The organism is Brevundimonas sp. NPDC055812 (assembly GCF_053616535.1).
Genome location: NZ_JBSHDX010000010.1, coordinates 1 through 55508 on the forward strand (window position 1 = coordinate 1; position 55508 = coordinate 55508).

At 65.1% G+C, this 55508-nt stretch carries 54 protein-coding genes, 4 tRNA genes and 1 other RNA gene (1 of these 59 running past the window's edge); 31 read left to right on the plus strand and 28 right to left on the minus strand.

Going from position 1 to position 55508, the window contains the following annotated elements; translation table 11 throughout:
* Positions 1 to 273 precede the first annotated feature (273 nt).
* From ACWGL1_RS15240 to ACWGL1_RS15265, 6 genes are all read right to left on the minus strand, one after another.
* Positions 274 to 1290, minus strand: a complete 1017-nt coding sequence (locus ACWGL1_RS15240) for an SMP-30/gluconolactonase/LRE family protein (protein ID WP_452112459.1) — start codon at positions 1288 to 1290, stop codon at positions 274 to 276.
* A 16-nt stretch (positions 1291 to 1306) separates the two neighbouring features.
* Positions 1307 to 2524, minus strand: a complete 1218-nt coding sequence (locus ACWGL1_RS15245) for a PQQ-dependent sugar dehydrogenase (protein WP_452112460.1) — start codon at positions 2522 to 2524, stop codon at positions 1307 to 1309.
* Between the two features lie 44 nt (positions 2525 to 2568).
* On the minus strand, positions 2569 to 2943 hold the full coding sequence (locus ACWGL1_RS15250) for a c-type cytochrome (RefSeq protein ID WP_452112461.1): 375 nt from the start codon (positions 2941 to 2943) through the stop codon (positions 2569 to 2571).
* Between the two features lie 37 nt (positions 2944 to 2980).
* Complete coding sequence (locus ACWGL1_RS15255; protein WP_452112462.1) at positions 2981 to 3721, minus strand: SDR family oxidoreductase; 741 nt, start codon at positions 3719 to 3721, stop codon at positions 2981 to 2983.
* Positions 3722 to 3787: 66 nt separating this feature from the next.
* A complete protein-coding gene (locus ACWGL1_RS15260) occupies positions 3788 to 4636 on the minus strand; it encodes an SDR family NAD(P)-dependent oxidoreductase (protein WP_452112463.1) in 849 nt (282 codons plus the stop codon).
* Positions 4629 to 5411 carry a GntR family transcriptional regulator gene (locus ACWGL1_RS15265; RefSeq protein ID WP_312219113.1) on the minus strand — a complete coding sequence of 261 codons (783 nt, stop codon included), beginning with the start codon at positions 5409 to 5411 and terminating at the stop codon, positions 4629 to 4631. Before ACWGL1_RS15265 ends, ACWGL1_RS15260 begins: the two co-directional genes overlap by 8 nt.
* 277 nt (positions 5412 to 5688) lie before the next feature.
* Here ACWGL1_RS15265 and ACWGL1_RS15270 point away from each other — a divergent pair, with 277 nt between their 5' ends.
* The 6 genes from ACWGL1_RS15270 (at position 5689) to ACWGL1_RS15295 (ending at position 13606) form a co-directional block, all read left to right on the plus strand.
* Complete coding sequence (locus ACWGL1_RS15270; RefSeq protein ID WP_452112464.1) at positions 5689 to 6957, plus strand: MFS transporter; 1269 nt, start codon at positions 5689 to 5691, stop codon at positions 6955 to 6957.
* Between the two features lie 84 nt (positions 6958 to 7041).
* On the plus strand, positions 7042 to 7797 hold the full coding sequence (locus ACWGL1_RS15275) for an SDR family NAD(P)-dependent oxidoreductase (RefSeq protein WP_312219117.1): 756 nt from the start codon (positions 7042 to 7044) through the stop codon (positions 7795 to 7797).
* Positions 7798 to 7841: 44 nt separating this feature from the next.
* Positions 7842 to 8915, plus strand: a complete 1074-nt coding sequence (locus ACWGL1_RS15280; RefSeq protein WP_452112465.1) for a sugar phosphate isomerase/epimerase family protein — start codon at positions 7842 to 7844, stop codon at positions 8913 to 8915.
* Positions 8916 to 8940: 25 nt separating this feature from the next.
* Positions 8941 to 10716, plus strand: coding sequence for an IlvD/Edd family dehydratase (locus ACWGL1_RS15285; protein ID WP_452112466.1), 1776 nt, complete (start codon positions 8941 to 8943; stop codon positions 10714 to 10716).
* A gap of 26 nt (positions 10717 to 10742) precedes the next feature.
* Positions 10743 to 11594, plus strand: coding sequence for a fumarylacetoacetate hydrolase family protein (locus ACWGL1_RS15290; protein ID WP_452112467.1), 852 nt, complete (start codon positions 10743 to 10745; stop codon positions 11592 to 11594).
* Positions 11595 to 11740: 146 nt separating this feature from the next.
* Positions 11741 to 13606, plus strand: a complete 1866-nt coding sequence (locus ACWGL1_RS15295; protein ID WP_338575212.1) for a pyrroloquinoline quinone-dependent dehydrogenase — start codon at positions 11741 to 11743, stop codon at positions 13604 to 13606.
* Between the two features lie 152 nt (positions 13607 to 13758).
* Here ACWGL1_RS15295 and ACWGL1_RS15300 read toward each other — a convergent pair whose 3' ends face one another.
* Together ACWGL1_RS15300 and ACWGL1_RS15305 are read right to left on the minus strand one after the other, a co-directional pair.
* Positions 13759 to 14124: a hypothetical protein gene (locus tag ACWGL1_RS15300; RefSeq protein WP_338575214.1), complete on the minus strand. Its 366-nt coding sequence runs from the start codon at positions 14122 to 14124 to the stop codon at positions 13759 to 13761.
* A 79-nt stretch (positions 14125 to 14203) separates the two neighbouring features.
* On the minus strand, positions 14204 to 17131 hold the full coding sequence (locus ACWGL1_RS15305; protein ID WP_346487720.1) for a TonB-dependent receptor domain-containing protein: 2928 nt from the start codon (positions 17129 to 17131) through the stop codon (positions 14204 to 14206).
* 81 nt (positions 17132 to 17212) lie between these two features.
* On the opposite strand from ACWGL1_RS15305, the gene ACWGL1_RS15310 reads away from it, so the two are divergent.
* Positions 17213 to 17791: an NIPSNAP family protein gene (locus ACWGL1_RS15310; RefSeq protein WP_338575217.1), complete on the plus strand. Its 579-nt coding sequence runs from the start codon at positions 17213 to 17215 to the stop codon at positions 17789 to 17791.
* A gap of 16 nt (positions 17792 to 17807) precedes the next feature.
* Positions 17808 to 19523: a D-lactate dehydrogenase gene (gene dld / locus ACWGL1_RS15315; RefSeq protein WP_452112468.1), complete on the plus strand. Its 1716-nt coding sequence runs from the start codon at positions 17808 to 17810 to the stop codon at positions 19521 to 19523.
* 136 nt (positions 19524 to 19659) lie between these two features.
* Here dld and ACWGL1_RS15320 read toward each other — a convergent pair.
* A tRNA-Gln gene (locus ACWGL1_RS15320) sits at positions 19660 to 19733 on the minus strand.
* Between the two features lie 218 nt (positions 19734 to 19951).
* Here ACWGL1_RS15320 and ACWGL1_RS15325 point away from each other — a divergent pair.
* From ACWGL1_RS15325 to ACWGL1_RS15350, 6 genes are all read left to right on the plus strand, one after another.
* Positions 19952 to 20028: transfer RNA gene (locus ACWGL1_RS15325), tRNA-Pro, on the plus strand.
* 76 nt (positions 20029 to 20104) lie between these two features.
* Positions 20105 to 20653 (plus strand): DUF924 family protein, encoded by a 549-nt coding sequence (locus ACWGL1_RS15330; protein ID WP_452112469.1) that lies wholly within the window; start codon positions 20105 to 20107, stop codon positions 20651 to 20653.
* 76 nt (positions 20654 to 20729) lie between these two features.
* The gene (locus tag ACWGL1_RS15335; RefSeq protein ID WP_291775873.1) at positions 20730 to 21677 is read left to right on the plus strand and encodes a CsgG/HfaB family protein; all 948 of its coding nucleotides are present in this window, start codon (positions 20730 to 20732) and stop codon (positions 21675 to 21677) included.
* 171 nt (positions 21678 to 21848) lie between these two features.
* Complete coding sequence (locus tag ACWGL1_RS15340; protein ID WP_291775871.1) at positions 21849 to 22706, plus strand: thymidylate synthase; 858 nt, start codon at positions 21849 to 21851, stop codon at positions 22704 to 22706.
* A gap of 14 nt (positions 22707 to 22720) precedes the next feature.
* Positions 22721 to 23020, plus strand: coding sequence for a nucleoside triphosphate pyrophosphohydrolase family protein (locus ACWGL1_RS15345; RefSeq protein WP_291775869.1), 300 nt, complete (start codon positions 22721 to 22723; stop codon positions 23018 to 23020).
* 90 nt (positions 23021 to 23110) lie between these two features.
* Positions 23111 to 23782 (plus strand): aquaporin, encoded by a 672-nt coding sequence (locus ACWGL1_RS15350; RefSeq protein WP_291775867.1) that lies wholly within the window; start codon positions 23111 to 23113, stop codon positions 23780 to 23782.
* On the opposite strand, the gene ACWGL1_RS15355 is transcribed toward ACWGL1_RS15350, so the two are convergent.
* Positions 23783 to 24382 carry a hypothetical protein gene (locus ACWGL1_RS15355; RefSeq protein ID WP_452112470.1) on the minus strand — a complete coding sequence of 200 codons (600 nt, stop codon included), beginning with the start codon at positions 24380 to 24382 and terminating at the stop codon, positions 23783 to 23785. It abuts the gene before it with no gap.
* Positions 24383 to 24436: 54 nt separating this feature from the next.
* On the opposite strand from ACWGL1_RS15355, the gene ACWGL1_RS15360 reads away from it, so the two are divergent.
* The gene (locus ACWGL1_RS15360) at positions 24437 to 24964 is read left to right on the plus strand and encodes a dihydrofolate reductase (RefSeq protein ID WP_452112471.1); all 528 of its coding nucleotides are present in this window, start codon (positions 24437 to 24439) and stop codon (positions 24962 to 24964) included.
* 15 nt (positions 24965 to 24979) lie between these two features.
* Positions 24980 to 25300, plus strand: coding sequence for a YbjQ family protein (locus tag ACWGL1_RS15365; RefSeq protein ID WP_452112472.1), 321 nt, complete (start codon positions 24980 to 24982; stop codon positions 25298 to 25300).
* Here the strand turns inward: ACWGL1_RS15365 and ACWGL1_RS15370 are convergent.
* Together ACWGL1_RS15370 and ACWGL1_RS15375 are read right to left on the minus strand one after the other, a co-directional pair.
* A complete protein-coding gene (locus tag ACWGL1_RS15370) occupies positions 25297 to 25719 on the minus strand; it encodes a universal stress protein (RefSeq protein WP_452112473.1) in 423 nt (140 codons plus the stop codon). The two genes, ACWGL1_RS15365 and ACWGL1_RS15370, sit on opposite strands and share 4 nt — an antisense overlap.
* A gap of 11 nt (positions 25720 to 25730) precedes the next feature.
* Entirely contained in the window at positions 25731 to 26798 is a 1068-nt protein-coding gene (locus tag ACWGL1_RS15375) for an Mrp/NBP35 family ATP-binding protein (RefSeq protein WP_452112474.1), read from the minus strand.
* Between the two features lie 87 nt (positions 26799 to 26885).
* Here ACWGL1_RS15375 and miaA point away from each other — a divergent pair, with 87 nt between their 5' ends.
* A complete protein-coding gene (miaA, locus tag ACWGL1_RS15380; RefSeq protein WP_452112475.1) occupies positions 26886 to 27758 on the plus strand; it encodes a tRNA (adenosine(37)-N6)-dimethylallyltransferase MiaA in 873 nt (290 codons plus the stop codon).
* Here miaA and ACWGL1_RS15385 read toward each other — a convergent pair.
* Positions 27755 to 28870 carry a sialidase family protein gene (locus tag ACWGL1_RS15385; RefSeq protein WP_291775851.1) on the minus strand — a complete coding sequence of 372 codons (1116 nt, stop codon included), beginning with the start codon at positions 28868 to 28870 and terminating at the stop codon, positions 27755 to 27757. The genes miaA and ACWGL1_RS15385 overlap by 4 nt on opposite strands.
* A gap of 70 nt (positions 28871 to 28940) precedes the next feature.
* Between ACWGL1_RS15385 and ssrA the strand changes: the two genes are divergently transcribed.
* The 3 genes from ssrA (at position 28941) to ACWGL1_RS15400 (ending at position 30482) form a co-directional block, all read left to right on the plus strand.
* Positions 28941 to 29308, plus strand: a transfer-messenger RNA (tmRNA) gene (ssrA, locus tag ACWGL1_RS15390).
* 102 nt (positions 29309 to 29410) lie between these two features.
* Positions 29411 to 29908: an SspB family protein gene (locus ACWGL1_RS15395; RefSeq protein ID WP_046652932.1), complete on the plus strand. Its 498-nt coding sequence runs from the start codon at positions 29411 to 29413 to the stop codon at positions 29906 to 29908.
* An 82-nt stretch (positions 29909 to 29990) separates the two neighbouring features.
* The gene (locus ACWGL1_RS15400) at positions 29991 to 30482 is read left to right on the plus strand and encodes a hypothetical protein (protein ID WP_452112476.1); all 492 of its coding nucleotides are present in this window, start codon (positions 29991 to 29993) and stop codon (positions 30480 to 30482) included.
* 61 nt (positions 30483 to 30543) lie between these two features.
* Here ACWGL1_RS15400 and ACWGL1_RS15405 read toward each other — a convergent pair whose 3' ends face one another.
* Entirely contained in the window at positions 30544 to 30894 is a 351-nt protein-coding gene (locus ACWGL1_RS15405) for a RusA family crossover junction endodeoxyribonuclease (RefSeq protein ID WP_291775843.1), read from the minus strand.
* Positions 30895 to 30999: 105 nt separating this feature from the next.
* Here ACWGL1_RS15405 and fumC point away from each other — a divergent pair, with 105 nt between their 5' ends.
* Positions 31000 to 32391, plus strand: coding sequence for a class II fumarate hydratase (gene fumC, locus ACWGL1_RS15410; RefSeq protein WP_452112477.1), 1392 nt, complete (start codon positions 31000 to 31002; stop codon positions 32389 to 32391).
* 63 nt (positions 32392 to 32454) lie between these two features.
* Here fumC and ACWGL1_RS15415 read toward each other — a convergent pair whose 3' ends face one another.
* A complete protein-coding gene (locus tag ACWGL1_RS15415; protein ID WP_200167394.1) occupies positions 32455 to 32850 on the minus strand; it encodes a YccF domain-containing protein in 396 nt (131 codons plus the stop codon).
* A 93-nt stretch (positions 32851 to 32943) separates the two neighbouring features.
* A complete protein-coding gene (locus ACWGL1_RS15420) occupies positions 32944 to 33177 on the minus strand; it encodes a DUF2171 domain-containing protein (RefSeq protein ID WP_291776148.1) in 234 nt (77 codons plus the stop codon).
* Between the two features lie 84 nt (positions 33178 to 33261).
* Here ACWGL1_RS15420 and ACWGL1_RS15425 point away from each other — a divergent pair, with 84 nt between their 5' ends.
* Both ACWGL1_RS15425 and ACWGL1_RS15430 read left to right on the plus strand, forming a co-directional pair.
* Positions 33262 to 33855, plus strand: a complete 594-nt coding sequence (locus tag ACWGL1_RS15425; RefSeq protein WP_452112478.1) for a glutathione S-transferase family protein — start codon at positions 33262 to 33264, stop codon at positions 33853 to 33855.
* The gene (locus ACWGL1_RS15430; RefSeq protein ID WP_291775834.1) at positions 33855 to 34043 is read left to right on the plus strand and encodes a DUF4169 family protein; all 189 of its coding nucleotides are present in this window, start codon (positions 33855 to 33857) and stop codon (positions 34041 to 34043) included. Before ACWGL1_RS15425 ends, ACWGL1_RS15430 begins: the two co-directional genes overlap by 1 nt.
* Here ACWGL1_RS15430 and ACWGL1_RS15435 read toward each other — a convergent pair.
* Positions 34040 to 35344: a diguanylate cyclase domain-containing protein gene (locus ACWGL1_RS15435; RefSeq protein WP_452112479.1), complete on the minus strand. Its 1305-nt coding sequence runs from the start codon at positions 35342 to 35344 to the stop codon at positions 34040 to 34042. The two genes, ACWGL1_RS15430 and ACWGL1_RS15435, sit on opposite strands and share 4 nt — an antisense overlap.
* Positions 35345 to 35522: 178 nt before the next feature.
* Between ACWGL1_RS15435 and ACWGL1_RS15440 the strand changes: the two genes are divergently transcribed.
* Positions 35523 to 36452 carry a YihY/virulence factor BrkB family protein gene (locus ACWGL1_RS15440; protein ID WP_291775829.1) on the plus strand — a complete coding sequence of 310 codons (930 nt, stop codon included), beginning with the start codon at positions 35523 to 35525 and terminating at the stop codon, positions 36450 to 36452.
* Here the strand turns inward: ACWGL1_RS15440 and ACWGL1_RS15445 are convergent.
* Together ACWGL1_RS15445 and ACWGL1_RS15450 are read right to left on the minus strand one after the other, a co-directional pair.
* Complete coding sequence (locus tag ACWGL1_RS15445; protein WP_338575261.1) at positions 36418 to 36663, minus strand: sulfurtransferase TusA family protein; 246 nt, start codon at positions 36661 to 36663, stop codon at positions 36418 to 36420. The genes ACWGL1_RS15440 and ACWGL1_RS15445 overlap by 35 nt on opposite strands.
* The gene (locus ACWGL1_RS15450) at positions 36660 to 37154 is read right to left on the minus strand and encodes a CinA family protein (RefSeq protein ID WP_452112480.1); all 495 of its coding nucleotides are present in this window, start codon (positions 37152 to 37154) and stop codon (positions 36660 to 36662) included. Before ACWGL1_RS15450 ends, ACWGL1_RS15445 begins: the two co-directional genes overlap by 4 nt.
* Before the next feature lie 73 nt (positions 37155 to 37227).
* Between ACWGL1_RS15450 and ACWGL1_RS15455 the strand changes: the two genes are divergently transcribed.
* A complete protein-coding gene (locus tag ACWGL1_RS15455; protein WP_452112481.1) occupies positions 37228 to 39504 on the plus strand; it encodes a spermidine synthase in 2277 nt (758 codons plus the stop codon).
* On the opposite strand, the gene mfd is transcribed toward ACWGL1_RS15455, so the two are convergent.
* Complete coding sequence (gene mfd / locus ACWGL1_RS15460; protein WP_452112482.1) at positions 39501 to 42950, minus strand: transcription-repair coupling factor; 3450 nt, start codon at positions 42948 to 42950, stop codon at positions 39501 to 39503. The two genes, ACWGL1_RS15455 and mfd, sit on opposite strands and share 4 nt — an antisense overlap.
* Positions 42950 to 43279 (minus strand): FAD assembly factor SdhE, encoded by a 330-nt coding sequence (locus ACWGL1_RS15465; RefSeq protein ID WP_253107869.1) that lies wholly within the window; start codon positions 43277 to 43279, stop codon positions 42950 to 42952. Before ACWGL1_RS15465 ends, mfd begins: the two co-directional genes overlap by 1 nt.
* A gap of 87 nt (positions 43280 to 43366) precedes the next feature.
* Here ACWGL1_RS15465 and recG point away from each other — a divergent pair, with 87 nt between their 5' ends.
* Positions 43367 to 45457, plus strand: a complete 2091-nt coding sequence (gene recG / locus ACWGL1_RS15470) for an ATP-dependent DNA helicase RecG (RefSeq protein WP_452112483.1) — start codon at positions 43367 to 43369, stop codon at positions 45455 to 45457.
* A 35-nt stretch (positions 45458 to 45492) separates the two neighbouring features.
* Here the strand turns inward: recG and ACWGL1_RS15475 are convergent, their stop codons facing one another.
* The 3 genes from ACWGL1_RS15475 to ACWGL1_RS15485 form a co-directional block, all read right to left on the minus strand.
* On the minus strand, positions 45493 to 46065 hold the full coding sequence (locus ACWGL1_RS15475) for a DUF2497 domain-containing protein (protein ID WP_452112484.1): 573 nt from the start codon (positions 46063 to 46065) through the stop codon (positions 45493 to 45495).
* 162 nt (positions 46066 to 46227) lie between these two features.
* Positions 46228 to 47802 carry a TolC family outer membrane protein gene (locus tag ACWGL1_RS15480; RefSeq protein WP_452112485.1) on the minus strand — a complete coding sequence of 525 codons (1575 nt, stop codon included), beginning with the start codon at positions 47800 to 47802 and terminating at the stop codon, positions 46228 to 46230.
* Between the two features lie 160 nt (positions 47803 to 47962).
* A complete protein-coding gene (locus tag ACWGL1_RS15485) occupies positions 47963 to 48592 on the minus strand; it encodes a protein-L-isoaspartate O-methyltransferase family protein (RefSeq protein WP_291775808.1) in 630 nt (209 codons plus the stop codon).
* A 131-nt stretch (positions 48593 to 48723) separates the two neighbouring features.
* On the opposite strand from ACWGL1_RS15485, the gene ACWGL1_RS15490 reads away from it, so the two are divergent.
* Positions 48724 to 48797 (plus strand) — tRNA-Cys (locus ACWGL1_RS15490).
* A 54-nt stretch (positions 48798 to 48851) separates the two neighbouring features.
* Here the strand turns inward: ACWGL1_RS15490 and ACWGL1_RS15495 are convergent.
* Positions 48852 to 49661, minus strand: coding sequence for a TrmH family RNA methyltransferase (locus tag ACWGL1_RS15495; RefSeq protein WP_452112486.1), 810 nt, complete (start codon positions 49659 to 49661; stop codon positions 48852 to 48854).
* A gap of 111 nt (positions 49662 to 49772) precedes the next feature.
* On the opposite strand from ACWGL1_RS15495, the gene ACWGL1_RS15500 reads away from it, so the two are divergent.
* The 3 genes from ACWGL1_RS15500 (at position 49773) to ACWGL1_RS15510 (ending at position 51643) form a co-directional block, all read left to right on the plus strand.
* Positions 49773 to 49847 (plus strand) — tRNA-Asn (locus ACWGL1_RS15500).
* Between the two features lie 245 nt (positions 49848 to 50092).
* Positions 50093 to 50353 (plus strand): helix-turn-helix transcriptional regulator, encoded by a 261-nt coding sequence (locus ACWGL1_RS15505; RefSeq protein WP_207827037.1) that lies wholly within the window; start codon positions 50093 to 50095, stop codon positions 50351 to 50353.
* 93 nt (positions 50354 to 50446) lie between these two features.
* Positions 50447 to 51643: a DUF6880 family protein gene (locus ACWGL1_RS15510; protein WP_452112487.1), complete on the plus strand. Its 1197-nt coding sequence runs from the start codon at positions 50447 to 50449 to the stop codon at positions 51641 to 51643.
* 9 nt (positions 51644 to 51652) lie between these two features.
* Here the strand turns inward: ACWGL1_RS15510 and ACWGL1_RS15515 are convergent, their stop codons facing one another.
* The 3 genes from ACWGL1_RS15515 to ACWGL1_RS15525 form a co-directional block, all read right to left on the minus strand.
* Entirely contained in the window at positions 51653 to 52222 is a 570-nt protein-coding gene (locus ACWGL1_RS15515; protein WP_452112488.1) for an alpha-ketoglutarate-dependent dioxygenase AlkB, read from the minus strand.
* A gap of 5 nt (positions 52223 to 52227) precedes the next feature.
* On the minus strand, positions 52228 to 53304 hold the full coding sequence (gene dinB, locus ACWGL1_RS15520; protein WP_452112489.1) for a DNA polymerase IV: 1077 nt from the start codon (positions 53302 to 53304) through the stop codon (positions 52228 to 52230).
* A gap of 86 nt (positions 53305 to 53390) precedes the next feature.
* On the minus strand, positions 53391 to 55286 hold the full coding sequence (locus ACWGL1_RS15525; protein WP_452112490.1) for a hypothetical protein: 1896 nt from the start codon (positions 55284 to 55286) through the stop codon (positions 53391 to 53393).
* Between the two features lie 164 nt (positions 55287 to 55450).
* Here ACWGL1_RS15525 and ACWGL1_RS15530 point away from each other — a divergent pair, with 164 nt between their 5' ends.
* A protein-coding gene (locus ACWGL1_RS15530) for an ImuA family protein (RefSeq protein WP_452112491.1) crosses the window boundary here: on the plus strand, positions 55451 to 55508 show its 5' end (the start). Its footprint extends 731 nt past the window's final position; only the first 58 of its 789 coding nucleotides appear in the window; it begins with the start codon at positions 55451 to 55453; its stop codon lies beyond the right edge, outside the window.

Here is a 55508-nt window from a genome sequence, read left to right on the forward strand (position 1 = left end):
GCCGACCTCGCCAGCGCCGCCTCGTCCAGCCGGATGACCGAGAAGGCCGCCTCCCCCGCCGCCGCCGGCAGACGCGCCGCCGTCACCACAACCTCGTCAACGACAACCGGCTGAGACACAATCACCTGGAACCCCCCTCAAACTAAACACAAGACGACGGCGACGCGTGGGAAAGGCCATCAATCGCTGCCTCGATATCGGTGGCTCTGTGCAGAGTACGACCAAGGGCCGCTCGGCGCGTCATGCTCGCATCCCTGGTCGGGCCAAGCTCCCTCAACTCCGGCTTTGCGCCATGAGCTTGCGCGCTTTCGTCCGAACTCGAACCACAGCATGATTCGACGACATGTAGAGATGACCGTCTGCAGCCAGCTCACAGTTGGAAATGACCGCATCGGACGTGATCACGCCGAGGCGTTGATCGCCTTGAAATATGGACAGGCCGTCGCGGCTCGACGCCCATAGGAAGCCCTGATCATCGAATTTGAAGCCGTCTCCGCCTTGAACGCCGGAGACCTGCCGGTCGATGTGGGTCCGGCGCGGCCCGGGCCGCCCGGCTTCATCGAGATCCCAGGCCACCCATCCAACCCGATCCGTCGCGAAAAGCGTTCGACCGTCCGGCGACAGACCGATCCCATTCGGCATGACGCCGTCATCAATCAGCGTCACGCTGTTGTCCGGCGCCAAACGAAACACGCCTGTAAAGCTCATTTCACGACGCGGAGAGTCGTGCCCGCCTTCCAGGCCGTAAGGCGGATCCGTGAAATAGATCGACCCGTCAGCCGCCAGCACCAGATCGTTCGGACTATTGAAGCGGCGACCTTCATAGTGGGTGCACAGCGGAATTTTTTCACGGGTTCGAAGATCGATGCGAGCGACAGATCGATTGCCGCAGTCAGCGACCACCACGCCTCCGCGCGCCAGGATGAGCCCGTTGGTGCCCGGTTCTCGCAGACCCGGATCCTCGCCGCCTTCATAGCCTGAAGGGCTGCGCCAGATGGAGCCGCCCTCGGCGGACGACCAGCGGTGGATCGCATTACCGCGCACGTCTGACACCAGCAGATATCCGTCAGCCCCGCCGACCCAGCATGGCCCTTCGCTCCAGATCAGCCCGTCCAGCACCTTCTCCACTACAGCGTCCGGATCGATCAGGGCGTCCAGCGCAGGGGCCAGCCGCCGCACCCCGCCGACCACCGGAAAGCCGGCCTCTTCACGCCTAGAGGCCGCCGCTCCGAGACAACCCAAGGCCCCTGCGGCCGCCAGGAATACACGGCGATCCATGGAATCCATCATGTTGAAGCCTCCACTTTCAGGGGATTGGCGTCAGCTTGAGCAGGGAGGCGTCGCTGGCGCCTTCCGTCAGCACCCACAGAGCGCCGTCGGGACCGACCTCGACATCACGCAGGCGCTGCTTGCGCTCGGTCAGCAACCGCTCTTCACCTACGATCCGGTCCCCATCCAGCGTCAGCCGCGCAAGATGCCGACCGGCAAGACCGGCGATGAACAGACTGCCTTTCCAGGCAGGCGCCGCATCGGAGTCGTAAAAGGCCATCCCGGACGGGGCGATCACCGGATCCCAATAGTAGATGGGCTGGAGCATCCCCTCCGCCTGGGTGATCCCGGCGCCGATCGTTTCACCGGTATATTCGATGCCATATGTGACGATCGGCCAGCCGTAGTTGCCGCCGGATTCTGGAATGTTGAGCTCATCCCCTCCGCGCGGACCGTGTTCGTTGGTCCACAATCGCCCTGTAACTGGATGAATGGCTGCGCCCTGCACGTTGCGATGGCCGTAAGACCAGATTTCCGGCCGCGCGCCCGCCACGCCGACGAAAGGGTTGTCGGGCGGAACGCCGCCATCCCGATCGATCCGCACCACCTTGCCCAGCAGGCTGTCGAGTTGTTGCGCCTGCGGTCGTCCCTCCGGGACATACCGCTCGCCGGTCGTGACATACAGCCGGCCCTGGCGATCAAACGCCAGGCGCCCGCCATAGTGCTGGCGGGAATCCAGCTTCGGCTGTTGACTGAAGATGATCGTGAGGTCTTGCAGCGATGGAGCATCTCCGTCTTCGGACAGACGCGCGCGCGCTACGGCCGAACCCGTCAGCGGCGGCTCGCCCGGCTGCGAAAACGTAAAATAGATCAATCCATTGATGGCGTAATCTGGATCAAGAACCACATCATGCACCCCGCCCTGATCCCCGATGTCGACGGCGGGAACGCCTTGGACGGGTGCGGATACCTCGCCCTCCGACGTAATGATGCGCAAGGTGGTGCGCTCGGTGATCAGCAGGCGGCCGTCCGGAAGAAAGGTCATTCCCCACGGCTTGTTCAGACCTGTCGCCACCTGCTCGGTCTCGAATCTCACCCCCGCCCGCATCTCTGGCGCTCGAGTCTGCGCCTTAAAGGCGGGCTCCAGGGCGGCGGCGTTTCTCGGACGAGTCTCCAACGATGTCGAAGGCTCTCCAGCCGCCGGTTGGACCGCCCCGGACAGGATGCCGGCAAGGCCGATCAACAGAAAGCGCATGGCAAATTCCGGAATAGCGAGAATGAAAAAGGGCCTCTGGCGGCCTACCGCTGGGTCTGCAGATATCGGATGATCTCGGCGCGCTGCGCGGGCGACGGCGCGACGATGGACATCTTGGTGCCAGGCACGGCAGTACGCGGAGCGGCCAGGTAGAGCTCCAGATTAGCGACAGTCCAGGTCCGCCCCCACTCTCTCAGAGCCGGGCTGTAGTTGTACCCCGGCGCCGTGCCGGCCTTCCGGCCCACCACGCCCTGAAGCGCCGGCCCCATACGGTTCTGAGTTCCCTGAACCGTATGGCAAGAGCCGCACCGCTGGCGGAACAAGGTCTCGCCGGACGGAGATGTCTGAGCCGAGGCGGCGTTAGCCGAAACGGTCAGAGCGGCTACGACAAACCCGATCTTCAACACTGACGTCAGCATCACTAAAGCCTCACATTATCAAGGAGAAAACAAGGAATTACAGACTCATGCCGCCGTCTATGATCAGGGTGTGGCCCGTCATGAAATCGGCCTCGCCGCTGGCCAGCATGACCGCGATGCGGGCGATTTCCCGGGGGTTTCCGATCCGTCCCATGGGCTGGCGGGCGGTGAACGCGGCCAGAGCCGCAACCGGATCCGCCTGCGCCGCCATTCGCTGATGCAGCGACGGGCTTTCGACGGTTCCGGGACAGATGGCGTTGCAGCGGATTCCATCGGCGATGAAATCCATGGCGACGGACTTGGTCAGGCCGATTACGGCGGCCTTCGTCGTCGCATAGACGAAACGGTCCGGCGCCGCCTTGATCGATGACACGACCGAGGCGATGTTGATGATCGTCCCATCCTTCCGTTCGCGCATGCGCGGCAAGAAGGCCTTGATGGTGTTAGCCATGGAGCCGACGTTGATACGGAAACTTCGGTCCATCTCCGCAGGTTCGTGATCGAGCACCGTGCCTGCCGCGACCACGCCTACGCAATTCACCAGCACCGCAGTCTCTGGATAGCGGCCCGCCAGGTCGGCGACTGAGACCGGGTCGGTGACGTCCAGCAACGCGCTTGTCACGCCCGCCGCCGCCGTCCATGTCACTAACGGCTGCTCGGACAAGTCGACGGCGATCACCGTCGCACCCTCGGTCGCCAAAGCCTCGGCGATCGCGCGGCCAATGCCTTGCCCAGCGCCCGTCACCACGCACGTCTTATCCGTCAAACGCTTGGTCATCTTCGCTCGTTTCATGATGTGGCTTAGAGGAGCGAGGCGGTTCGTCGCTCTCGCCCGATCAGGGCGTCAGGCAGCGAACAGGTTCGCGCCGCCGTCGACCCTGAGCACTTGGCCGCTGACGAAACGGCTCTGTTCGGAGGCCAGAAAACCAACCACATCGGCGATCTCCTCCGCTACGGCATAGCGGTTCAGAGACGGCCCCTCCTCCATCATGATCGGATCGACCGTGCGCGTAGCCAAAAAACGCGCGGTCTTGGCCGGGCCAGGACTGACGGCGTTGACGCGCACCCCTGACGTCCTCAGCTCGGCGGCCAGGCACCGGGTGTAATGCACGACCGCGGCCTTGGCGCAGGCATAGGCCGTCTCATTGGCTGCTCCCATGTGGGCGGACACGGTCGAAATATTGATGATGGTCCCGGCCTGCCTCGCAGCCATGCCCGGTGCGACAGCGCGGCTCATCAGCATGGTGCCGATAAGGTTTCGATTGACGATCGCCTGAACGTCTTCGAGCAGAAAGTTGAGCGCCGTATTCGGATCCGGCTTTCCGCCCTGGGCGCCGATGTCGCCGCCGGCGCAGTTGACCAGAATAGTGATGGGGCCCAGAGCCGCCTCGGCCTTGGCGACCATGGCCCGCACCGCGTCTTCCTGAGAAATGTCGCCGGTGACGGCCACGGCTCGGGCGCTGGACGTCGTCATGGAGTCCGCAACCGCCGTCAGATTGGGGAACTCTCCATACTTGGCTGGCGCGTCCTCCGAAATGTCGTGGACGGCGAGATCGGCGCCCAGCGCCATTAGAGCCCGCCCTATGATGTGGCCCAACCCCCGCCCCGAGCCTGAAACAAAAGCGACCTGCCCCTCTAGCGGCCCCCGAGACAGCGAGGATTCGGCGGCCTCAGTCGCGAACGCGTCATTCATTCTTCTTCCCCTTGTCAGTTTTGATTTTTCCCAGCGCCTGGTGTGTGGGAGCGTCGGAGTTCGAAGGCGCGACGCCTCGTCCCTCCAGCGTATGGCTCGCGTAGCGATCCGGGTTCTCGTAGCCCGTCCGCAGGTGCGCGATCACAGCGTCCTCAGGCGACACTTCGGATCGCCCCAAGGCCACATCCAACAGTTCCCGATGGTGATGAAGCCGCCACTGCTTGGTCTCGACGCTGGCGTTCTCCAGCGCCTTGTGGGCGAACAGAACGGTAGCCAGCGCATCCAGCGCCTTGACCAGATAGGGATTGCCCGACGCGCGCCAGACTTCCCGGTGGAAGGCCAGATCCAACGCCGCCGCTTCCATCTCGGCGCCCTGCTCCCAGGCCTCCATCTCATTGACCAGAGCGGTTAGACGCGCGGCTTCCTCCGGCGTCATGTGGATTCGGCACAGCTTCAGCGCTTCAGCTTCCAGGACCACGCGAAGGCTGTTGATTCGCTGGACATCCTCTTCTTCCAGCATCGTCACGAACATGCCGCGACGCTCATGATTCATGACCAGCCCCTGCTCCTGAAGCGTCATCAGCGCCTCACGAATGGGAATCCGGCTGATTTCAAAATCACGGGCCAGCTTGCTTTCATTCAGGCGATCACCCGGCTTGTACCGGCCGGCGATGATGGCGTCCCGTAGCCGACGCAGAACGTGCGCCTTCAAAGTTGGCGGCGCAGTTTCCTTTTCATAATCAACGCTCATACCCGGGGATTTCACCTGATTCATAAAAGCTCTCCGCTGAGTTTATGGTGAAACGAGCACCCGCTCCTTCCCCGTTGACCTCACCGAATACCGCACTTAGTATACAGTTTAGCGGCCTGATGGAAAGAGGGCGAGAGACCTCGATCGTCACTGCGAACTAAAAAATTTTCGAACTCAATGCCTCAGAATGGCGCAAGGCGCACCCCCTTCGGAGCGCGGCCCGCCATCTGCGAGAACATCAGCACAACCTTGATACCTGGGGAGGGGATTTCATGAGCAGGTGCGACAAGAATGCAAGGACATGGGCGGTGCGCCCATGATGCGCCCGACCAAGGCCCGATTGGGCGTCGTCGGCTTCGCCGTCACCTTGGCCATGCTGGCCTATATTCAACGCGTCGCCATTTCACAGGCCGCCTCGCCCATGTCGACCGAGTTGGGTCTCGACAAGGGACAAATGGGCTGGATCTTCGGCGCATTCGCCCTGTCCTACGCCCTGCTTGAAATCCCTATGGGCGCCTTGGGCGACAAATTCGGCGTTCGTCGGGTTCTAGCTCCGCTGGTGCTCATCTGGTCCGCCTTCACGGCGCTGAGCGGCGCAGCCTGGAATTTCACCTCCCTGCTGGTCATGCGCTTCATCTTTGGCGCCGGCGAAGCGGGCTGTTTCCCCAATCTGACCAAGATGCTCAGCGTCTGGCTGCCTCGCCGCGAGCGCGTCCAGGCTCAGTCGCTGATGTGGGCTTGTACACGCTGGGCCGGGGCGGTGACGCCTCCCATAGCATTGCTGATCATTACAGCCGTCGGATGGCGCTGGGGTTTTGCGGTCTTCGGCCTGCTGGGCGCCTTATGGGTCGCCGCCTTCTGGTTCTTTTTCAAGGACGATCCCGCCAAGCATAAAGGCGTCAACGAGGCCGAGTTGCAGTTGCTGGAGGGCTCGCGCGCCCTGGCCGAAGAAGGCGGCGGCGGCTGGTCGAAGATCTTCACCGACGTCAACGTCCTGCTTCTCGTGATCCAGTACACGGCTTTTTCGTTCGTCTGGTATTTCTACGTCACCTGGCTGCCGACCTATCTGATCGAAGCCTGGGGGCTGACTTTCGCCCAGGCAGCCGGCTACGCCATCCTGCCCCTGCTGTTCGGCGGCTTCGGCGCCCTGATCAGCGGCATGATTCCAGCCCGCATTCCGCGCCGCGCTATCGCCCTGTTCGGTTTCGTGGCGACAGCCGCCCTGTTGTTCACCGTCACCAAGATGCAGAACGCCATGGTCGCGATGGTGCTGATGGCGCTGGCCAGCTTCTGCAGCGATCTGACCATGCCCATTTCCTGGAACACCTGTGTGGAGATCGGTCGGCGCTACACCGCTACCGTGGCCGCCACCATGAACATGTTCAGCGGGCTGGCCGGCTTCGCGGCTCCGGTTCTGGGCGGCTACATTCTGTTGTCCGAGAGCCGGAACTGGAACGCCCTCCTCTACATGATGGTCGCCGCCGCCTGTATCTCGGCCGTCTGCTGGCTTTTCCTGAATCCTGACAGGCTGGCTGAAAAGAACGCTGAGATCGACGGCTCGAAGAACTGACCCCTGACGCCGCCCGGTCGTCGGGCGGCGTCTCACGCGAAACGAACGCCGCGCATTACGGCGCAGCGTTCAGGAGTAAGAACAATGCATATCGACTTGGCCGGCAGAACAGCCGTCATCACCGGCGGCAGCCGCGGCCTGGGTCGGGCGATGGCCGACGCCCTGGGCGGCGCCGGCGCGGACCTGGCTCTGATCGCGCGTGATCAGAGCATGCTGAACAAGGCCTGCGCCGAGTTGGCCGAGACGGGCGTCACGGTGCAGGGCTTTGTCGCCGACGTCACCAACGAGGCCGATGTCGCCCGCGCCGCCCAGCAGATTCAGGACGCCTTTGGTCACCCGCACATCCTGATCAACAACGCCGGCAATAATGTCCGCAAGCACCTGCACGAACTGTCGCTTGAGGATTTTCGCAGCGTCATCGACGCCAGCCTGACCTCGACCTTTCTGATGTCGCGAGCGCTGACTCCCGGCATGAAGGGGCGCGGCTATGGCCGGGTCATCAACATGACCTCCATGCTCAGCCATATCTCCCTGCCGGGTCGCGTCCCCTATTCCTCGGCCAAGACCGGACTGCTGGGGTTCACGCGCTCCCTGGCGTTGGAGTTGGCCGACCAGGGCATCACCGTCAACGGAATCAGCCCCGGCCCGTTCGGCACGGACCTGAACAGACCCGTAATGGAAGACCCGACCGCCAACGCGCACTTCCTCGCCAATCTGCCGGTCGGACGGTGGGGCAAGGTCGAGGAGATCGGCGCCCTCGCCTGTTACCTGTGCTCGGACCTGGCGGGTTTCATCACCGGCACGGACATCGTCATCGACGGCGGCTGGACCACCAAATAGCGCGCCCGATCCGAGGCGAGTTCACAACAACATAGGGGCAGGACATGGCTACGAGACGACAGTTTCTGGGAACAATGGCTTCGGCCAGCGTGGCGCTCTACGCGGCGCCTGGCCTGGCGCGGGGCTATGAGGAAGTCGAACTGCCCCCGAAGTCGAAGATCGGCGTGGCCAGCACCGCCATGGCCATGCATCTGTCCGGACTCGGCGCGGCGCCTGCGATGCGCGACGATCCCGTGCGCTACATCGAGTATCTGCGCTCCCTGGGCGCCGGCGGCGTCCAGCACGCCATCCGAAAGGACCTGCGGCAAGCTCGCGCCAAGCTGGAAGAGCTGGGCATGTTCTATGAGGGCGAGGCCGCCCTGCCCGCGCATCCTGACGACGACCTGAGCGCATTCGAGAACTCCATGCTTCAAGCCAAGGAGTTGGGCGCCAACTGCGTTCGCGCCGTCAGTCGCCAGCCCCCCGGCGGCAACCGCCGCTATGAGACCTTCGCCACGCTCGAGGACTATCGCGCCTGGGAAGCCCAGGCCAATGCGGTGATCGCGAAGGTCATGCCCATCGTCGACCGCATCGGCGTCGGCCTGGCGCTAGAGAACCACAAGGACCGCACCGCCGACGAACACCTAGCGGTCCTTCAGCGCTACTCCAGCGAACACCTCGGCGCCCTGATCGACCCCGGCAACAACATGTCGCTGATGGAAACCGCCCAGGAGACCGTCAACAAGCTCGGCCCTTACGCCATGGCCAATTCCATGAAGGACATGGGGGTCGCCCCCTACGCCGACGGCTTCCTGCTGTCAGAGGTGCGTTTCGGCAAGGGGATCAACGATCAGAAGGCCCTGTTCGAGATCATGCGGAGCCACAACCCGCGTGTCAATTTCGTGCAGGAGATCATCACCCGCGATCCGCTCGAAATCCCTGTCCTGACCGAAGCCTATTGGAAGACCCTACCGGGCATCGGCGCCGAAAGACTGGCGGCCTTCATGGCCGATGTCCGCGCCAAGGCCTCAGCCCTGCCGGTCATCACCGGCCTCAACCCACAACAGAGACTGCAGGCCGAAGAGGACAACAACCGCAACACCTTCGAGTGGGCCATCGCGCAATTCGGCGCCGCTTGATCAACCCTCAGCTCGAAAGCCCAAAATGTCCGCCCGAACTCCCAAACGCCCTTTCCGGTCCCGCGAATGGTTCGCCGCGCCCGAACGGGCCGACATGACCGCGGTCTATCTGGAGCGGTTCATGAATTCAGGCGTCACGCCTGAGGAGCTGCGCAGCGGCAAGCCGATCATCGGCATCGCTCAGTCCGGCAGCGATCTGGCCCCCTGCAACCTGATCCATGTTCAGCTCGCCCAGCGCGTCAAGGCGGGCATCCGCGACGCGGGGGGGATTCCGATGGAGTTCCCGGTTCATCCGATCTTCGAAAACTGTCGCCGACCGACGGCGGCGCTGGATCGCAACCTATCTTACATGACCCTGGTCGAGATCCTGCATGGCTATCCGCTGGATGCGGTGGTCCTGACCACAGGCTGCGACAAGACTACGCCGGCCGGGATCATGGCTGCCTCGACGGTCAACATTCCCGCAATCGTCCTGTCCGGCGGCCCCATGCTGGACGGCTGGTTCCAAGGCAAACAGGTCGGTTCAGGCACAGTCATCTGGCAGAGCCGCCGCCGCCTGGCCGCCGGTGAGATCACCGAAGAGGAATTCTTCGACGCTGCGACCGCGTCCGCTCCGTCGCTGGGCCATTGCAACACCATGGGCACGGCCTCAACGATGAACGCCATCGCCGAGACGCTGGGCCTGTCCCTGCCGGGGTGCTCCGCTATTCCAGCGCCCTATCGTGAACGCGGCCAGATGGCCTACCGGACAGGTCAGCGCATTGTCGAAATGGCCTATGAGGATCTGCGGCCGCTCGACATCCTGACGCGCGAAGCTTTCCTGGACGCCATCGCCCTGACCACGGTCGTCGGCGGTTCCACGAACGCCCAGCCCCATATCACCGCCATGGCCCGCCACGCCGGGGTGGAGATCACCAGAGAGGATTGGGTCGAACACGGTTTCCCGTTGCCTCTGATCCTGAACATGCAGCCGGCCGGCGAGTTTCTCGGCGAGCGCTTCTACCGGGCCGGCGGCGTCCCCGCCATTCTTTGGGAGCTCCAGAACGCTGGAAAACTGCACGGCGACCGGATCACCGTCAGCGGCCGCAACCTCAGCGACGCCCTGTTCGAGACCCCTGACCGCGAGATGATCCGCCCGTTCGACCAGCCGCTCAAGGAGAACGCGGGATTCATCGTTCTGCGCGGCAATCTGTTCGACTTCGCGATCATGAAGACCAGCGTCATCTCTGACGAATTTCGCGAACGCTTCCTCCGGAACCCCGGCTCCGAAAACATCTTCGAGGGCGACGCCGTCGTTTTCGACGGCGCTGAAGACTACCATCACAGGATCAACGATCCGGCGCTGGGCATAACGGAGTCCTCGATTCTGGTGATCCGTGGCGCAGGCCCTGTCGGATGGCCCGGCTCAGCGGAAGTGGTCAACATGCAGCCGCCCGACGCCTTGCTCAAGCGCGGCGTCAACAGCCTTCCCGTATTGGGCGACGGCCGGCAATCGGGCACTTCCGACAGCCCGGCCATTCTGCACGCCTCGCCCGAAAGCGCAGTCGGCGGCGGTCTCGGCTGGGTTCGCAGCGGCGATCGCATCCGCATCGATCTGAACACGGGCCGCTGCGACGCTCTGGTCTCAGATGAAGAAGTCGCCCGGCGACGCGCAGGCCCCCAGCCCCAGGTTCCCGCCAGTCAGACACCCTGGCAGGAGATCTCCCGCAACCTGGTGGGCAGCCTGGCAGACGGCGGATGTCTCGAGACAGCCGTCAAGTACCGCGACGTGGCCAAGACGACGCCACGTCACAACCATTGAAGATCAAAGCTTAGGGGTAAGCGTCCATGAAACTGTTGCGTTACGGGCCCATGGGCCAGGAACGACCTGGCCTGCTTGATGAAGACGGCGTCATTCGCGATCTGTCCGCCCACATTCCAGACATCGGTCCTGACCAATTGTCGCCTGCAGCCTTGGCCGCCCTGGCCGACCTTGATACCGCCGCCCTGCCCATCGTCGAGGGCGCGCCTCGGTACGGCCCGCCTGTGACTGGTACGCGGAAATTTATCGCCATCGGTCTGAACTTCGCCGACCACGCGGCGGAATCCGGCGCGCCCGTGCCCGAAGAACCGATCGTCTTCACCAAGGCCACGAGTTGCATCCAGGGGCCGAACGACATCGTCATGCTGCCCCAGGACTCGGTCAAATCGGACTGGGAAGTCGAACTGGGCGTCGTCATCGGCACGACCGCCCGCTACGTCGAAGAAGCCAAGGCCCTGGATCATGTGGCCGGCTATGTCCTGATCAACGACCTGTCTGAGCGCGAATATCAACTCGAGCGCGGCGGCAGTTGGGACAAGGGCAAGGGTTGCGACACCTTCGGCCCCATCGGCCCCTGGCTCGTCACCGCCGACGAAGTTGGCGACGTCCAGTCCCTGGGCATGTGGTTGGATGTGAACGGCCAGCGGATGCAGACCGGAAACACCGCCACCATGGTGTTCGGCGTAGCCGCCCTGGTCGCCTACGTCAGCCGTTTCATGACCCTCGAACCCGGCGACATCATCACCACCGGCACCCCGCCGGGCGTCGGTCTCGGCATGAAACCCACGCCTGTCTACCTCAAGCCGGGCGACGCCATGCGTCTCGGCATCGAGAAGCTGGGTGAGCAGCAACAGTCGGTAATCGCCTGGCGGCCTTGACCTGCATTAGGTTTTTCTGAACATAGTATACACATTGAGATTGCAAGCGCGGCCGGACGAATTGGATCGCGCGCCGATCGAGGGGAGAGGGAATGAGACAAACAGAGGCAACAAGAATTCGCCGACGCGCGACTATCGGGTGCTCGATGCTGACCCTATCGCTTGCGCTTGGCCTGTCGGCGCCGGCCGCCGCGCAGGAAGGTTGGCCGACGATCGGTCGAGATGCTGGAGGACAACGCTTCTCTCCACTCGCACAGATCACCCCGTCCAATGTCGATCAACTGAGGGTCGCCTGGACCTATCATCTGCGACCGGCGAACGACGCTGGCGGCGGCCTCCTGCCGTCGCAAACCATCCCGCTGGTCATCGGCGACACCATGTTCGTAGCGTCGCCCTACAGTCGTATCGTAGCGCTCGACTCCTCCACAGGCGCAGAGAAATGGGTCTTCCAGATACCGGATGATGACCGCCCGTCGCTGCGCGGGGTCGAATACTGGCCTGGCGACGCCACTCATGGCCCGACCATCGTCTTCGGCAGTCGCATGGGTCGCCTTTACTCGATCGACGCCGCAACCGGCCGACCGACGGCGGGCTTCGGCGTCAATGGCGTCGTCGACCTGAAAACGCCCGAAGTCATGCATACCGGCGTCGACAAGTCATACATCCTGCCTTCCCCGCCCATCGTATTCGAGAACCTGATCATTACGGGCGCCGGCCCGGGCGAAGGCCCGGGCGGAACCAACGGCGACGTGGGTCCGGCGGGCGACACTCGCGCCTGGGACGCACGCACAGGCGCGCTGGTCTGGACCTTCCACTCTGTCCCTCGCCCCGGAGAATTCGGTCACGACACCTGGGAGGGCGACAGCTGGCGTCATCGTTCAGGCGTCAACGTCTGGGGTCAGATGACGGTCGATACCGAACGCGGCATCGTCTACATGCCCTTCGGCACGGCGAACAACGATCGCTATGGCGGCGACCGTCCTGGCGACAATCTGTTCGGCAGTTCGATCGTCGCAGCCAATGCTCGCACGGGCGAGTATATCTGGCACTTCCAGGTGGTTCGACATGACATCTGGGATTACGACACCCAGGCTCCGCCCACCCTGTTCGACGTAGTCAAGGACGGTCAGACCATCCCCGCCGTGGGCATCGTCAACAAGACTGGGCTGATGTTCTTCCTCAACAGGGTGACCGGAGAACCGATCCACCCGATCGAGTATCGGGCCGTTCCACCCAGCGAGGTGCCCGGCGAACAGGCCGCGCCGACCCAGCCGTTCCCGGTTATCACCGAGCCTCTGTCGCGCAATTCGATCACGCGTGCGGACCTCTACAAGGAAACGCCTGAACACCAGGCATTCTGCGAGGCCCTCGTCGACGATAACGACATGTATCTGTCGGCAGATCCCTACACGCCGATCAAGCTCAACCAGTATACGGTGACCTATCCCGGCACCCAAGGCGGCGTGAACTGGGGCGGCGGGGCCTACGACCCGTCCACCGGCCTGTTCGTGGTCAACATCAACAACATGGGCCAGCCCATGCGACTGGTGCCCACGCCGGACGGCAAATCCTACATCAACTCCGGCGAATTCGCCGGGTTGAACCGGTTCTGGAACGCCGAAACGCGCCTGCACTGCGCCGCCCCTCCTTGGGGTCAGCTGGTAGCGGTCGATGTCCACTCGGGTCGTGTCGCCTGGCGCTCCACCCTGGGCGTCACGGACACGCTTCCGGAAGGTAAGCAGAATACAGGGCGCCCCTCTCTGGGCGGACCGACGATGACCGCCGGCGGCCTGACCTTCATGGCCGGCACCGACGACAGTCGCTTCCGCGCCTTCGAAACCCGGACAGGCAAGGAGCTCTGGACCACCCGCCTGCCCGCCACCGCCCACAGCACCCCGATCACCTATTCGGACGCCTCGGGCAAACAGTTCGTCGCTATCGTCGCCACTGGCGGCGGTCTGCTTCGCGCACCCGTCGAGAGCGATTCCCTGGTCGTCTATTCCCTCCCGTAGACGCGCCTCCGCTCTTGCGACAAGCCGGCGTCGTCCCAACGACGCCGGCTTTTTCGCGCCATAACGGGACCGCGACACATGCTCGATCAACGGCCAAAAGAATAGGCCGCCCCTCGAAGGAACGGCCTAATCCAAGAACATCGATGGACGCGCTATTTCTTGGGAAATGATCGAGCCAGATAGTCCGTGATCTCGGCCATTTCGGCAGCCGTTCCCGTCGCTCCGCGATCTCCCATGAACTGAACCAGGTCAAACCACTCCTGTCGCGTCAGATGCTTCTCGGCGACCAGTTCAACCGCATGACAGCCCGAACACACGCGGATCGTGGTGTCTCGTCCCACGCCCTCAGGCAACAGGCTGGCGGTCGCCTCCGGCGGCTGTGTCTGCTCACTCTCGAACGGATGAAGCGGCGGCCCCATATCCGCCCGCTCGCTGGCTTGCGACGCAGCGCAACTCGACACGATCAGACCAGCGGTCGCGATAAGGACGCCCGTCTGCAAAAGGCTCGGCATTTTCATGGTCTACTCCCTCCCTACTCACAAAAAGGAGGTCCGACGAACCTGAAGTTCGTCGGACCTGAAGACGTCCAGCAGGCCGTCAGAAGGCGAATCGAATACCGGTCGTATAGTAAGGCCCCACGACATCGTAGACGGCCTGATTGGTCGGATACATCTGGCCTGGCTGACCGTTGCCGATCAAAGGCGGCTTCTGGTCGAAGGCGTTGTTCACCGTCAGGAAGGCGGTCAGGTCGTGACCACGCACCGAAAAATCACGCTCGACAGTGACATCCACATAGACCACCGAGGGCACCGTCGGCTCTTCATAGAAGACTGTCCGGTCGCGCGTACGCTCCGTCTCGCCGATATAACGGGCCTGGGTCGTCAGCTTCCAGGGTCCCTGAATGTAGTTGGCCTGGACGTTGAAACGATGCTTGGCGTTGACGCCGACATTGGCGTTCTGAACCGGCGCCGCATTGATGTCGGTGCGCGTCTTCCGTCCTGGCACATAGCTGCCGATCAGCCGCAGCCTCAGATCACCATCCAGCGCCCCAACCGTCACCGGCATTCGATAGGCGAACTCATAGTCGATGCCGTGCATCGAGGAGAGCGCCTGATTGTAGGGCAACACACGCGTCGCAAGCGGGAAGTTGTCGCTCGCCGGCACGTGCGAGAACGGGAATGGCCGGATGATGTATTGGCACAGTGACGACGTGCCGTTGCTGGCGATGCACTCCTCATTGGCGTTGTCGCGGTTCAGGTTGGCGATAGCGTCGGTGATCTCGATGCTGAAATAATCAACCGACACAGAAAAACCGGGAACGAAGGACGGCTGCCAGATCACGCCCGCCGTATAGGTATCGCCGATCTCCGGCTTCAGATCCGGGTTTCCGCTCGACAGGGTGATCACATTGTCATTGCGGCCGCTGTGCGCGTCAAAGAACCCGCCGCGCGCCGCCTGATCGCCAGCGAACAACTCATACAGCGTCGGCGCCCGAATATCGCGAGAGATGGTGTAGCGCAGTCGCACATCGTCGATCGGCGTATAGCTGAGGCCCGCCTTCCATGTGGTGACGCCGCCGCTGGTGGAGTATTCCGTGTAACGTACGGCTCCGTTCAGATCGAGCGCACGCGCCCACGGCTGATCCGCCAGGACAGGAACCGCCAGTTCCAGGAAGACCTCCTTGACGTCGTACTGCCCTTGCGCCCAGCCGACGTTGGTCGAGTTGTACTTGTTGATCGTCTGCGCAACGTTGGTTCTCAGCCCGACTGTCGACGTCGGAATGGAGGGGTCGGAGTTGCTGACCTGGTCCAGCTTCTGCTTGCGGTACTCTGCGCCCACGGCGAACGACAGAGGACCAGCCGGAAGGTTGAACAGCTCGCCGGCCAGTTCAGCCGCGAAGATGTCCATCTTCTGCGACACGCGATATTTCGAGACGCCGCTCACCCAGTCGAAATCTTCCTCCGTCGGGCTGTTGGCGCCGAACCAGTTGATCGGACGGCAGTCGTCCATCAGCCCAGGATGGGTGAGAGTGATGTTGCAGACGATATTGCCGCTGCCATCCCGTACCGCGTCCAGGGAGGCGAAATATCGATCCTGATAGAAGTTGCCCGAGTGGGATGAGCGCAGCAGGGAATCCCCATGCGCATAGGTCGCCTTCCAGCTGTAATTCCCCAGGCTGCCGGAAAGTCCCGTCAGGAAGGTATAGGCGACGTTCTGCGCGACGACCTCCTTGAACGGCTGATCGGCATGGATCCGTCCGCCGCCTACACGTCGATCATCCGCCGTGCCCCAGACGCCGTCCCGCCCAGCATAGGCGTCGAGAAGCGCCGCTGCGCCCGCCGGAAGATAAGGATTATCGGCAAAAATGTAGAAGGCGTTGGTCTGCGTACCCGAGCCGATCGTGACGAATGAGTTTTCGGTCTGGGCAAAGCTCAGTTGCGCGAAAGCCTTCAGGTCGTCGGTCAGATTGTAGTCGAAGCGCCCGAACAGCTGGTCCGTCACCTGACCGCCTGTCAGCGTCTTGCCGATGCTTGGCGAGCCGTCTCCGCCGATGCCGACATTGCTGCTGCCGGCCGGCGTGACGCCCGGATCGAAGGGGACCAGACTGCCATCCGGCAGGAAATGCATCCCCGCCAACGGGTTGCCGGTATTTTCGGAGAAGTTGGCGGCATGAGGGAACAAGGTGCCGAAAGTGCCGGTCTGGTAGAAGACCGGGCCTGCATTGCGATAGGGCGCCGCCGCTGTGCCGTTGCCGACCTGGGTGATCCAGTCGCCGCCGCGCGGGCGATCTTCGTTTCGCGGAATGCCGTCGCGTTGATAGTGATCGTAGCTCAGCAACACATGGCCGCGACCGTCCAGCACATCGAAGCCGCCCGCGATGTCAAAGCCAGAGGACAGGTCGTCGCCATAGTCTGAGATGCCGACCTTCGCACTGCCCTTCACCCCCGTATAGCCCGTGTCCAGGATGAAGTTGATCACGCCGCTGACTGCGTCCGATCCATAGGCGGCCGACGCGCCGCCCGTGACGACATCGACGCGCGAAACCAGAGCTGACGGGATAACATTGGTGTCCACCGTACCCTGGAAACTGGTCGGCGGAATGCGTTGGCCGTCCAGCAGGACGAGGTTGCGGATCGATCCCAGGCCGCGCAAATTCAGGTAGTTGCCGGCATTGGGGCTCGTCGCCTGATTGCCTGTATTCTGCGTCCCGCTGCTCATCGTGAACTGCGGCAATTGATTCAGGCCGTCTGGAATGCTGCCGGGCGCTGTGGCTTGCAATTGTTCGACAGCCACCACCGTAACGGGGGTAGGCGCCGTGTAGCCGTTCCTAACGATCCGCGAGCCGGTGACCACAATATCCCCGACTTGGGACGCGGTCGTTTCCACCGACGAGTCCTGCTGCTCAATCCCCTCCTGAGCATTGGCCGCTGACGACACAGCCAGCACGCTTACGCCGCCTAGCAGTGATGCAATAAACTTTTCCGTCTTCAATTCTTCCCTCCCCTTTTCATCAACAGCACTCACGATTTTCTTCTAAGAATCGCTGATATTGCGCTGAAAATTTATGGAATTTCCGATTTTTATCGGAACTTGTTGCGCGAAATCATGAAGAAGCGAATCCTCACATCTCGCTCGACTTCCCCGGCGCAGACCTTTCCCGATTGGGAAAGCCTAGCTTCCCATCCCTCTAACTGTATACTAAATGCATATTTCGCCGTGTCAACGGACCGTTTCACCGGCACGGCGCGTGCGAAAATTCCTGCCGAAAAAGACGGCGCCAGCGCATTGAAATATCGAGGGGAGACTCGTTGGATGAGCCCACAGCGCCTATTTGAAATGCGGACCTATCATCCGGCTGCCGGACGGATGGAGGCGCTGGAATGCCGCTTTCGCGAGCACACGATGCGGCTCTTCGCCCGCCACGGAATAGTTTCGGTCGGCTACTGGAAAACCTATGGTTCCGATGACGTGAGGCTGATCTACATCCTGGCCTATCCGGATCTCGACAGCCGTGAGCGCAGTTGGGCGCAATTTCGCGCCGACCCTGAGTGGCAGGCGGCGGCTGCAGCGTCGGAAACTGACGGCCCGCTCGTAGCGCGACGCGAGTCGATCTATCTACACGCCACCGACTACTCCCCGCTCGAACGGTTCGCGCCGTCGACGCTGACTGCCCGTGGTCGTTAAAATTCGCATGACATCCATGACCCCGACCCGCTCGGCAATTGCTGAGAACGCCGCCTTCATCGCCGACCTGAAGCAATGCGTCGGTGCTGGACACGTACTGACTCGCCCCGCCGCGACAGAGCGTTACCGCCGCGGCTACCGTTATGGCGAAGGCAAGGTTCTTGCGGTCGTCCGCCCCGGCTCCCTGATCGAGCAATGGCGCGTCCTGCTGGCCTGCGCCGCCGCCAACAAGATCGTCCTCATGCAGGCCGCCAACACGGGCCTGACCGGCGGGTCTACGCCACACGGCGATGATTATGATCGTGACATCGTCATCATCAGCACGCTTCGATTGAAAGGCGTTCACCTGATCGACAGCGGCCGTCAGGCCATTTGCCTGCCCGGCGCGACGCTGGATAGGCTGGAGGCCTTGCTCAAGCCGCTGGATCGAGAGCCGCATTCGGTCATCGGCTCATCGTGCATCGGCGCCTCGGTCGTGGGCGGCGTATGCAACAATTCCGGCGGCTCTCTGGTCCAGCGCGGCCCCGCGTATACGGAGTTGGCGCTGTTCGCGCGCATCGACGCCCGTGGTCAGGTTGAACTAATCAACCATCTGGGCATCGCCTTAGGCACGGAGCCTGAGGCCATTCTGCAGCGCCTGGACGCAGGCGACTTCACCCACCGCGACGTCAGGCACGATCCAGCCACGGCCGCATCGGATTCAGGCTATGAAGAGCGGGTGCGCGACATCGAAGCGGACAGCCCCGCCCGCTACAACGCAGACCCTGATCGTCTTTTCGAAGCTTCAGGAAGCGCTGGAAAGGTCATGGTCTTCGCCGTTCGGCTGGACACCTTCCCCAAACAGTCTGGCGCCCGGACCTTCTATATCGGCGCCAACAGTCCCGACACGCTGACCCGAATCCGTCGTGACATTCTGAGCGGCTTTCGCACCCTGCCCATCGCGGCGGAATACATGCATCGCGACTGCTACGACATCGCCCGAACCTATGGAAAAGACACCTTCCTGGCGATCCGCCTTCTGGGCGTCGGAAGCATCCGCCACATCGCAGCATTCAAGGCGCGCCTCGACGCTCTCTGCGGCCGCCTGCCCTGGGCTCCGTCGTTCTTGAGCGATCGCCTCGCCCAAGTCATCGGCAGTTGGTTTCCCAATCACCTCCCGGAACGAATGGAGGATTATCGCGCCCGCTACGAACATCATCTGATGCTCAAGGTCTGCGGCGAGGGTGTCGAAGAAGCGCGCCGATACCTAGCCCACGCCCTCGATGACGACGATGCCGCCGCATTTGAATGCTCAGATGATGAAAGCGCCAAGGCCTTTCTGCACCGCTTTGCGGCAGCCGGCGCCGCCGTCCGTTTTCGGGCGATCCACCATCAGCATGTATCCGACATCGTCGCCCTGGACATCGCCTTGAGGCGCAATGACCGCGACTGGATGGAGACCTTACCCGACGATCTGGCCGCGCCCATTCTGCACCGGATGTACTATGGGCATTTTCTTTGCCACGTCTTCCATCAGGACTACATTGTCGCCAAGGGCCAAGACCCCCACGCCCTGGAACAGCGCATGCTGGCTTTCCAGGCTCAACGCGGCGCTAAATACCCCGCCGAGCACAATGTGGGCCACCTCTACGAAGCGGGAACACACCAGAAAGCGCATTTCAAAGCGCTGGACCCCTGCAATTGCTTCAACCCAGGCATAGGCCATACGTCACGCTTGGCGCACTGGTCATAGACTGGACTCCAATCGAGGAGCGGTAATCTCCTGGCGTCACGCGCCCAGAGGCTTCACAGACAGGCAGCTGTAAAATGCGGCGTAAAACTCGAGCCTTGAAGGGAGCGCCCGGAGCGCTCAAACCCTTACAGGACGGTGGCTGGGGAACTAGGACTCGAACCTAGAATGACGGTACCAAAAACCGTAGTGTTACCATTACACCATTCCCCAGCGGTCCGGCGTTCCCGCCGCCGCAGTGCGTCGCGGCGAGGAGCGGTCATCTACGCCAAGGTTTCGGGGGATGCAACACCTGAAAACGAAAGAAATTTCATCGACCCGAGACTTTTTTCGGGAGGCTCATTTACCCGCTTGCGGGGGGCGGTCGGCATGGCTATAAGCCCCCTCCTCGACGCAGACGGCGGCCCACGGGTCGCATGATTTGCGAAAGTCGGAGTGTGGCTCAGTCTGGTAGAGCACCGCGTTCGGGACGCGGGGGTCGCAGGTTCGAATCCTGCCACTCCGACCATCTTTCCTTACATTGTGAAGATAGGCGACACGGCTCGTGTCCGTGCTTTTTGGCGTGTCGCTGCTAGGCTTGGGTCATGACCCAACTGCTCACCCCCGCCGAAGTCATCGAATTCTGGACCGACGCTGGTCCCGGAAAATGGTTCGCCAAGGACGCCGTCTTCGATCGCGCCTTCACCGACCGCTGCTGCGACAGCCACTACGCCGCGGCACGACGCGAACTGGATCATTGGATCGAGACTCCTGAGGCCGCCTTGGCCCTGATCATCCTGTTGGACCAGTTGCCGCGAAACTCGTTTCGCGACACGGCCCATATGTTCGCGACCGATCCCCTGGCGCTCGGGTTTTCAAAAGAAGCGATCCAGCGAGGTCACGACCGCAAGATCGATCCGATGCTGCGAGCCTTCATGCTGATGCCGCTGATGCACTCCGAAACGCTTGAGGATCAGGAGCAGTTGTTGACCCTGCTGAACCCCGAAACGGAGGCTGAGACCTACCGATTCGCCATCATCCATCGCGACATCATCGCTCGCTTCGGCCGCTTTCCTCACCGAAACGCCTGCCTGGCCCGGCCCACGAGCGAGGACGAGGCCGAGTTCCTGCGCTCCGACGGCTTCAAGGGCTGAGGTCGATCAGCGCGGCGTCTTGGGAGGATCACAAAGCTGGGCTATATCCGCCCGTTCTCGAAGAACGGGGGATTATATGAAACTCGCTGCACTGACCGTCGCCGCCCTGGCGGCCTCTACCGCCCTCACCGCCGCCGCGCCGGCCGAAGCCCAGGCCCGCCGCAGCGGAGCCCAGCGCACCCAGGATGCGCAAATGGCCCAGATTCCGCGCTGCAGCGCCAGCCTGGGCTCGATCACCATCGCGGACGGGCAGTCCGACTACTGGCGCGAACTCCAATTGTCGCCGCCGCAAAGCCTGCTGCGCGTCGTGATCCAGCGTTCGGGCTGCTTCACCCTGGTGGATCGCGGCACGGGCATGAGCGTGGCCCAACGCGAACGCGAATTGGCTTCGGGCGGCGACCTTCAGCGCGGCTCCAATGTCGGCGGCGGCCAGGTCCGTGCGGCGGATTACGTCCTCGTCGGCGAGATCGCCAGCCAAAACGCCAACTCCGGCGGCAACGCCCTGGCGGGGCTGGCCGGCGCCGCGCTCGGCGGCCGCGCCGGCGCGATCGTCGGCGGCCTGCGCACGCGCAACATGGAAGCCAACACCGTCCTGTCGCTGACCAATGTCCGCACTTCGGAAACCCAGTTGGTCACCGAAGGCTACGCCTCCAAACGCGACATGAGCTGGGGCCTGGGCGCGGGCGGATTCGGCGCAGGCGCCCTGGGGGGCGGCAGCTATGAAAACACCGAGATCGGCCGCATCGTGGCCCAGTCGTTCATCCAGGCCTACACCGACATGGTGACCCAGATGGGCGGCCTGGAAGGCGGCTCGGCGGCCCAGGAGGCCCCGATCCAGACCTACACCGTCCAGCAGGCGGCGACCCTGCGCTCGACGCCCAACGGCGGCTCGGTCGTGCGCGCCCTGCCAGAGGGCCTGCGCCTCTACCCGACCGGCAACCGCGACGGCGCCTGGTGGGAGGTGATGGACGACAACGACAACGTCGGCTGGGTCCAGAACGAACGGCTCGCTCCGGGCCGCTGACCTAACCTCACAGTCTTACTTAGGAATGACGCCCGCCGGGATTTTCGGCGGGCGTTTTTCTTTTTTTGGCCATCGCCTCCGACGTGGCAAGGATGCGCGAGGTTGGACTTTTCTGTGAGCAAGCGAATCGGGCGACTGCCCAGAGAGGCGAATCAGCGGCATCCTCTTCTCATGAACGCCGCCGTCGCCCTCGCCGATCTTGAAGCCCGCACGGCGGCCGTTCCCGCCGATCATCCCGAATGGCAGTATCTGAATCTGTTGCGGGACATCCTCGACAACGGCGTGCGACGCGACGACCGCACCGGCACGGGAACGCTGGGCGTCTTCGGCCGTCAGATGCGCTTCGACCTATCCAAGGGCTTCCCCCTGCTGACGACGAAGAAACTGCACACGCGGTCGATCTTCATCGAGCTGCTGTGGTTCCTGCGCGGCGAGACCAACATCGCCTGGCTGAAGGACAACGGCGTCAGCATCTGGGATGAATGGGCCGATGCGAACGGCGATCTGGGCCCCGTGTACGGCAAGCAGTGGCGCTCCTGGGCCGCCCCGAACGGCGCGAGCATCGACCAGATCCAGAAGTTGGTCCACGGCCTGAAAACTAATCCCAACAGCCGTCGCCACATCGTCAGCGCCTGGAATCCGGCCGATGTCGACGACATGGCCCTGCCGCCCTGTCACTGCCTGTTCCAATTCTTCGTCGCCGACGGAAAGCTGAGCTGCCAGCTATATCAACGCTCGGCGGACATCTTCCTGGGCGTGCCCTTCAACATCGCCTCCTACGCCCTGCTCACGCACATGCTGGCCAGGGTCGTGGGGCTGGAGCCGGGCGACTTCGTCCACACCTTCGGCGACGCCCACCTGTATCTGAACCACCTGGAGCAGGCAGAGCTGCAACTGAGCCGCGCTCCCCTGCCCCTGCCCACCCTGACGGTGGCGGACAAGGACGATCTGTTCGGCTTCGAACTGTCCGATTTCGTGGTGAACGACTATCAATCCTGGCCGCACATCAAGGCCGCCGTCGCGGTCTGACGCAGCGCCTCTTCATGAAACTCTCCGAACTTCAGGCGGATGTCCTCCGCATCTCCGACATCTATGCGCGTGAGCACGCCATCGACCGTGACCGCGACTGGGCCTTGCTGAAGTTGCAGGAGGAACTGGGCGAACTGACCGCCGAGCACCTGCGCCTGACCTCCCGCGCACGCGGCGCCGCCAACGCCCAGGCTCTGGCCGATGAGGCTGCGGACGTCCTGGGCATGCTGCTGATCTATTGCGACCGGGCCGGCGTGGACCTGAACGCTGCGATGGAGCGCAAGTGGCTGCGCTGGCTGAAGGCCGAAACGTAAACTCGAGTAACGCCGACTGGCGAACCTGTCGATTCGAGCGCACCCTCCGTCGATCCGCTTCGAAGCGGTGACAGGAAACGGGAGGGTTCCATGGTCAAGAAGTTCGCCGCCGAACTGGTCGGCACGCTGGTTCTGGTGCTTTTCGGATGCGGCGCAGCCGTGCTGGGCGGATTCGATCACGTGGGGCAGTTGGGCATCGCCCTGGCCTTCGGCTTCGCCCTCATCGCCATGGCCTACGGCATAGGTCCCATCTCAGGGTGCCACATTAACCCGGCCGTCAGCCTCGGCGTCTTCGCAGCGGGACGGATGAGCGCGAAAGACATGATCCTCTATTGGATCGCCCAATTCATCGGCGCGATCATCGCCGCGGCCATTCTGGGCGCGATCGCCAAGACGGGTTTCGCCAATCTGGGCCAGAACGGCTTCGATGCGGGATCGCCGGGCGGATACGGCCTGCAGGCGGCGCTGACGTTCGAGATCGTGGCGACCGCCATCTTCCTGATCGCCATCCTGGGCGTGACCGGGGCCAAGGGTCACGGCGCCTTCGCGGGCGTGGCCATCGGCATCACCCTGGCGGTCATCCACATCGTCGGCATCCAGGTGACGGGCGTGTCGGTCAACCCGGCCCGCAGCTTCGGCCCCGCGCTGCTGGCGGGCGGACAGGCGCTGAGCCAGGTCTGGGTCTTCTTCGTCGCACCCGCGATCGGCGCCGTGATCGGCGGCTTGTTCTTCCGCCTGAAACTGCTCGAGCCGGACGCCTGATCAGGTCGAGACGGCGCTGTCCGGCGCCGTCATCGGCATGCGCGCCAGCCGGGCGCTGAGCGCATCCTTGTCTTCGGGCGCGGGCACGAGCACCACGCTGTTCTTGACCGCGCCCATAGACACCGTGGCCCGATAGGCGAAGACCATGTCTTCACGCGCCACGAAGCTGACGGTCGCAGCGTTGTTCTGCGGCCCCGCCAGACCGCCGAATCCGGCCGACAGTTCATGCTCGCCCGGATCCACTGCAATGGCGGTGAACTTGCCGCCCTTGATCTGGGCGAACTCCCGGCGGTCCAGCGCCAGGTTCATGCCCGCCGCCATGGCCACAAACCCTTCGCGATAGACGATGACCAGAGCCTTGCCCGAAGGCGGCGTCAGGCTGGCGATGTCGGCGCGTTCGGCGTCGGATGCGGCGACGCCGGCCCGGTTCCCCGCAAGGTTGGCCATGATGTAGGCCGTGAAGGCGCCCGCGAACAGGCCCGCCATCATCGGCAACACGCCCAGATCCGCCCCGGCCGCTCCGCCCAGGAAGCCGACGACAAAGGAAACGACCAGCAGGACGATGAATCCGACGATCAGGGGCTTGGCGTACTTGTTCACACGGGGCTCCGAGGGCATTTGAAGGTGAAGTTCCCGCAACAACGGACAATCAGCTTGGCTGTTCCCACCATCGCCCTCGTCGTCGCCCGCGCCAGGAACGGCGTCATCGGTCGGGACGGCGACCTGCCCTGGCGGCTGCGCTCGGACCTGCAACGCTTCAAGGCCGTCACCATCGGCAAACCCTGCATCATGGGTCGCAAGACCTGGGAAAGCCTGCCGCTGAAACCCCTGCCTGGCCGTTTGAACATCATCCTGACCAAGGATGAATCCTACGCCGAGTCAGGCCTGGCCAAGGGCGCGGTGGTCTGTTCCAACCTGGACGAGGCGCTTTCCATCGCCCGCGAACAGGCCGCAGAGGATGGCGTCGACGAGGTTTGCGTCATCGGCGGCACGGCGATCTTCGCCGCCGCCCTGCCCCGCGCCCGTCGCCTGTACATCACGGAGGTCGAAGCCGAACCGCAAGGCGACGCCGTCTTCCCGACCTTCGACGAAACCGCCTTCGTCCGCACGACGTTCGAACCGCACCAAGCGGGCGAGAAGGATGACCACGCCTTCGCCTTCACCGTTCTGGACCGCCGCTGAGCCGAGGAGATTTCCATGATCGTCGCGACCACCAACGACTTGGCCGGCTACCATATCGTGCGCCAACTGGGCGTGGTGCGCGGCATCACCGTGCGTTCGCGCAACGTCATCTCCGACGCCATCGGCGGGGTGCAGTCGATGATCGGCGGCAAGGTCGGCGCCTATGTCAAACTGGCCGAGGCCGCCCGTCAGGAAGCCTATGACGACTTGATCGCCCATGCGCGCGAGATGGGCGCCAACGCCATCCTGGCCATGCGCTATGACGCCAACGAGATCATGCCCGGCGTGACTGAGGTTCTGGCGTACGGCACCGCCGTGGTGGTCGAACCCGCCTAGCGGGCGATGGTCACGCTGACGGGCGCGCGGGCGGCTACGGCCTTGGCCGTCGAGCCCATCAGCCAGTTGACCAGACCCTTGCGGTCTCCCGTACCCACGATGATGTGGTCCGCGCCCAGGGCGCCCGCCGCCGCGATCAGGGCGTCAGCGACGTCGTGTCCTTCCGTGGTCACCGCTTCAACCGCCTTGCAATGACGCCGCGCCTCGGCCATCGCGCGCATAAGGATGGCGTCCTGTTCCTCGGCCTTCCAGGCCCGGATGTCGGGATGGCCGCTGGCCGAACTGAGCGGATTGACCGCCACCAGGGCCAGCCTGGCGTCATTCGCCCTGGCCAGTCGCGCCGCCTGACGCACCGCCGTTTCAGCATGCGCGCTGCCGTCGATGCCGCAGACGATGACGGACTTTTCCTGTTCAGCCATGACGCCCTCCCTCAGAGGCCCAACGCCGCGGCGACCTGCGCGGCGATTTGATGGAAACGCTCGGACGCCGGGTGCTGCGGGTCAACGGCGACCAAAGGCCGCCCCGCGTCGCCCGCGCGACGCAACGCCCCGTCTAGCGGGAGGTCGCCCAGATAGGGCGCGCCAAGACGCCCGGCCTCAGCCTGGACGCCGCCGGTTCCAAACACCTCGCCGCTCATGTTCTCGATCAAGCCCAGGGTCGGCACGTCGACCTTGGCGAACAAGGTGTGCGCGCGGCGCGCGTCCGCCAGAGCGACTTCCTGTGGCGTCGAAACAATCACAGCCCCATCAAGCGGCGTCTTCTGGATCAACGTGAGTTGCACGTCGCCGGTGCCGGGCGGCAGGTCGACGACCAGAACGTCCAGCGGCTGCTCTTCCGTCCCCCAACGCGTCTGGGTCAGCATCTGAATGATGGCCTGAGACGCCATCGGCCCACGCCAGATCATGGCGTCCTCGGCCTTGGTCAACAGGCCGACCGACATGGCCTTCAATCCATGCGCCACATGCGGAACCATGGCGCCGTCTTCATAGGCGGGCTGCCCCGAGATCCCCAGCATCGTCGGCAGCGACGGCCCATAGACATCCGCATCCAGCACGCCGACCGACAGACCGCGAGCCGCCAGGGCCGCCGCCAGATTGACGGAGACCGTCGACTTGCCGACGCCGCCCTTGCCGCTGGCCACGGCCAGGACGCGCTTCACATGGGCGGGGCGATCGGTCGGGACCGGCGCCTTGGGCCGCCCCTGATCGGTCGCGGCCTTCGACAGACCCGCCGTGCGGCGGGGCGGCGCAGCCACGGCCTCGGCGGTCAGGACGACGGACACCCGCTCCACGCCCGGCAGGGCCTTCAGCACCGCCTCTGCCGCGTCACGGACGGGGGCGTAGAGCGCTGTCTCCTTGGCCGGAACCTCGAGTACGAAGCCCGCGCGGCCTTCAGCCACGACCAGTCCCTGCACCAGCCCGGCGGCCGCCAGTCCCTGCCCCGATTTCGGATCGGTGACGGCGTCGAGTGCGGCGAGGACGGCGGCGCGGTCGGTCACGATGGAGACTCCTTCATGGCCCGACGGACTTGCCGGACCGATGACGGGCGTTCTATCGCCCTAAGCGTCCGTTCGCGAGTTGATCCTTTGTCCCAGCCTCTCGTCACCCTGATCGCCGGCCCCACCGCTTCGGGCAAGTCGCGCCTGGCAATGGAGCGCGCGAGCGAAACGAACGCCGTCATCATCAACGCCGACAGCCAGCAACTCTACGCTGACCTGCGCGTGCTGAGCGCCCGCCCTTCGATAGAAGACGAGGCTGAAATCCCGCACCGCCTCTATGGCGTCGCCGACGCCGCTGACGCTTGGTCCGTCGGTCGTTGGAGCCGGGCGGTCATGGACGTGCTGGCCGAGCTGGCGGCTCAGGGTCGCTCCGCTCTGCTGGTTGGGGGCACGGGCCTCTACTTCAACGCTCTGACCAGGGGGCTGGCCGAAATTCCGCCGGTCCCGATCGAGATCCGCGACGCGGTTCAGGCCGAGTTCGACTGCGAGGGCGAGGCCCCCTTCCGCCGCCGGTTGGCCGAGATCGACCCCGCCGCTGAAGCTGCGATCTTTCCCGGCGACAGACAACGCCTCGTCCGGGCGCTGAGCGTGCATCGCGCCAGCGGCCGCGCGCTCAGCGTCTGGAAAGGAGAGACTCAGCCGCTGCTTCCCCCAGGCAGTTACGAGGCTGTCGTAATGGAGCCGCCGCGCGACCGCCTCTACGCTTCTTGCGACATGCGCGTGGATGCGATGATGGCGCATGGCGCGCTGGACGAGGTTCACGCCCTAACCGCCCGCAAACTGGACCCAGGCCTGCCCGCCATGAAGGCCGTCGGCGTACGCGAACTGGCGGCGCATCTGACGGGGGAGCTATCTCTGGACGACGCGGTGACAGCCGTGAAGCAGTCCACCCGCAACTACGCCAAGCGCCAGTTGACCTGGTTCCGCAACCAGACTCCCGGTTGGCGGCGCCTGACCTAGGTCAGCCGTAACGGGTCCAGGACCACATGCCGGATTCGGGTCCGATCATGGGTATAGGTGACATGGATCAGCCCGTCCGACGCCTGAAACACCGCCGGGTAGGCATAGCCATGCGGCAAAGGCTGGGTTTCCAGCGTCAAGACCTTTCGCCACGATAGACCGTCTTCCGAGAGGCCGACATTGAGAGGATAGCGCGGACCTCTCCCCGGCCGATCCGGGTCATGGGCGGCGTGGTTATAGATGATCACGTGGCGTCCATCCGCCAGGGTGGAAGCGTCCGTACCTGAATTGGGGTTGGGCAGATCGACCGCGCCGATGGGGCTCCATGTCCGCCCGCCATCATGCGACCAGCTGGCCGCCAAGGCTCCCTGACGCGCACGCGCCACGGCCTGTAGCGCGCCGTTTGGATGGACCAGGACGCTGGGCTGGATGGCGTCGATATTCAGGGGCGACGAGACCGGGTCGGTCAAAGCCCAGCTGCGCCCCTGATCCGTGCTGATTTCAAAATGGAGTCGCCAATCCGCCCCGGACGCCGAGCCCATGCCTTCGCCCGCCTCAGTGCTGGACGGCGAAAGCCAGGTTCCATCCGCCAGAATGATCGGCTTGTTCTTGATCGGCCCGAGAACGCCCTCCGGCAACCGGCGCGGCGGCGACCATGTGCGCCCGCCATCCGGTGACGTGATGACCATGCCCCACCAGGAAAACGGATCGGGTCCGACCTTGTAGAACAGGATCAGGTCGCCCTGCGGCGGCTGAAACAGGACTGGGTTCCAAGTGGGGTGACGCGTCCCGTCGTCCTGCACGCCGTCCGCCACGCGCGCGCCCTCGGTCCAGCGCCCTCCTTCAAGGCGAGCGAACCAGATGCAAACATCCGGATGCTTCTCATGCGTGCCTCCGAACCAGGCGGCCGCCATGACGCCGTCGGACGTCTCCACAATGGTTGAGGCGTGGCATTGCGGATAGGGCGCCTGCTCATAGATGAAGCCTGAACGGACAATGGCCGAGCCTTCCGTCTGGGCCTCCGCCTTAGCGGCGGTTACAGCCGCCAGGCCGCCGCCGACCCCGGCGGCGCCAAGCCCCAGCCCCAGTCGTCTGCGCGTGATATCGCCCATGCCGCATCTCCCCTCCGGTTTATGCTCCTGATATTGTCCACCGGTGTCAATCATTCCCGCCGCCGACTTCCCTCTTGGATGGGCGCTCGCAAGGACCTATATTGAACCTGCTCGGGTTCGCCCGAGCTATGGCGATAAACGCGCCTGTAATAAGCGGACCGGACCCGGGTGCGATTCCCGGCGGCTCCACCAACTTCTTCCCCGCGTTATCGGCGGAGGCAGCATGGGGCCGACTAGCATCGACGGACGTGTAAAGAGGATTGCTTTCGCTCGTCCTGGCCCACCGTATCGGGCCATTATCTAACTGCGAACGATAACTTCGCTGGAGAAGTCCGCCTCGCCGCGTAATGCGGTTCGGTTGATTTCGAACTTAAACTCCTAGGGGTTCAGATCCTTAGGCGGGGCCTGTCGGGAGCCTGGCAACAGAATCCCGGCGCTTCATCCCGACATCGAAATTCCTGTGCCGACGGCGACTCTTGTGTCTTCCGTCGCTCGCCCTGGACGGGTAACAGTCGCGTGTTCCCCTTTTCTGAGGCGCCGATGACGGATCAAACTCCCCCTGTCGACGAGATGCATTACGAGCAACTCGCCCAGGACGCCCTGCGCGGCGTGATCCGCCTTGCGCTGGAGCGCGCGGCCGAGCCTGAGGGCATTCCCGGCGCCCACCACTTCTACATCACCTTCAAGACCCGCGGGGCCGGCGTCAGCGTTCCGCCGGACGTTCTGGCCAAATACCCGGATGAGATGACGGTGGTGCTGCAGCACCAGTATTGGGATTTGGCGGTCGAGCCTGACCTGTTCTCGGTGATGCTGAAGTTCGGCGGCGCGCCCAAGGTGCTGACCGTTCCCTATAGCGCCGTGGTCCGCTTCTACGACCCCAGCGTGCAATTCCTGCTGCAGTTCGACGAACCGGAAATCGTCGAGGCCGAGATCGCGCCCCTGTCGCCGCCCGCGCGGGACCCGGACGCCGCCCCGCCTCCGCCCTCGGACGACGATGGGCCGAAGGTCGTGTCCCTGGATCAATTCCGCAAAAAATAACGCCGCCTCGTTTGAGGAGGCGCAACCTTTGTCGGCGGGCAAGCATTGCCGTGACCTCCCCTATCCAAGCGAGGTCGTTGTGATGCGCCTGTCTCTCATATCCGTCGCCGTCGCCGCTCTGACGCTAGCCGCCTGCAACCAGCCGGAAGCGACGCCGCCCGCCGAGACGCCCGCCGCCCCGGTCGAAATCGCCCCCGCGCCGACCGACGCCGCCGTATCGGACTGGAGCGCCCTGAACGCCCAGGTCGGAAAATATCCGAACGAGACCAAACTGCTGGAAGACAGCGCGATCACAGCCGACCTGAAGACGCTGCTGGGCGCCAAATTCGACGTTCTGGCCGCCAACATGCAGACCCAGGCGCCGCTACAGAAGGACGGCCCCGTCCTGTTCACCTCTGGCAACAAACAGCATGAGGGCGGCGTCAACGCGGCCTATCTGCTGATCGACCCGGCGGCCAAGGCGCTGGAAGTCGGCCTGTGGGAAGGCGGCAAGCTGACGACCTACAAGACCCCCGGCTCGAACATCGCCAAGCCGAAGGACGTCCAGACGATGATTTCGAACGCAGAGAGCTGATCCGTCTCATCTGATCCGAGTTCCCAGATAGGGGTCGCGCCCAGCGCGGCCCCTATTTTCGTCACCCTCTGGGAAATACGCGAATAGTGATCCTCTCGCGCTCGCCCTCGCGGCGCTCGACCAGCAGGCGGGCGACCTGGCTGTCGTCGTGAAACAGATAGCCCTTGATGGCGTCCAGCAGGGCCTTGGCGAGGTTGTCCAGGTCCATCCACGGCGGATCGCCGACGTGCTCCATCACGATCTCGACGACGTAATCGCCCCACGATGGTCGCGACGTCCATTCCTTGCGCATGAACTCATAGACCAGCGGCTTGTAGTATTTGGCCTGGGTGGTCAGGCCGTCGATGGTGATCTCGACCGCCTCGCCCTGCTCGCGCGCCCTGACCTTTCCGGTTCCGATCCAGCCGTCCACGCGCCGTCCGCCTTTCGTGATCAGCGGCTCGCCTTGCTCCGCCGCGCCTGCGTGCTACACCGCCCGGCATCTTCCCGCCACGCCTGAGAGACGAGTCCCGCGCACATGAGCAAAGTTCGTATCGAAACCGACACCTTCGGCCCCATCGAGGTCGCCGCTGATCGCTACTGGGGCGCGCAAGCTCAACGCTCGCTCGGAAACTTCAAGATCGGTTGGGAGAAGCAGCCTCTGCCGGTCGTGCGCGCCCTGGGCATCGTCAAGCGCGCCGCCGCCGAGACCAACCGCGACCTGGGCAAGCTGGACCCCAAGCTGGCCGACGCCATCATCGCCGCCGCCAATGAAGTGATCGAGGGCAAGCTGAACGACCACTTCCCGCTGGTCGTCTGGCAGACCGGTTCGGGCACCCAGTCGAACATGAACGCCAATGAGGTCATCTCGAACCGCGCCATCGAGATGCTGGGCGGCGAGATGGGCTCCAAGAAGCCCGTCCACCCCAACGACCACGTCAACATGAGCCAGTCGTCGAACGACACCTATCCGACGGCCATGCACGTCGCCTGCGCCGAGCAGGTGGTCAACGACCTGATCCCGGCGCTGAAGCACCTGCACGCTGCGCTGGACGCCAAGGCAAAGGCCTGGGCACACATCATCAAGATCGGCCGCACCCACACCCAGGACGCCACGCCCCTGACGCTGGGCCAGGAGTTCGGCGGTTATGCTCACCAGGTCGCCATGGGCATCGAGCGTATCGAGCTGACCCTGCCGCGCCTGATGGAGCTGGCGCAGGGCGGCACCGCCGTCGGCACCGGTCTGAACGCCCCGATCGGCTTTGCCGAGAAGGTCGCGGCACAGATCGCGGGCATCACCGGCCTGCCCTTCACCACGGCGCCGAACAAATTCGAGGCCCTGGCCGCCCACGACGCCATGGTCTTCACCCACGGCGCGATCAACACGGTCGCCGCATCGCTGTTCAAGATCGCCAACGACATCCGCTTCCTGGGCTCGGGCCCGCGCGCGGGTCTGGGCGAGCTGTCGCTGCCGGAAAACGAGCCGGGCTCGTCCATCATGCCGGGCAAGGTCAACCCGACCCAGAGCGAAGCCCTGACCCAGGTCTGCGCCCAGGTGTTCGGCAACAACGCCGCCCTGTCGTTCGCCGGTTCGCAGGGCCACTTCGAACTGAACGTCTACAATCCGGTGATGGCCTACAACTTCCTGCAGTCGGTCCGCCTGGTCGCCGATGCGGCCATCAGCTTCACCGACAACTGCGTCGTCGGCATCGAGCCGCGCGAGGACAACATCAAGCACGGCCTGGAAAACAGCCTGATGCTGGTCACCGCCCTGAACGCCAAGCTGGGCTATGACACCTGCGCCAAGATCGCCAAGACGGCGCACAAGAACGGCACGACCCTGCGCCAGGAGGCCGTCGGCGGCGGTTATCTGACCGACGCCGAGTTCGACGAATACGTCCGTCCCGAGAAGATGATCGCGCCGCAGTAAGCCACGCGCATCATCAGAGATGAAGACGCCGGCCCGGTTCGTCCCGGCCGGCGTTTTTCATGCTCAGCCCTTGTCCCGGATGGTCCGCCCCACCGGCGCCAGCGACAGTTTGGCCAGTTCGACATTCTTCAGGGCGAAGGGAATGCCGATCAGGCTGACGAACTGCGGCACGGCGATCAGGATATGCGCCAAGGCGATGTACCAGCCCGCCAGCACCAGCCAGATCACGTTCAGCCCGACGCCCAGGCAGCCTGCGCCCAGATCGGCCGGGTTCGGATCGCGCCAGACGATCTCTCGTCCGAACGGCCAGAAGGAATAGCTGGCGATCCGCCACGCCGAAAAAGCCCACGGCAGGCCAACTACGGTCAACGCCAACAGCAGCCCGCCGAACAACCAGGCCAAACCTGAGGCGAAGCCGCCCAGGAAGAACCACAGCAGGTTCAGGATCAGTCGGATCAAATCAGTCGCCCCTTTGCGTTGCGCTCCCCTTCATATGGCGAAAGGCCCCGCTGATTGCAGCGGGGCCTGGGATGAAATCGCGGTAAGGCGACGCTAGTGCTTCTCGGTCCAGCGCGCCTTGGCTTCGTCCTTGCTCAGGCTCAAATGGACATGTTCGTCCACGCGAGACACCCAGCTGACCGGAATCATGTGGTGCTTGAGGCCTGAACCCAGGTCCAGCTTGGCGAGCTCGATCTGGTCGCCCATCACGTGATCGACACGGCCGACATGGGCGCCGTCGGAACCGACGACTTCCTGATGTTCCTTGATCATCGAGGCGTTTATCATGGTCTTCTCCATGGCTGTGCGGGACCTCATGAGAACGAGCCCGCCGGTCATGAGTTCATCGCAAGGCCGTCCACGGAGTTCACAATGTCGATGATCGTCCACCACGCGCCGCAATCCCGCTCGACGCGTCTTCTGTGGCTGCTGGAAGAGCTGGGCGCCGACTACCGCGTCCATTACGTCGACATCCTGCGACGCGACGGCCAGGGACGAACCGACCCCGCCAATCCGCATCCGCTGAAACAGGCTCCGGCGCTCGAGGTCGACGGTCAGGTGCTGATCGAATCGGTGCTGATCTTCCTCTTCCTGACCGATCGGCATGGCGAGGCGGGACTGGCGCCGGGGCCGACCGATCCATGCCGGGCCGAGTATCTGTCGTGGCTGGGCCTTTACAACAATGTGCTTGAGACCGTGCTCACGTCCGGCCCTCCCGACGGCTGGAGCCAGACGCAGCAGGCCGCCTATGCCGAACTGGACCGGCGCTGGCGTACGGCGATCCAGGACGGCGGCTTCATCCTGGGCGACTTCTCCGCCCTCGACATTCTGTTCGGCAGCCTGCTGCAATGGTTCCGCGCCGCCATGCCCGCGGGCGAGCCCTATGACGCCTATGTCCAGCGCATCGGCGCCCGTCCGGCGCTGAAGCGCGCCTGGGCCAAGGACAGCCCGGACGGGCATGTCTGATGGGCGAGATCGTCAACCTGAACAAGGCGCGCAAGGCCCGCGACAAGGCCGCGGCCAAGCGCACGGCCGAAGCCAACCGCCTGACCTTCGGCCGCACACGCGCGGAACGCGACGCGACCAAGGCTGAACGCGAACGCGCTTCCGCCATGCTGGACGGCCACAAGCTCGAAGACGAGACGGACGCCTAGGCCGCCAGGACCTGGATCGAAGCGCGCTCCAGCAAGGCCGCCGGCGACTCGCCCGGCGTCATCTCGGCCACGCCGACGTCCAGTTCGACCACGAAGGGCGAGCGGTTCGTCCCCGCGTCAAAGGCTGTGCAGGCGATCACCGCCGCGATCCGCTCCGCCGTCAGGCGCGCCGCCGCATGGTCGGTCGCCGGTAGGGCCAGGGCGAACGTCTCCGATGACAGGCGTGCGGCCGTATCCTCCACGCGCACCAGTCGCGAAACCATGGCGCCGATCTGAGGCATGGCCCGCTCCAGCCAACCGCCCTTCCGCACGGCCGCCATCGTCTCATTGTCCGGCACGCGCAGGACGCAGACCGACAGGCGACGATTTCGCACGCCCGCGCCCTTGGCAATCCGGGCCAGATGCGCGGCGAACAGGTCGCGGCTGAACAGACCGGTCTCCGGGTCCATCAAGTCAGACCCGCGTATGGCGTCCAGGGCGCGCCTCAACCCCTGCCGCCGGCGATGATTGCGCGCCAGGGCCAGCACCCGCTCGGCGGCCTCCTCTTCCGATGTCTCGGCGGCGGCGACGTCTGCAAAGCCTCTTTCGAACAGGTCGATCAGATCCGGCTCGCCCTCATCCCGCAGATAGAGGGTCAGGGGGATGTGATAGAGGCGCGTGTTACGGCGCATACCGGCCGCGATCGACAGCGCAGGGGCATGGTCCCGATCGCCCCAGAGCACGGCGGCGTCAAAGGCCCTCTCATGGAGATAATCAAAGGCCGTATAGGGGGTCGGCGCCGCCACCGCCTCGGCGCCGGCCGCCGCCAGAGCGTTCGACAAGGCCAGAAAGCGGCGGTCGGCCGCCCCCGCGGTCAGCACCTGCATCGGCCTGTCGTTCATGGCCGGTTCCGGCAGATCGACTCCCTGCGCCGCAAAGGTGGCCCGGCGCAGCATGAACTCTTCTTCGGCCACGGCGGCCCGCGTCATCTGCTCCAGTCGCAACGCCATCTGCAACGGATGAGGATCTGTGGAGACCACGAGGTCGCACGCGTCCGCCACGTCCTCCGAGGCGGCGCCCAGGCCCAGGATCGACAGATAGCGCGGAGCGGCGGCGCGGCGCAGTTGCTTCAGGCCGCCTTCGGGGACGCTTCCCAGCTGGACCACGGCCGCGTCGACGGGCAGGTCCGACACCGCCAGAAGCGCAGCGTCGAGCGAGCGCGCGGTGACAGTGCGCCAGCCCAATCGGTCCATGTCCTCGCAGAGGGAGCCCAGCTGATCGTCGGCGTCGGCGACGACCAGAACGCGCGGATCAGATTCCAAACATTGTCTCCTTGGCCTGGCCGGTTCGCCCCCGCGACCGCGCCAGACGCCGCCATGATACCGGCGCCGACGAGGCCCGCAATGGGCAAGGTCGATCATCCAATGACGACATTGGGACTTCTCACTGCATGGCGAATGGGGTTAATCCGCCCCCTTCTTTGACGATCGAGACTGCGGATTGACCTTTTCCACGCCGATCACGGCCCAACCCCGACTCTGGCTGCGCCTGACGACCCGGGCCTTCAGCCGCAGTTGGGGACGCGATGTCATGCTCTATACGGGCGGCGTGTCCTTCTTCGCCCTGCTGGCGCTCTTCCCGGCCATCGCCATCCTGATCGGCTTCTACAAGGCGGTCCTGACCATCGGTCAGGTCAGCGAGCAGGCCGCCGCCCTGGCTGACGTCATCCCCTCGGCGGCGCGCACCCTGTTCCTGAACGAGATCGACCGTTTGGCGAACGCCTCGGCGCGCACGGTCTCGGCCCAGAGCGCCATCGCCCTGGTGATCGGCGCCTATGCGGCGCATCGGGGGTTCAAGGCCTTGCTGGCCGGACTGAACCTGATTCATGACGAGACGAACCCGCTCGGCTTCTTCAAGTTCAACATGCTGGCCTTCCTGGTCGCCCTGGCGGCCTTCGTGCTGTTCACCATCGTATCCGGCGCCGTCGTGACCTCGCGCCTGATGGAGCACGCCTATGTGGATCAGCCGGCCGGTTGGCTGGCCTTGCCCCTGGACGGCATTTGGCCCGCGCTCGGCCTGTGGCTGGGGCTGACCATGCTGTATCGCTACGCCATGGCGCACGCCAAGCGCGTCGCGTGGAAGGCGGCGATCATCGGCGGTCTGGTCGCCACGGTCATGTCCAGCTTCTTCTCGTGGCTGTGCACCATCTACGTCGAGCAGATCGTCCACCTGGGCGCGACCTACGGATCGGTCGGCGCCGTCGTGGTTTTGCTGATCTGGCTGTCATGGAACGTCAACGCCGTCTTCTACGGCGGCGCCTTCGCCACGGAGCTCGAGATCGAGTGGGAAAGGAACGCAACCCCGCCCGAGCCGGTCGCCCTGCCCGACACGGTCGTCAACCTGTCCGAGCGGCGCCAGTCTCGACAGTAAAGCTCAGGACGCCGTCCGCCTCGTCGATCTGAACCACGCGGCCGCCCAGTTCCTGCATCAGGAAGGGCACGTCGATCCGCGCCATGGCGTCCGTGGCCAGCAGAATCAGTCGGGAGCCCGGCGCCTGGCCCTCCAGCGCCTTGCGCAGGCGCAGGCTGGGAACCGGGCATTTGTGGCCGCGCGCATCAACGGTGGTCGTGATCATGCTCATGCCGGAATGGCGTCCAGCAGAAGCCCCAGAGCGGTCCGCACGCTTTCCAGCCGGACCGCGTCACGTCCTATGTCGCCGAAGCGTTTCTCGACATGCGCCGTGCGCCCGTCCGGGCCGTGAGCCGCGAAATGCACCAGGCCCACCGGCTTCTGCGGCGATCCCCCGCCCGGTCCGGCGATCCCCGTCACCGAGACCGTGATGGAAGCCCGCGAACGCGCCGCCGCGCCCTCGGCCATGGCGCGCGCCGTCGGCTCGGACACGGCCCCGAAGCGCTCCAGCACCTCTTCCGGCACGCCCAGCATCTCGACCTTCGCTTCATTGCTGTAGGTGACAAAGCCGCGATCCAGCACGGCCGAGGAGCCGGCGATCGCCGTCAGCGCGCCCGAGATCAGGCCGCCGGTGCAGCTCTCGGCCGTGGCGATCAGCAGGCCCGCCCCTTCCGCCCGACGGATCACGGTCTGGGCGGTCGCCTCGATGTCCTGCGGCAACATGGGAATTCGCTCCATCCTCGAGTCGTCATAGCCTCGTCGAACGGAATCAGCCGCCCGACGCCGAAAGCTGCGAATGACCGAACACATCCTGTCTCCGGCGCATCGCAGGATCGATGCGATAACACCTGCGGCCTTCGCCGTCGCCGTCTTCACCTCGGCCAGTCTGGTTTTCGTCGTCCAGCCGATGACGACGAAACTGGTGCTGCCCCTGCTGGGCGGCTCGCCATCGGTGTGGAACACCGCCATGGTCTTCTTCCAGGCGGCCTTGCTGGCGGGCTATCTCTACGCGCACCTGCTGCAGCGCATCCCCTCGATCCGGCTCCAGGCGACGATCCATCTGAGCCTGCTGGCGGCCGCCGCCCTGTTTCTGCCCCTGAGCATCACCCAGGTGCTGGGCGATCCCGACCCGTCCGCTCCCATCGGCTGGCTGCTCGGCGCGCTGGCGTTGTCCGTCGGCGCGCCTTTCGCCGTGCTCTCGGCCACGGCGCCTCTGCTACAGGCTTGGTATGCGCGAGTCCGCGCAGGGCGGCCCGACGGGGCCAACCCCTATGTCCTCTACGCCGCCTCCAACCTGGGCAGCTTTCTGGCGCTTCTGGCCTATCCGGCCCTGATCGAGCCGCTCGCCTCGCTGTCAGGGCAAAGATGGGGCTGGACGGTCGGCTATGGCGTCTTCGCCGCCATTCTGGTGGGGCTGCTGACGCTCATGCCGCGCACCGGCGGCGTCATTCAGGCCCGTCCGACCAAGGAGCGCAGCTCGCCCATTCCCTGGCGTCGCAAGGCGGTGCTGGTGCTGCTGGCGGCGGCGCCGTCCAGCCTGATGCTGGGCGTCACCACTCATCTTTCAACCGACGTAGCCTCTGCGCCCTTCCTCTGGGTGGCGCCCCTGGCGCTCTATCTTCTGACCTTCGTCATCGCCTTTCAGGCCAAGCCCTGGATTCCCCTATCCGTCACCTTGCTGGCCCAGGCGACCTTCACCGTCATGATCGCCGCCCTGGTCGGCATGACGACCGGCCAGTGGCTGACCCTGCTGGGGCTGCATCTGTTGGGCTTCTTCTTCACCGCCCTGATGTGCCATCAGCAGATGGCGGCCCGGCGCCCAGCCCCGGACCGGCTGACGGAATTCTACCTTCTGCTGTCGCTGGGCGGCGTCCTGGGCGGCGCCTTCACCGCCCTGATCGCGCCGGTCGTGTTCGAGATGGTGCTGGAGTATCCGCTGGTCATGGTGCTGGTGTGCCTGGCCCGGCCCTGGCTCGGCGACCGCCCGACCAAACGGACAGTCTGGCTGATGACAGCGGGACTGATGCTCGCCGCCTTCGTGCCCCTGCTGTTCGAGATGCTGCGTTACGATCCGCCGCTGAGAGCGGCCTTCAGCGACTTCGGCCTGACCACAACGGCTCAGATCATCCTGGGCGTCGCCGCGCTTTGCGCCTTCCTGATCCGGGACCGAGCGTTGATGTTCACGGCCGTCGTCGCCGCCATGACCCTCTCGGCCCACTACATCGGGCGCGGCTATGACTGGAGCCTGACCGAACGCAGCTTCTTCGGCGTCATGCGCGTGGCGGCCACGGCCGATCCCAAGATGGGAGGCGACATTCATGTGCTGATGCACGGCACAACCCTGCACGGCGCCCAGGCGCGCAATCCTGATTTCGCCTGCGCCCCGACCATGTACTATGCGCAGACCACACCTCTCGGTCAGGCGGCGGAGCTGATCCAGGCGCGCGGTCCAGGCGCCGTGATCGGCATCGTGGGACAGGGATCAGGCGCCATGGCGGCCTACAAGCGTGCCTCGGACCAGATGAGCTTCTTCGAGATCGACCCCATGGTCGATCGCCTGTCGCGCGATCCCAAGTGGTTCACCTTCATCTCGGATTGCGCCGACGGTCCGATCCGCACCGTTCTGGGTGATGCGCGGCTGACGCTGAACCGGGAGGCTCCCGGTTCTTATGACCTGTTGGTGATCGACGCCTTCTCTTCCGACGCCGTACCGACCCATCTGCTCACCCGTGAAGCGATCGAGGGCTATCTCAAGCTGCTCAAGCCCACGGGCGCGGTCGTGCTCCACCTGTCCAACCGCAATCTGGACATCACCCTGCCCGCCGTCGCCGCCGCGCGCGAACTGGGCGCGGCCGAACTGCATCAGGTGTATATCGAACACCCCGAAGCGGCCCTGATGGCCGAAGCTTCGACCGAAGCCCTGGTCATCTCGCCTACGGCCGAAGGACTGGCCGACTTCAGAGCCGACGGACGCTGGCGCAAGCTGGCGCCGACGGAGGTGCGGCCCTGGACCGACGACTACGTCAACCTGTTCGGCGCCGTGATGCGAAGCATGCAGGCGCGAGCCGGCTAGGCCGCGCCCGCCACCCGCGCCAGATCGGCCGTAATCCGCTCGGCGACCTTCAGGCGGTCGTCGGGCGTCGGCCAATCGCCCTTCACGACGATCTTCTGGTCCGGCCGAATCTTCCAGAAGGCGTGGTTCTTCTGGATCAGGCCCACCAGCCCCATCGGGTTGGGGAAGGTGTTGTTGCGCAGGGTCAGCACCGCGCCCTTAGGCCCGATGTCGATCTTTTCGATCATGGCGGTGCGGCAGTTGGCCTTGATCCCGACGATCCGCAGAAGCTGCTGCGCCTCGTCCGGCAGCGGGCCGAACCGGTCGATCAGTTCGGCGGCCATGGCCTCGCGGTCCTCCATCTTCTCGGCGTCGGACAGGCGACGATACAGGCTCAGGCGCACGTTCAGGTCCGGGACGTAATCCTCTGGAATCAATACGGCCGCGCCGACATTGATCGAGGGCGACCAGCCGCGATCCGGCGCCGCCTCGCCCTGCTCGCGCAGTTCCGCGACGGCGTCCTCCAGCATCTGCTGATACAGTTCGACGCCGACCTCGCGAATGTGGCCCGACTGTTCGTCGCCCAGCAGGTTGCCGCCGCCGCGCTGATCCAGATCGTGGCTCGCCAGCTGGAACCCCGCGCCCAGATTATCCAGCGACTGGAGCACCTGCAGACGCCGCTCGGCCGACAGGCTCAGCGGCTTGATCGGATCGGTCGTCAGATAGGCGAAGGCCCGTGCCTTGGAGCGGCCGATCCGGCCTCTGATCTGGTGAAGCTGGGCCAAGCCGAACATGTCCGCGCGGTGCACGACCAGGGTGTTGGCCGTCGGAATGTCGATGCCGCTTTCGACGATGGTGGTCGAGACCAGCACGTCATATTCGCCGTCATAGAAGGCGCTCATCACCGCTTCCAGCTGGGTCGGGCTCATCTGGCCGTGGCCGACGACGAACTTCACCTCGGGCACCTGTTCGCGCAGGAACCGCTCGATGTCGGGCAAATCCTTCAGGCGCGGGGCAACGTAATAGGCCTGACCGCCGCGATATTTCTCGCGCAGCAGGGCCTCGCGCACCAGCACCGGATCCCACGGCGTGACATAGGTCCGCACCGCCAGACGGTCGACCGGCGGCGTGGCGATGATCGACATCTCGCGGATGCCCGACAGCGCCATCTGCAGCGTGCGCGGGATCGGCGTCGCCGTCAGCGTCAGCAGGTGAACATCGGCCCGCAGGGACTTCAGCTTCTCCTTGTGCTTGACGCCAAAGTGCTGCTCCTCGTCGACGATGACGAGGCCCAGATCCTTGAAGCCGACCTGATCGGCCAGCACCGCATGGGTGCCGACGACGATTTCGAAACTACCGTCCTTCAGGCCAGCGCGTGTCTCGTTTGCGTCCTTGGCCGTGACCATGCGCGACAGGTGGCGCACCTTGATCGGCCAGCCGGCGAAGCGCTCGCTGAAGGTCTTAAAGTGCTGGCGCGCCAGCAGGGTCGTCGGGCAGACGATGGCGACCTGTTGGCCCGTCATGGCCACGACGAAGGCGGCGCGCAAGGCGACTTCCGTCTTGCCGAAGCCGACGTCGCCGCAGATCAGGCGATCCATCGGCGTGCCCTTGCCCAGGTCCTCCAGCACGTCGCCGATGGCGTTCAGCTGATCGTCCGTTTCCTCATAGGGGAAGCGGGCGCAGAACTCGTCGAACAGGCCCGCGGGCGGCACGATGGCGTCGGACACCCGCAGCGCCCGCTTGGCGGCCAGGGCGATCAGCCCTTCGGCCATGGCCCGCAGACGCTCCTTGGCCTTGGCCTTGCGCGCCTGCCAGCCCGCGCCGCCCAGACGGTCCAGCTGAACTCCCTCTGCGTCCGTGCCGTAGCGCGTCAGAAGATCAATGTTTTCAACTGGCAGGTAGAGTTTGCTCTCACCCGCGTAGAGGAGTTCGAGACAGTCGTGCGGCGCCTCCTGGATCTCCAGCGTCCGCAGCCCCTCATAACGGCCGATGCCGTGATCCAGGTGAACGACCAGATCGCCCGCCGTCAGGGCGGACGCCTCAGCCAGGAAGTTGGACGCCCGCCGCTTGCGCTTAGGCCGCGCCAAACGGTCGCCCAGAATGTCGGTCTCGGAGATGACGGCCAGATCATCGGTGGCGAAGCCATGCTCCACCGGCAACACCGCGCGCAGATAGATTCCTTCCGGCGCGCCGCGCACATCGTCCCAGTCCCGCACCGCCACGACGTGCGTCAGACCGTGATCGCCCAGCATGGCCGCCAGACGTTCGGCCGAGCCTTCGGACCATGACGCGAACAGGACGCGCTTGCCCTGCCCCTTCAGCGCCTCGGCGTGTTGGGCCACGGCCGCGAACAGATTGACGCTGTCCTGCGACCGCTCGGCGGCGAAACTGCGGCCTAGACGGCCGCCCGCGTCCTCGCCCGAACCGGCGGCCAGCGGAGACAGACGGCGCACGGCGCGACCGGCCAAGGCGCTGTTCCAGTCGCCGTCGTCCAGATAGAGCCGTGCTGGCGGCAGGGCGCGATAGGCCGCCCCGCCCTTGCCGCGCGCCGCCTCCTTGCGCGCCTCATAGGCATCAACGGTCAGGTTCCAGCGTTCCGCACGCGCCTGTTCCGTCTGGCTGTCGAGAAAGACCGGCGACGTGTCCGGCAGATAATCGAACAGCGTGTCCAGTCGGTCGTAGAATAGCGGCAGCCAGTGTTCGACGCCCTGACGGCGCGCGCCCTCGCTGACGGCGGCGTACATCGGCTCGTCGCCCGGCGCGCCGAACAGGTTCAGATAGCCGCTGCGGAAGCGCGAGATGGCGTCCGCGTCCAGCAGGACTTCCGACACCGGCGAGAGAGAAACCGCCTTCAACTGGCGCGTCGAGCGCTGGGTCTCGGGATCGAAGGCGCGGATCGATTCCAGCTCCGAGCCGAACATGTCGAGCCGCACCGGCTCGTCGAACCCCGGCGGGAAGACGTCGATCACCCCGCCGCGGATGGCGTATTCGCCACGTTCCGACACGGTGGATGCGCGCACATAGCCGTTGGCCGCAACGTAACGTTCCAGAGCGGTCGTATCGAGATCAGCGCCGACCTTGGCCGCAAACCCGGCCCCAGTGACGGCGCTGCGCGGCGGCGTGCGCTGGGCGGCGGCCGCGACCGTGGCGACCACCAGCAGCGGCGTCCTGTCCGCCGGATCGCGCGTCGCCAGCCGGGTCAGGGTCGCCATGCGCTGGGCGGCGACCGAAGCCGTCGGGCTCAGCCGGTCGTAGGGCAGACAGTCCCACGACGGATATTCAAGAACTTCAACATCCTTGGCGAAGAAGCGGAAGGCTTGAATAAAGTTTCCCGAGCGCTGATAGTCACGCGCCACGAACAGGACGACTCCGCCCTGCGCCCTGATGCGGTCAGCGACGATCAGGGCGTCCAGCCCCTCCGGCGCGCCGCCCAGCTCCATGTCGGTCCGCGCCAGCGCCGCGTCCATCAGCCGATGCCCTTGGCCACTTCGGCGGCGACATGGGCGCGCATGAAGGCGCGGATACGAGCCATCATCGGCCCCTCGAATTCGGGCGGGGTCGGTTCGCGCTCGATGATCCAGGCGTAGAGATACTGGTCCTCTTCGTCCAGCAGGCGCTCGAACTCGGTCAGTTCATCGTCGTTCAGCGTCGGCGCGACCTGATCGGCAAACGGCCCCAGCACCATGTCCGCCTCGCGAAAGCCCCGGCGCCAGGCGCGGAAGGCGATGCGGCCCAGGCGCGTCTTGCGATCGTCAGAGTTCAGGGCGTCTTCGGGACGTGCGTCGATATCGGCCACGCGGTTTCCTTGCCTGTCCGTTCATTTCGGTAAGAGGCGGATCAGATAGCGTTCCAGACGCCGCTGCGCCAGCTATGCTGCGTCATCATGAGGCCCGAGATTCTCTTTCCCCTGTTCGCGGACGTCACCACGCTGAAAGGCGTGGGCCCGCGCAGCGCGCCCCTGGTGCAGAAGGTGGCGGGTTCGCTGGTGCGCGACGTGCTGTTCCTGTCGCCCAGCGGCGTGATCCAGCGCCGCCGGACCACGGCGATGGAGGCCGTCGACGGCGAGATCGGCGTCTTCGAGGTGACGATCGACCGCCTGATCCCGCCGCACAAACACGGCGCGCCGATCAAGGTGCGGGCCATCGACGAGACGGGCTTCATCCACCTGATCTGGTTCGCCGGATCGCCGCGCCATATCGAGAGCCTGGCTCCGCGTGGATCGCGGCGGCTGGTGACCGGCAAGGTCGAGCGCTTCAACAGCGAAGTCCAGATCGCCCACCCCGACTACATCCTGCCCGTCGAGAAGGCGGACGAGATTCCGCTGTCAGAGCCCGTCTATCCGGCGACGCAGGGGCTGACATCGCGGCAGATCCGCAAGCTGGCGCAGGGCGCGCTGGCCCTAGCGCCCGTACTGCCCGAATGGCAGGAGCCGAACTGGCTGGCGGCGCGGCGTTGGGTCGGCTGGCGCGCAGCGCTGGAGGCCCTGCACGCGCCCGCGAACGAAGCCGACCTCGCGCCTGACACGCCGGTGCGCCAGCGCCTGGCCTATGACGAACTGTTCGCGCATCAACTGGCTCTGGCGCGCCGTCGCCGCGCTCGCCAGATCACGCCCGCCGCCCGCATCGCACCGGGCGAGGCGTCGGCGCGGATGCTGGCCGCCCTGCCCTTCGCCCTGACCGGCGCGCAGCAACAGGCCATTGCCGAAATCCGCGCCGATCTGACCTCGGGCGAGCAGATGGGACGGCTGCTGCAAGGCGACGTCGGCGCGGGCAAGACGGCGGTCGCCGCGCTGGCCCTGGCTGATGCGGCCTCCAGCGGCTTTCAGGCCGCCCTGATGGCGCCGACCGAGATTCTGGCGCGCCAACACCATGACAAGCTGTCACCCCTGCTGGATCAGGCGGGCGTGTCCAGCCTGCTGCTGACCGGGCGCGACACTGCGGCCGAACGGCGCGGCAAGCTGGCGGCTCTGGCGTCGGGCGAAGCTCAGGTCGCCATCGGCACCCACGCCCTGTTCCAGGACGCCGTGCAGTTCCACCGGCTGGCTCTGGCCGTCATCGACGAACAACACCGCTTCGGCGTGCGCGAGCGCCAGCGCTTGCAGGCCAAGGGCGATCCGGCTCTGGGCGGCGTCCACCTGCTGACCATGTCGGCCACGCCGATTCCGCGCACGCTGGAGCTGACCCAATATGGCGAGCTGGAAGTCAGCCGCCTGATGGAGAAACCGCCGGGCCGCACGCCCGTCACCACGGCCGTCCTGCCGCTGGCGCGCATCGGCGAGGTGGCGAAGCGTCTGAAGGCGGCGGTCGAGGCTGGCGCTCAGGCCTATTGGATCTGTCCTCTGGTGGCGGAATCCGAAGCCATCGACCTGGCCGCCGCCGAGGATCGGGCCGAAGACCTGCGCAAGCTGCTGGGAACCGAGGTCGGTCTCGCTCACGGCCAGATGCCGGGCGCTGAGCGCGAGGCGGTGATGGCCGAGTTCGCGGCAGGCCGCCTGCCCGTTCTGGTCGCCACGACCGTGGTCGAAGTCGGTGTGGACGTGCCGAACGCCTCCATCATGGTGATCGAACACGCCGACCGCTTCGGTCTGGCCCAGCTTCACCAGTTGCGCGGGCGCGTGGGGCGCGGCGCCAAGGCCAGTTCCTGCATCCTGCTGTATGGCGGCGAGGACGGCGCCCTGGGCGAGACGGCGAAGGAGCGGCTGGAGACCCTGCGCCGCACCGAGGACGGCTTCGTCATCGCCGAAGAGGACTTCCGTCTGCGCGGCGGCGGCGACCCGCTGGGCCTGAAGCAGAGCGGCTTCCCGGCCTATCGCTTCGCCGATCCGATCCGTCATCGGTCGCTGCTGCTGGCGGCGGCGGACGATGCGCGCCTGCTGCTGGGCCGCGATCCCGACCTGACCAGCGAGCGCGGCCAGGCCGTGCGCCTGCTGGAAGCCCTGTTCGACTGGAAAAACGAACGCCCCTCAGCGGACTGAGGGGCGTCGTAAATCTCGGCGATGTCCTGAAGCGATCAGCCTGCGTTGCGGGCGATGCGTTCGACTTCCTTGCGGACCTGCGCCTCGACGATGGCGGGCAGGTTGGCGTCCAGCCAATCCTTCAGCATCGGGCGCAGCATTTCTCGGACCATGGCTTCGACCGTATTGCCGCTCATGAAGTTCATGTCGGCGGCCGAAGCGATCGGCGCAGGTTCAGGCTTCTGGAAGCTGGCGGCCAGACCGGCGAAGGCCGAAGCGGCGCTGGCGGCGGCGGTTTCGCCGACCAGGGTTTCGACCTCTGCCGCAGCGACTACGGGCTGCGGCGCGGCTGGCGCGGCCTCGGTCGGGAACGGCGCGGCGTCCGCCACATCCAGATCGCCGATGGCTTCGGCGGCCGGCGCCTCATAGGGTTCGATCAGTTCCAGCACTTCGTCCTCAACCGGAGCGGGCTCCGGCTCGGTGACGACGGGCTCGGGCTCCGGCGCCGGCTCGGGCGTCGCCTCCGCCGCCGGGGCGGTTTCGACCGGAGCGTCGTCTTCAGAGATGATCCGGCGAATCGACGCCAGAATCTCTTCCATCGTCGGTTCCTGGGCGGCTTGTTCGGTCATGTCGGAACCTCAACCTGGGTCGCTCGAACGGGGACGATCGCCAACCGATGCGGACTAGGGCAGGCGACGATGGGGACCGAGCCGCAAGACTCGCCTCCCCCTTCGAATCCTGTCGTCGCATCAACGCCCGTCGGAATCAACGGACGTTTTGTCGTTCGACCTTCAGCCCTGGGGAGCAGTGCGAACCACTTCGCCCTTCAGCTGGCGGTCGACCGGGGCGTCCTCGACATCGACGGCGGGCGTCGTCGCCGGGGCGGCGATGCGGTCGATGGCTTCGATCACGCCGTCCCAGGGCAAGGCGCCGCGGTTCCGCACGGCGCGATAATTGTCCGACGGGTCATAGGCGTCGATCGTCGGGTCCAGGTTGGGGCCGCCCAGACGGCCCATGGCTGCCAGAAGCTGGGCCTGAGCGACATATTCATTGCGACGCGCGCTGGTCAGGGCGACCTCCGCGTTCCGCAGCTCCAGTTCCTGGTTCAGCACGTCCAGGGTGGTGCGCAGGCCCACCTGGGCTTCCTGACGCACGCCCTCGGCGGCCACCGAGGCGGCGCGCACCGCCTGTTCGCCCGCCAGGACGCTGGAACGCGCCGAAGCGCTCTGAGCATAGGCTGAACTGACCGACTGCAGCACCGCACGACGCTCGCCCTCGACATTGATCTGGGCGGCGTTGGCGCGTTCCAGCGCCTGGGCCACCCGCGAACGGTTCAGGCCGCCCGTGAACAGCGGCACGGACACTGTGGCCCCGGCCGTAAAGCTGGTGCGGTCGCCCAGGTCGAAGCCCGACAGGTCATTGGCCGTCCCGCCATAGGAGGCGTTCAGGCGCGCCGAAGGCAGATATTCCGACCTCGCCGCGGCAACATTGGCCTCAGCCGCGCGCTGGGCATGGATGGCGGACAGTACGCCGGGATTCTCGGCCAGTCCGACGTCCATCGCGCCGTCAAAGTCGGTCGGCAGACCCGGCAGCATCGGCAGAGTCTGCAGATTGGACGGCGCCTGTCCCACAACGGCGGCATAGGCCGCGCGCGAAACCGACAGCTGCGCCTGAGCGCTGGCCAGGTCGGATTCGGATTGCGCCAGACGCGCTTCGGACTGGGCGACGTCGGTGCGAGTGATCTCGCCGACCTCGAAACGGGCGTTCGATTCGTCCAGTTGCCGCCGGAGGACCGCCAGGTTCTCCTGACGGATACGCAGGATCTCAAGATCGCGGGTGACGTCGGCATAGGCCTGGATGACCGACACCATCACCTGTTGCTCGACGTCGCGCAGGTTCTCGCGGCCCGCCAGGACATTGGCCTCGGCGGCGGAAATGCCGTGCGATACGCGGCCAGCGGTCCAGATGTTCTGGCTCAGGCTGACGCTGGCGGTGGCGCCGTCGCTTTCGATCGTGCCGCCCGTGGTGCTGCTGCTGCCCGGCAGCGTGCCGGTCGCATCGGGCACGCCGTCGCCGTCGGTGTCGATGGGAAAGGTCTGACCGGGGATCGTCGTGGTGACGCGATCACTGCGCGTGCGGCTGTAGTCGACGCCCGCCGAAGCATTGATCGTCGGACGCAGACCGGCGCGAGCCTGGACGATGCTCTCGTCGAGGGCGCGTTGGTTCGCCCGCTGCGCCAGCAGGGTCGGATTGGTGCGATAGGCAAGGCCGATGGCTTCCTGCAGCGACTCGGCAAGGACCGACGTCGCCCCCATCGTCAATGCGACCAGTGCGACCGAAGCGAGCGCGCGCGAGCATTTCAACATGAACCTGTCCCTGCCTGACGCCCCCATCCGGCGCGCCTGTACTGCCTTGTACCGGCGTAGTTGGGGGCTATGCGCCCCCGACGCCAGTTAAGTTTTTTTCACGCAGCGCGACGCCCCTTCCGTCGCACCGCTGAACGCCTTTTACGGCGCGAACGTCAGCCTAGAGCGCGAACGCGGGGGCCGGAACCATTTCCGCCAGCAGGTCCGGCGCCGCGTCGAACAGCTCGCGCCGCGAAACGCCTTCGCGCCCGCGTACATAGAGCACCGCCGTGCCGCTGGCGCCTTCACGCTCCACCACGGCCAGACGGCCGCCGGGACGCAGAGCCGCAATCCACGATTCGGGGCGCTCGATCACCGCTCCCTCGCTGATGATCAGGTCATAGCCTTCGCCGTGCGGCTGGCCCAGCGGCGCCACGACGGTCTCGACCCCGGCCTCGGCCAGAGCGGCGCCGACCACGTCGAACACGGCTGCATCCGATTCCTGCGCCGTCACGGTCAGCCCCATGTGCGCCAGCACGGCCGCAGCGTAAGGCGCGGCGATCGCCAGAGCCTTCTCACCGGCGCGAGCGTCCAATCCCTGCAGCAGCTTGGCCACATCACGCGGCAACATCAGGCGGCGGCCGCCGGCGATTTCCGGCTCGACGTCGGCATAGGCCGAGAAGGCGCGGTCGGCGGCGCAGAATCGCTCGCGCTCCACGGCGCCGATGGCGGCGTGCAGCTGACGGTCGGTGACGTCGTTCACGCGGACCTGCGAGTCCAGCATCACCTTGCGGGCGGCGGCGAAATCCATAATCCGAAGTCCTTCAGGTCGGCTCAGGCGAAGAAATGTGACGCGCTTATAGGTCCGTGCGTTGCAGCGGACAATCCGATCTGATAGCTGACGGCCCTCGCGATGGCGGGGCCTCTGAAATACGGGGTCGCGGCCTGATGGCGGAGTGGTGACGCAGAGGACTGCAAATCCTTGCACCCGGGTTCGATTCCCGGTCAGGCCTCCATCGCGATGAAACATCGAGAAAGCCGCTCTTCGGGGCGGCTTTCTTGCTTTCAGCCTACGCCTGCCTCGCCGTCGTCACGTGATGCAGCGCCACGGCGCTGGTCGCCGCCACGTTCAGCGAATCAAACCCTCCCGCCATGGGAATGCCGACGGGACGACAGCGCGCGATGATCTCGCGCGGCAACCCCGGCCCCTCACTGCCCAACAGGATCGCCGTGCGGCGCGCCGGCTTCATGTCCGCCAGCGCCTGATCCGCCGACGGCGTCAGGGCCAACACCTCGAATCCCCTGCCCTGCAGCAGGTCGATCATCGCCTCGGCGTCCAGCCCTGCCGCCATAGGCGTTCGCAGGACCGCGCCGACCGAAACCCGGATCGCCTTCCGGTAGAAGGGGTCGCAACAGGTTCGATCCAGGAACACCGCCGCCGCTCCGAAGGCGGCGGCGTTGCGGAACAGGCCGCCCATATTGTCATGGTTGCCGATCCCGGACGCCACAACCGCCACGGCGTGCTCGGGCAAACTGTCCAACAAGACGTCTGGCGCTACCGGTTCCGGCTTGCGCCCCAGGGCGAGGATGCCCCGGTGCAGATCGAACCCAGCCACCGCGTTCAGCACGTCCTGAGGCGCCGCATGGACCGGCACATCGTCCGGCAGACGCTCCAGCACCTGCCTCAACCCCGCCAATCGCTTCTCCGCGATGAGAACGGACACCGGCGCGCAGCGTGACGCCTCGGACGCCAGGACGCGCAGCACCACCTCTCCCTCGGCGACGAACAGCCCCTGCCGCCCCGTCAGGTCGCGCTCCTTCACATCGCGAAAGGCGGCGATGCGCGGGTCATCAGGATGAAGAACAGGAATGGGCGTCATGCCGAACCTTGTAGCGCAGGGCTTTCCGAAAAAATTTGGCGATTTCTGCCTTTTACCGGTTGCATGAATCGAAATGGCGCTGCTATACGCCGGCCTCCCCCGAGGGGATGTTCCGCGGTAGCTCAGTGGTAGAGCAGCCGACTGTTAATCGGCTGGTCGTAGGTTCGAATCCTACCCGCGGAGCCACTCGGGGGATTGAAATCCCTGAACAATCTGACGACGAGACCGCAGCGCTCCGTTCTAGCTTGGCCGTTTAGAACGGCGTTTAGAACGGCGTTTAGAACGGTACTTTTGGACGAAATCGTCCCAGGTTCCCGCTCGCTTCACATTGTCTTGAGCGCGAAGCCCAACCGCGTCGCTACGGTGATGAAGTAGCGGGGCGGATCCCCGGCGCTTCCAAGGCATGATCGATCTCTTTTCAGGGAGGCATCATGGGACAGTTTCCGGTGAAGCGGTTTCTGCGCACGCCTGAGGCGGGGCGTTATCTCGGACTATCCGGCCGCACGCTCGAAAAGCATCGCACCTACGGCACAGGCCCCGTCTATCGGAAGCTTGGCGGCAGGGTCGTCTACGATATGGAAGACCTTGCCGCGTGGGCTGATCGCGGCCTCCATCGATCGACCAGCGAATCCCACCTGGGTCCTCACCCCGCAGCTCCGCGTGGAGAAGGCGCGCCTCCCGCCCGACACTGAGAGGCTCCAGGATAGCAAGGGGGACGACGAATCGTCCTTGGTGCCCGTGCTATAGCTGCCCCTTGGACGACCCCGCTCCTCCCAAAGGACCTCATGGCGCGACAACCCAGGATCTCGACCAGGCTTTCCGCAGCCAACCTCGTCCATCTCGGGTCGCCTCGCCTGGCGGACCTGCTGATCGAGGCCGGCGCCGGGAACGCAAATCTCAAGCGCCGCCTTCGTCTTGAACTGGCGGCTGAAGCCGGCCCCGACCTCCTCGCCCTTGAGATCGATAAGCGCATCACCGCCGTCTCCGTCGCCCGCACACGTGTATCCTGGCGCAAGCGCGGCGAACTGATCGATGATCTGAACACGCACCGCAACATGATCGTGGAGCGCCTGGCGCCCGAGGCCCCGGGCGAGGCGCTCGCCGTCCTCATTCGCTGGTTCGACCTCTATCCTGGCCTGGCCGCCCGCGTGAAGGACACCAAGGGGGAACTGCCCGCCGCCTTCGAGGCCGCCGCCCCGGATCTCTTCGCTCTCGCCGAGACCGTCGACGATCAGGCGTTGCGCGACCTGATCGACGCTCTGCGCCGACGTCCGCAGGATTACGCGCGCTGGGTCTTAGCTGCCGGCGAGGCCCTCGGCCCGCTTACGGCGCGCCGGCTGCTGGCCAGTCTGGACGCTTCGGCCACGAAAACCCCGTCGGGCCGCAACCTGCTTCGCCGCCTGGCGGACAAGGCGGAGGACCTCGACCTCTGGCTCTCGCTCGTCACGCCCGAGCAGGCCGGGTCGCCCGACATCGCCGCCGACATCGCCCGCCGTCTCCTCGCCGCGGGACGCGTTGCGGAAGCCCGCGCCGCCCTGGAAGCCGCCTTAAGCCCTTCACCGTTCAACCGCCGCTGGACCTTCGGCCGCAACCCAGGAGACGGCGCCCCGCGCCTGACCCCGGCCTGGGAAGCCGCATCCATCGACGTGCTCGACGCCGAAGGACACCGCCAGGAGGCCCAGGATCTTCGCTGGAGCCTGTTCGAGCGCGGCCTGTCGGCGCCCGTTCTTCGGGATTACCTCTCGCGACTGCCCGACTTCGATGATGTCGAGGCCCTGGACCTGGCGTTCGCTCACGCCTCGACCCATCCGGACTTCGAGGCGGCCATGCGGCTGCTGATGGACTGGCCCGCCCACAGGGAGGCGGCCGCGCTCGTCCTGGCGCGTCCCCGTGAAGCCCGGCTGCCCCGGCCACAGTCGGGTGACTGGAAGTCACGCCTGGCCCAGCGCTATCCCGAAGCCGCCGCAATTCTTACAGATTAGGTTCGCTTTTCAGGATAGCGTTCTGAAAGTAATGGAGTAGCGCAGGGCTGTCATCGGCGAGATCGAATGCTGCCAATCCCGCCGCGCCTCGCCGGAAAGCCGATAGACAGAGCCCGGACCCAGCGTCGCGCCGGCGCGACGCCACTGAGCCGTCTCCTTCCGGCGAAAGCGCATGACGCAGGGCGCGATAAGGGGGACGCCGAGGATCTCCCCATAGACCGGCCGGTCGCGATGCCAGCCGATCCCCGCACCAGGGACATATTCGTTGACGAGGGCTTGGACGAAAGGCCCGTCATCAAGACCCAGCCGTCCGGCCAGACGCCGTAACAGATGCTGCAGGAAGTCCGGCCAGGGCTCGGCCGTCTCCAGCTCGCGCCGCTCCGGATCATGGCGGCGCCCGAAGGCGGCGATCCGCCGGAAGCCCTGATAGCCCATGTGCTCATAGGGCCTGAAGCTCAGCCGCTGCAGTTGCTCTACCACTGCCGCCTGCTCAGGTGCTGACAGGGTATCCGGCCAGTAGTCGAAGCCGGACGGAACGACGGGCCCGGGGGCGTGACCGAACAGGTCGGCCTGGAGCATCGCCGTCACAACGCCAGCTCGCCCGGAGCCGCCTTCGGCGAGGCCTTCTCCAGATTGGACAAGGTCACGCCGACCAGCCGCACGCCTCTTGTCGGCGGATAGAGGGATCGCACCAGAAGGCGCGCGATCTCACGCAACCGCGCCTTCGAGGCGACCGGCTCCTTGAAAGACCGGCTGCGGGTCGACTGCTGGAAGTCCGCCCATTTGACCTTCACCGTGACGGTCCGGCCGAGGGACCCTGCCTTTTCGCACCAAGCCCAGACATCATCGGCCATCTGATTCACCCCGGCCTCGATCGCCACGGGATCGACCAGGTCGCCGGCGAAGGTGGTTTCCGACCCGCTGGACTTGCGTTCGCGGTTCGGATTGACGGGACGATGATCCTCTCCCCGTGCTACGCCGTAATACCAGGCGCCCGACTTGCCGAAATGATGCTGGAGAAAGGCCAGGGACTGATGTCTCAGGTCTGCGCCGGTTTCTATGCCCAGGCGGTTCATCTTCGCCGCCGTCACCGGCCCGACGCCATGGAAGCGCTTGACCGGCAGAGCCTCCACGAAGGCTTCTCCCCGCCCCGGCGCGACCACGAACTGGCCGTTGGGCTTGCGCTGGTCCGAAGCCAGCTTCGCCAGAAACTTGTTGTAGGACACGCCGGCAGACGCCGTCAGACCGGTCTCCCGGAGAATTCTTGACCGGATCTCCTCGGCCGTCGCGGACGCTGTCGGCAGTCCCCGGATGTTGGCCGTGACGTCGAGATAGGCCTCATCCAGAGAGAGCGGTTCCATCAGGTGCGTATAGTCGGCGAAGATGGCGTGGATTTGCGCCGAAACGGCTCGATAAACCTCGAAGCGCGGCGGCGTGAAGATCAACTCGGGGCATTTGCGCAAGGCCGTGCTCGAAGGCATGGCCGAGCGCACCCCGAAACTCCGTGCCTCATAGCTGGCGGCGGCGACCACGCCGCGCGAGGCGGCATGACCGACGGCGACGGGACGACCACGCAGCGCGGGGTCGTCCCTCTGCTCCACCGAGGCGAAGAAGGCGTCCATGTCCACATGGATGATCTTGCGGGGCGCAGCTACGTCCATGAACCACGCCTAGCAAGTTGCGAACAAAATGGGAACATTTCTGTCTGTTCATCCGAACGCATTCCGCCCGAAACGCTCATACGGCGTCATGCGGCCTCGTCCCAGACGCGGTTCAAGACCTGGGCCGCCAGCGCCGCCTTATCCTGCGGGAGAAAGCGTCCGTAGTGGGCAGCGACCGTCGCCGGCGTATCCTGAATGGCGTAGCTGGCCTGTTCGTAGGAGCCGGTCTGCTTCAGCACATGTGTGGCCAGGACGTCCCTCACATTGTGCGGTCCATGAGGAAGCAAGCCTCGAATGGCGCCCTTCTGCGTGTACGGGTTGTAGATCCCGTAGCGCTGAATCACCTGTCGCCAGGCGTCGTAGAAGGTGTTCTGATTATAGGCGGCGTTGCGGCTGGAAACCTTGACGGTCTTCACGAAGAAGGTGCCGGGATCGCCGGATCCGTTCAGCAGGGCCGATCGATGGCGGCTCACATAGGCGTCGATCCAGCGGTACAGTCCCCCCAGGTCCGGAAGGAGAAGCCGGAACGGACGTTTGGAAAAATATGCCGAACCTGAGTTCTTGAAGGCGACGCATGGGATGAAGACCTCCCAGCCCCCTTCCCTATCGCTCCAGCGCAGCTCGCCGCATCGCCTGCTCTCCAGCTCCCTCTCCGGCGTCGCCGGGCTTCCGCGGGGACGCAGCAGGAGTTGCCGGAGATTCTTCTGCCTGACGCCGAGGTGCAACCCCAGGCGCAGCATGAGGAATGACCGGACGGCTTCTGCCGCTGCCCGGGGGTAGCGTCTCTCATCAGGCATCCGGCGCAGAACTTCTTCAGTGATCTTGCGGTACTCACCGACGGGACTCGCCGCCTCCAGAATGGGCAGGATCGGTTCAAAGGGATCCCGATGCACCCGGGCGACGCGTTCGATCTCCTTGGCCCTGGCCAGGGCGTGGCGATGCACCCGCTCGCAGGCTTCATCCCAATGTCCGCTGATCCGGTCGATTTCCTGCTGCGTGACGATGCCGGGAACCGGGCGCAGCCGCTCCGCCAACCACGGGCTCTGTCTGAGCCACCCCGTCTCACTACGCGAGAAGGCGGCGCCGAGCAGAAGCATCTCGCTTTCCCAACCGGTGAAGAAGCCGCGGCGCCGCTCGCGCCATTGGACATACCAGTCCCAGACGGACGGCACGACGAGAAGTCCGAAGGTCAGGTCCTCCCTGGCCACGCCAAGGCCGCTGACCTCATCATCAGGCAGAGCGGCCAGGGCCCCGAACAGAAGCGCCAGATGCTCCTCGCGTTGCGCTGCCGTTTCCGGCCCCCATACGCCCGATCGCTGATAGCCGATATCGGTGAGGGTCGCGGACTTGAACCGCAGCAGGGCGTCCATCTCTTCCCTTAAATGCGTCGGAGCAGCCAAGTCTTCCGGGCCGTTTCCGTCGAAACGGAGTGCGAACCGATGCTTCGACACGGTCGAATGATAGCGATGATAGGCTGTGCCGCCCGACAGAATGGTCGAGCGCACCCAGTCCAGGATTTCCTCCTGTTCCCGAGCTGATCTCTCATCGAAATCATCCGGCAGATGCCAAGCGAGACGGCGCGATTCCGAATAGGGCGTCTCGGGCGGAACAAGCCCCCTCAGGGCGCGTCGGCGCTGAAGCCGCGACCGTAGATATCCGCTCTCCAGCCGATAGCGATGCTCGATGATGTCGAGGACCCTGAGGCTCGCGGGCGTCTGTGGGACCTTCAGGCCGCGCCGCCAGGCTGCGAGCGTGGTCCGATCGGTCAGACCGCCGGCGGCCATGATCGCCCGGTGCAGTCGGTGAGAATTCTCACCATGTCGACGGATCTGGAGATCCAGCGCGGCGTGGAAGTCCCTTGGGTCTTCATGGACCTCCCATAAGCTGACGGGATGGGTGACGATGGGCAGCGGCGGCCTGCCCCTTTTTGTCTGAACGGACGCATCAACTGACGAACCGTCTACAAACTTTGGATCGAGCACAAAAACTCCACTGGAAACATCGTCTTCGGACGACGGTGGAGAGACGTTTCAAAAGAGGCTTCCCCCTAAATGTCGATGCGATCATGCGACCGGACATGAGGACAGCGGGCCTTCCCGACAGCCCCGCTTGACTCCCCCCGGGGTGCCGAGCGCATATAGAACAAATGAAGAACATACGTTCGCGATCTGACGCGCTGACCACGCTGAAGACCCGTCTTGAGG

Excerpts from the sequence above, each read along its gene's own strand:
- ACWGL1_RS15240 (WP_452112459.1), bottom strand. The coding sequence starts at position 1,290 with ATGATGGATTCCATGGATCGCCGTGTATTCCTGGCGGCCGCAGGGGCC.
- ACWGL1_RS15245 (WP_452112460.1), bottom strand. The coding sequence starts at position 2,524 with ATGCGCTTTCTGTTGATCGGCCTTGCCGGCATCCTGTCCGGGGCGGTC.
- ACWGL1_RS15250 (WP_452112461.1), bottom strand. The coding sequence starts at position 2,943 with ATGCTGACGTCAGTGTTGAAGATCGGGTTTGTCGTAGCCGCTCTGACC.
- ACWGL1_RS15255 (WP_452112462.1), bottom strand. The coding sequence starts at position 3,721 with ATGACCAAGCGTTTGACGGATAAGACGTGCGTGGTGACGGGCGCTGGG.
- ACWGL1_RS15260 (WP_452112463.1), bottom strand. The coding sequence starts at position 4,636 with ATGAATGACGCGTTCGCGACTGAGGCCGCCGAATCCTCGCTGTCTCGG.
- ACWGL1_RS15265 (WP_312219113.1), bottom strand. The coding sequence starts at position 5,411 with ATGAATCAGGTGAAATCCCCGGGTATGAGCGTTGATTATGAAAAGGAA.
- ACWGL1_RS15270 (WP_452112464.1), top strand. The coding sequence starts at position 5,689 with ATGGGCGGTGCGCCCATGATGCGCCCGACCAAGGCCCGATTGGGCGTC.
- ACWGL1_RS15275 (WP_312219117.1), top strand. The coding sequence starts at position 7,042 with ATGCATATCGACTTGGCCGGCAGAACAGCCGTCATCACCGGCGGCAGC.
- ACWGL1_RS15280 (WP_452112465.1), top strand. The coding sequence starts at position 7,842 with ATGGCTACGAGACGACAGTTTCTGGGAACAATGGCTTCGGCCAGCGTG.
- ACWGL1_RS15285 (WP_452112466.1), top strand. The coding sequence starts at position 8,941 with ATGTCCGCCCGAACTCCCAAACGCCCTTTCCGGTCCCGCGAATGGTTC.
- ACWGL1_RS15290 (WP_452112467.1), top strand. The coding sequence starts at position 10,743 with ATGAAACTGTTGCGTTACGGGCCCATGGGCCAGGAACGACCTGGCCTG.
- ACWGL1_RS15295 (WP_338575212.1), top strand. The coding sequence starts at position 11,741 with ATGCTGACCCTATCGCTTGCGCTTGGCCTGTCGGCGCCGGCCGCCGCG.
- ACWGL1_RS15300 (WP_338575214.1), bottom strand. The coding sequence starts at position 14,124 with ATGAAAATGCCGAGCCTTTTGCAGACGGGCGTCCTTATCGCGACCGCT.
- ACWGL1_RS15310 (WP_338575217.1), top strand. The coding sequence starts at position 17,213 with ATGAAGAAGCGAATCCTCACATCTCGCTCGACTTCCCCGGCGCAGACC.
- dld (WP_452112468.1), top strand. The coding sequence starts at position 17,808 with ATGACCCCGACCCGCTCGGCAATTGCTGAGAACGCCGCCTTCATCGCC.
- ACWGL1_RS15330 (WP_452112469.1), top strand. The coding sequence starts at position 20,105 with ATGACCCAACTGCTCACCCCCGCCGAAGTCATCGAATTCTGGACCGAC.
- ACWGL1_RS15335 (WP_291775873.1), top strand. The coding sequence starts at position 20,730 with ATGAAACTCGCTGCACTGACCGTCGCCGCCCTGGCGGCCTCTACCGCC.
- ACWGL1_RS15340 (WP_291775871.1), top strand. The coding sequence starts at position 21,849 with ATGAACGCCGCCGTCGCCCTCGCCGATCTTGAAGCCCGCACGGCGGCC.
- ACWGL1_RS15345 (WP_291775869.1), top strand. The coding sequence starts at position 22,721 with ATGAAACTCTCCGAACTTCAGGCGGATGTCCTCCGCATCTCCGACATC.
- ACWGL1_RS15350 (WP_291775867.1), top strand. The coding sequence starts at position 23,111 with ATGGTCAAGAAGTTCGCCGCCGAACTGGTCGGCACGCTGGTTCTGGTG.
- ACWGL1_RS15365 (WP_452112472.1), top strand. The coding sequence starts at position 24,980 with ATGATCGTCGCGACCACCAACGACTTGGCCGGCTACCATATCGTGCGC.
- ACWGL1_RS15370 (WP_452112473.1), bottom strand. The coding sequence starts at position 25,719 with ATGGCTGAACAGGAAAAGTCCGTCATCGTCTGCGGCATCGACGGCAGC.
- ACWGL1_RS15385 (WP_291775851.1), bottom strand. The coding sequence starts at position 28,870 with ATGGGCGATATCACGCGCAGACGACTGGGGCTGGGGCTTGGCGCCGCC.
- ACWGL1_RS15395 (WP_046652932.1), top strand. The coding sequence starts at position 29,411 with ATGACGGATCAAACTCCCCCTGTCGACGAGATGCATTACGAGCAACTC.
- ACWGL1_RS15400 (WP_452112476.1), top strand. The coding sequence starts at position 29,991 with ATGCGCCTGTCTCTCATATCCGTCGCCGTCGCCGCTCTGACGCTAGCC.
- fumC (WP_452112477.1), top strand. The coding sequence starts at position 31,000 with ATGAGCAAAGTTCGTATCGAAACCGACACCTTCGGCCCCATCGAGGTC.
- ACWGL1_RS15420 (WP_291776148.1), bottom strand. The coding sequence starts at position 33,177 with ATGATAAACGCCTCGATGATCAAGGAACATCAGGAAGTCGTCGGTTCC.
- ACWGL1_RS15425 (WP_452112478.1), top strand. The coding sequence starts at position 33,262 with ATGTCGATGATCGTCCACCACGCGCCGCAATCCCGCTCGACGCGTCTT.
- ACWGL1_RS15430 (WP_291775834.1), top strand. The coding sequence starts at position 33,855 with ATGGGCGAGATCGTCAACCTGAACAAGGCGCGCAAGGCCCGCGACAAG.
- ACWGL1_RS15445 (WP_338575261.1), bottom strand. The coding sequence starts at position 36,663 with ATGAGCATGATCACGACCACCGTTGATGCGCGCGGCCACAAATGCCCG.
- ACWGL1_RS15450 (WP_452112480.1), bottom strand. The coding sequence starts at position 37,154 with ATGTTGCCGCAGGACATCGAGGCGACCGCCCAGACCGTGATCCGTCGG.
- ACWGL1_RS15455 (WP_452112481.1), top strand. The coding sequence starts at position 37,228 with ATGACCGAACACATCCTGTCTCCGGCGCATCGCAGGATCGATGCGATA.
- mfd (WP_452112482.1), bottom strand. The coding sequence starts at position 42,950 with ATGGACGCGGCGCTGGCGCGGACCGACATGGAGCTGGGCGGCGCGCCG.
- recG (WP_452112483.1), top strand. The coding sequence starts at position 43,367 with ATGAGGCCCGAGATTCTCTTTCCCCTGTTCGCGGACGTCACCACGCTG.
- ACWGL1_RS15475 (WP_452112484.1), bottom strand. The coding sequence starts at position 46,065 with ATGACCGAACAAGCCGCCCAGGAACCGACGATGGAAGAGATTCTGGCG.
- ACWGL1_RS15480 (WP_452112485.1), bottom strand. The coding sequence starts at position 47,802 with ATGTTGAAATGCTCGCGCGCGCTCGCTTCGGTCGCACTGGTCGCATTG.
- ACWGL1_RS15485 (WP_291775808.1), bottom strand. The coding sequence starts at position 48,592 with ATGGATTTCGCCGCCGCCCGCAAGGTGATGCTGGACTCGCAGGTCCGC.
- ACWGL1_RS15495 (WP_452112486.1), bottom strand. The coding sequence starts at position 49,661 with ATGACGCCCATTCCTGTTCTTCATCCTGATGACCCGCGCATCGCCGCC.
- ACWGL1_RS15505 (WP_207827037.1), top strand. The coding sequence starts at position 50,093 with ATGGGACAGTTTCCGGTGAAGCGGTTTCTGCGCACGCCTGAGGCGGGG.
- ACWGL1_RS15510 (WP_452112487.1), top strand. The coding sequence starts at position 50,447 with ATGGCGCGACAACCCAGGATCTCGACCAGGCTTTCCGCAGCCAACCTC.
- ACWGL1_RS15515 (WP_452112488.1), bottom strand. The coding sequence starts at position 52,222 with ATGCTCCAGGCCGACCTGTTCGGTCACGCCCCCGGGCCCGTCGTTCCG.
- dinB (WP_452112489.1), bottom strand. The coding sequence starts at position 53,304 with ATGGACGTAGCTGCGCCCCGCAAGATCATCCATGTGGACATGGACGCC.